60 protein-coding genes (2 of these 60 only partly in view) are annotated in these 55,781 nt (G+C 54.5%); 20 read left to right on the top strand and 40 right to left on the bottom strand.

All coding sequences use genetic code 11. The features are described from left to right. The 5 genes in view from SK54_RS07610 to SK54_RS07590 are tightly spaced (at most 14 nt apart) and all read left to right on the top strand, a layout consistent with a single transcriptional unit that may run on beyond the window. Positions 1 to 229, top strand: the final stretch of a protein-coding gene (locus SK54_RS07610) for an ABC transporter permease (protein ID WP_255354930.1). 695 nt of this gene lie to the left of the window's left edge; only the last 229 of its 924 coding nucleotides appear in the window; its start codon lies off the left edge, out of view; the stop codon is at positions 227 to 229. Next, the gene (locus tag SK54_RS07605) at positions 229 to 1,128 is read left to right on the top strand and encodes a carbohydrate ABC transporter permease (protein WP_045339512.1); all 900 of its coding nucleotides are present in this window, start codon (positions 229 to 231) and stop codon (positions 1,126 to 1,128) included. The genes SK54_RS07610 and SK54_RS07605 overlap by 1 nt, the downstream gene beginning before the upstream one ends. A 14-nt stretch (positions 1,129 to 1,142) precedes the next feature. Beyond that, complete coding sequence (locus SK54_RS07600; protein ID WP_048246994.1) at positions 1,143 to 2,543, top strand: extracellular solute-binding protein; 1,401 nt, start codon at positions 1,143 to 1,145, stop codon at positions 2,541 to 2,543. Then, positions 2,540 to 3,751: an ADP-ribosylglycohydrolase family protein gene (locus tag SK54_RS07595; RefSeq protein ID WP_048246992.1), complete on the top strand. Its 1,212-nt coding sequence runs from the start codon at positions 2,540 to 2,542 to the stop codon at positions 3,749 to 3,751. The genes SK54_RS07600 and SK54_RS07595 overlap by 4 nt, the downstream gene beginning before the upstream one ends. Position 3,752: 1 nt before the next feature. Next, positions 3,753 to 4,808 (top strand): ABC transporter ATP-binding protein, encoded by a 1,056-nt coding sequence (locus tag SK54_RS07590; RefSeq protein ID WP_048246990.1) that lies wholly within the window; start codon positions 3,753 to 3,755, stop codon positions 4,806 to 4,808. 65 nt (positions 4,809 to 4,873) lie between these two features. On the opposite strand, the gene SK54_RS07585 is transcribed toward SK54_RS07590, so the two are convergent. The 19 genes from SK54_RS07585 to flgB all read right to left on the bottom strand — a co-directional run bounded on the left by SK54_RS07585 (position 4,874) and on the right by flgB (position 22,901). Continuing rightward, complete coding sequence (locus SK54_RS07585) at positions 4,874 to 5,377, bottom strand: chemotaxis protein CheW (RefSeq protein WP_015571587.1); 504 nt, start codon at positions 5,375 to 5,377, stop codon at positions 4,874 to 4,876. Further along, on the bottom strand, positions 5,374 to 7,362 hold the full coding sequence (gene cheA, locus SK54_RS07580) for a chemotaxis protein CheA (RefSeq protein ID WP_032649208.1): 1,989 nt from the start codon (positions 7,360 to 7,362) through the stop codon (positions 5,374 to 5,376). Before cheA ends, SK54_RS07585 begins: the two co-directional genes overlap by 4 nt. Next, on the bottom strand, positions 7,349 to 8,254 hold the full coding sequence (motB, locus tag SK54_RS07575) for a flagellar motor protein MotB (protein WP_047716676.1): 906 nt from the start codon (positions 8,252 to 8,254) through the stop codon (positions 7,349 to 7,351). Before motB ends, cheA begins: the two co-directional genes overlap by 14 nt. Next, positions 8,251 to 9,147, bottom strand: a complete 897-nt coding sequence (gene motA / locus SK54_RS07570; protein WP_017692837.1) for a flagellar motor stator protein MotA — start codon at positions 9,145 to 9,147, stop codon at positions 8,251 to 8,253. The genes motB and motA overlap by 4 nt, the downstream gene beginning before the upstream one ends. A gap of 85 nt (positions 9,148 to 9,232) precedes the next feature. Next, positions 9,233 to 9,805 (bottom strand): flagellar transcriptional regulator FlhC, encoded by a 573-nt coding sequence (flhC, locus tag SK54_RS07565; protein WP_015571589.1) that lies wholly within the window; start codon positions 9,803 to 9,805, stop codon positions 9,233 to 9,235. Position 9,806: 1 nt separating this feature from the next. Further along, positions 9,807 to 10,157, bottom strand: a complete 351-nt coding sequence (flhD, locus tag SK54_RS07560) for a flagellar transcriptional regulator FlhD (RefSeq protein ID WP_023295279.1) — start codon at positions 10,155 to 10,157, stop codon at positions 9,807 to 9,809. Positions 10,158 to 10,513: 356 nt separating this feature from the next. Beyond that, a complete protein-coding gene (fliA, locus tag SK54_RS07555) occupies positions 10,514 to 11,242 on the bottom strand; it encodes an RNA polymerase sigma factor FliA (protein ID WP_026094273.1) in 729 nt (242 codons plus the stop codon). A gap of 169 nt (positions 11,243 to 11,411) precedes the next feature. After that, a complete protein-coding gene (locus SK54_RS07550) occupies positions 11,412 to 13,040 on the bottom strand; it encodes a methyl-accepting chemotaxis protein (RefSeq protein WP_048246988.1) in 1,629 nt (542 codons plus the stop codon). A 65-nt stretch (positions 13,041 to 13,105) separates the two neighbouring features. Continuing rightward, a complete protein-coding gene (gene flgL, locus SK54_RS07545) occupies positions 13,106 to 13,999 on the bottom strand; it encodes a flagellar hook-associated protein FlgL (RefSeq protein WP_017692833.1) in 894 nt (297 codons plus the stop codon). An 11-nt stretch (positions 14,000 to 14,010) separates the two neighbouring features. Next, a complete protein-coding gene (gene flgK, locus SK54_RS07540) occupies positions 14,011 to 15,651 on the bottom strand; it encodes a flagellar hook-associated protein FlgK (RefSeq protein WP_032649214.1) in 1,641 nt (546 codons plus the stop codon). A gap of 104 nt (positions 15,652 to 15,755) precedes the next feature. Next, positions 15,756 to 16,685 (bottom strand): flagellar assembly peptidoglycan hydrolase FlgJ, encoded by a 930-nt coding sequence (gene flgJ / locus SK54_RS07535; RefSeq protein WP_023295282.1) that lies wholly within the window; start codon positions 16,683 to 16,685, stop codon positions 15,756 to 15,758. Then, positions 16,685 to 17,749, bottom strand: a complete 1,065-nt coding sequence (locus SK54_RS07530) for a flagellar basal body P-ring protein FlgI (protein WP_045324746.1) — start codon at positions 17,747 to 17,749, stop codon at positions 16,685 to 16,687. Before SK54_RS07530 ends, flgJ begins: the two co-directional genes overlap by 1 nt. A gap of 58 nt (positions 17,750 to 17,807) precedes the next feature. Further along, positions 17,808 to 18,521, bottom strand: coding sequence for a flagellar basal body L-ring protein FlgH (locus SK54_RS07525; RefSeq protein WP_015571594.1), 714 nt, complete (start codon positions 18,519 to 18,521; stop codon positions 17,808 to 17,810). A 62-nt stretch (positions 18,522 to 18,583) separates the two neighbouring features. Further along, positions 18,584 to 19,366 (bottom strand): flagellar basal-body rod protein FlgG, encoded by a 783-nt coding sequence (gene flgG / locus SK54_RS07520; RefSeq protein WP_015571595.1) that lies wholly within the window; start codon positions 19,364 to 19,366, stop codon positions 18,584 to 18,586. 18 nt (positions 19,367 to 19,384) lie between these two features. Next, complete coding sequence (locus tag SK54_RS07515) at positions 19,385 to 20,122, bottom strand: flagellar basal body rod protein FlgF (RefSeq protein WP_015571596.1); 738 nt, start codon at positions 20,120 to 20,122, stop codon at positions 19,385 to 19,387. Positions 20,123 to 20,131: 9 nt separating this feature from the next. Further along, positions 20,132 to 21,346, bottom strand: coding sequence for a flagellar hook protein FlgE (gene flgE / locus SK54_RS07510; RefSeq protein WP_015571597.1), 1,215 nt, complete (start codon positions 21,344 to 21,346; stop codon positions 20,132 to 20,134). A 28-nt stretch (positions 21,347 to 21,374) separates the two neighbouring features. Beyond that, positions 21,375 to 22,073 carry a flagellar hook assembly protein FlgD gene (locus tag SK54_RS07505; RefSeq protein WP_015571598.1) on the bottom strand — a complete coding sequence of 233 codons (699 nt, stop codon included), beginning with the start codon at positions 22,071 to 22,073 and terminating at the stop codon, positions 21,375 to 21,377. 8 nt (positions 22,074 to 22,081) lie between these two features. Then, complete coding sequence (flgC, locus tag SK54_RS07500) at positions 22,082 to 22,486, bottom strand: flagellar basal body rod protein FlgC (RefSeq protein WP_015571599.1); 405 nt, start codon at positions 22,484 to 22,486, stop codon at positions 22,082 to 22,084. Positions 22,487 to 22,490: 4 nt separating this feature from the next. Beyond that, a complete protein-coding gene (gene flgB / locus SK54_RS07495) occupies positions 22,491 to 22,901 on the bottom strand; it encodes a flagellar basal body rod protein FlgB (RefSeq protein ID WP_015571600.1) in 411 nt (136 codons plus the stop codon). Between the two features lie 259 nt (positions 22,902 to 23,160). Here flgB and flgA point away from each other — a divergent pair, with 259 nt between their 5' ends. The 3 genes from flgA (at position 23,161) to SK54_RS07480 (ending at position 24,690) form a co-directional block, all read left to right on the top strand. Further along, on the top strand, positions 23,161 to 23,859 hold the full coding sequence (flgA, locus tag SK54_RS07490; protein WP_015571601.1) for a flagellar basal body P-ring formation chaperone FlgA: 699 nt from the start codon (positions 23,161 to 23,163) through the stop codon (positions 23,857 to 23,859). 73 nt (positions 23,860 to 23,932) lie between these two features. After that, complete coding sequence (gene flgM / locus SK54_RS07485) at positions 23,933 to 24,223, top strand: flagellar biosynthesis anti-sigma factor FlgM (protein ID WP_017692828.1); 291 nt, start codon at positions 23,933 to 23,935, stop codon at positions 24,221 to 24,223. Positions 24,224 to 24,246: 23 nt separating this feature from the next. Next, entirely contained in the window at positions 24,247 to 24,690 is a 444-nt protein-coding gene (locus SK54_RS07480) for a flagella synthesis protein FlgN (RefSeq protein WP_032654668.1), read from the top strand. Between the two features lie 116 nt (positions 24,691 to 24,806). Here the strand turns inward: SK54_RS07480 and fliT are convergent, their stop codons facing one another. Genes fliT through fliD form a run of 3 tightly spaced genes read right to left on the bottom strand, consistent with a single transcriptional unit; the run spans position 24,807 to position 27,062 of the window. After that, a complete protein-coding gene (fliT, locus tag SK54_RS07475) occupies positions 24,807 to 25,115 on the bottom strand; it encodes a flagellar protein FliT (RefSeq protein ID WP_023295285.1) in 309 nt (102 codons plus the stop codon). Continuing rightward, a complete protein-coding gene (fliS, locus tag SK54_RS07470; RefSeq protein ID WP_017692827.1) occupies positions 25,108 to 25,515 on the bottom strand; it encodes a flagellar export chaperone FliS in 408 nt (135 codons plus the stop codon). Before fliS ends, fliT begins: the two co-directional genes overlap by 8 nt. Before the next feature lie 44 nt (positions 25,516 to 25,559). After that, positions 25,560 to 27,062, bottom strand: coding sequence for a flagellar filament capping protein FliD (gene fliD, locus SK54_RS07465; protein ID WP_017692826.1), 1,503 nt, complete (start codon positions 27,060 to 27,062; stop codon positions 25,560 to 25,562). Between the two features lie 310 nt (positions 27,063 to 27,372). On the opposite strand from fliD, the gene SK54_RS07460 reads away from it, so the two are divergent. From SK54_RS07460 to SK54_RS07450, 3 genes are all read left to right on the top strand, one after another. Next, positions 27,373 to 28,857: a flagellin N-terminal helical domain-containing protein gene (locus SK54_RS07460; protein ID WP_032649226.1), complete on the top strand. Its 1,485-nt coding sequence runs from the start codon at positions 27,373 to 27,375 to the stop codon at positions 28,855 to 28,857. A gap of 863 nt (positions 28,858 to 29,720) precedes the next feature. After that, the gene (locus tag SK54_RS07455) at positions 29,721 to 30,539 is read left to right on the top strand and encodes a winged helix-turn-helix domain-containing protein (protein WP_032649227.1); all 819 of its coding nucleotides are present in this window, start codon (positions 29,721 to 29,723) and stop codon (positions 30,537 to 30,539) included. Then, entirely contained in the window at positions 30,505 to 31,026 is a 522-nt protein-coding gene (locus SK54_RS07450; RefSeq protein ID WP_015571609.1) for a hypothetical protein, read from the top strand. Before SK54_RS07455 ends, SK54_RS07450 begins: the two co-directional genes overlap by 35 nt. Positions 31,027 to 31,030: 4 nt before the next feature. Here the strand turns inward: SK54_RS07450 and fliR are convergent, their stop codons facing one another. The 13 genes from fliR to fliF all read right to left on the bottom strand — a co-directional run bounded on the left by fliR (position 31,031) and on the right by fliF (position 41,480). After that, a complete protein-coding gene (fliR, locus tag SK54_RS07445; protein ID WP_017692823.1) occupies positions 31,031 to 31,810 on the bottom strand; it encodes a flagellar biosynthetic protein FliR in 780 nt (259 codons plus the stop codon). Beyond that, entirely contained in the window at positions 31,810 to 32,079 is a 270-nt protein-coding gene (gene fliQ / locus SK54_RS07440) for a flagellar biosynthesis protein FliQ (protein ID WP_017692822.1), read from the bottom strand. Before fliQ ends, fliR begins: the two co-directional genes overlap by 1 nt. A 9-nt stretch (positions 32,080 to 32,088) precedes the next feature. Beyond that, positions 32,089 to 32,832: a flagellar type III secretion system pore protein FliP gene (gene fliP, locus SK54_RS07435; protein ID WP_015571610.1), complete on the bottom strand. Its 744-nt coding sequence runs from the start codon at positions 32,830 to 32,832 to the stop codon at positions 32,089 to 32,091. After that, positions 32,829 to 33,224 (bottom strand): flagellar biosynthetic protein FliO, encoded by a 396-nt coding sequence (gene fliO, locus SK54_RS07430; RefSeq protein WP_015571611.1) that lies wholly within the window; start codon positions 33,222 to 33,224, stop codon positions 32,829 to 32,831. The genes fliP and fliO overlap by 4 nt, the downstream gene beginning before the upstream one ends. Next, positions 33,224 to 33,607: a flagellar motor switch protein FliN gene (fliN, locus tag SK54_RS07425; protein ID WP_015571612.1), complete on the bottom strand. Its 384-nt coding sequence runs from the start codon at positions 33,605 to 33,607 to the stop codon at positions 33,224 to 33,226. The genes fliO and fliN overlap by 1 nt, the downstream gene beginning before the upstream one ends. 7 nt (positions 33,608 to 33,614) lie before the next feature. After that, positions 33,615 to 34,607 carry a flagellar motor switch protein FliM gene (fliM, locus tag SK54_RS07420; protein WP_015571613.1) on the bottom strand — a complete coding sequence of 331 codons (993 nt, stop codon included), beginning with the start codon at positions 34,605 to 34,607 and terminating at the stop codon, positions 33,615 to 33,617. Positions 34,608 to 34,612: 5 nt separating this feature from the next. After that, positions 34,613 to 35,119: a flagellar basal body-associated protein FliL gene (fliL, locus tag SK54_RS07415; protein ID WP_032669358.1), complete on the bottom strand. Its 507-nt coding sequence runs from the start codon at positions 35,117 to 35,119 to the stop codon at positions 34,613 to 34,615. A 135-nt stretch (positions 35,120 to 35,254) separates the two neighbouring features. After that, a complete protein-coding gene (locus SK54_RS07410; protein WP_048246986.1) occupies positions 35,255 to 36,316 on the bottom strand; it encodes a flagellar hook-length control protein FliK in 1,062 nt (353 codons plus the stop codon). After that, the gene (gene fliJ, locus SK54_RS07405; RefSeq protein WP_015571617.1) at positions 36,313 to 36,744 is read right to left on the bottom strand and encodes a flagellar export protein FliJ; all 432 of its coding nucleotides are present in this window, start codon (positions 36,742 to 36,744) and stop codon (positions 36,313 to 36,315) included. The genes SK54_RS07410 and fliJ overlap by 4 nt, the downstream gene beginning before the upstream one ends. Before the next feature lie 21 nt (positions 36,745 to 36,765). Further along, positions 36,766 to 38,139: a flagellar protein export ATPase FliI gene (gene fliI, locus SK54_RS07400; RefSeq protein WP_048246984.1), complete on the bottom strand. Its 1,374-nt coding sequence runs from the start codon at positions 38,137 to 38,139 to the stop codon at positions 36,766 to 36,768. Next, a complete protein-coding gene (locus SK54_RS07395) occupies positions 38,136 to 38,840 on the bottom strand; it encodes a flagellar assembly protein FliH (RefSeq protein WP_017692817.1) in 705 nt (234 codons plus the stop codon). The genes fliI and SK54_RS07395 overlap by 4 nt, the downstream gene beginning before the upstream one ends. Continuing rightward, the gene (gene fliG / locus SK54_RS07390) at positions 38,827 to 39,813 is read right to left on the bottom strand and encodes a flagellar motor switch protein FliG (protein WP_015571619.1); all 987 of its coding nucleotides are present in this window, start codon (positions 39,811 to 39,813) and stop codon (positions 38,827 to 38,829) included. The genes SK54_RS07395 and fliG overlap by 14 nt, the downstream gene beginning before the upstream one ends. Then, complete coding sequence (gene fliF, locus SK54_RS07385) at positions 39,810 to 41,480, bottom strand: flagellar basal-body MS-ring/collar protein FliF (RefSeq protein ID WP_045333244.1); 1,671 nt, start codon at positions 41,478 to 41,480, stop codon at positions 39,810 to 39,812. The genes fliG and fliF overlap by 4 nt, the downstream gene beginning before the upstream one ends. A 264-nt stretch (positions 41,481 to 41,744) precedes the next feature. Here fliF and fliE point away from each other — a divergent pair, with 264 nt between their 5' ends. Genes fliE through SK54_RS07345 form a run of 8 tightly spaced genes read left to right on the top strand, consistent with a single transcriptional unit; the run spans position 41,745 to position 48,692 of the window. Beyond that, complete coding sequence (fliE, locus tag SK54_RS07380; protein WP_020480519.1) at positions 41,745 to 42,068, top strand: flagellar hook-basal body complex protein FliE; 324 nt, start codon at positions 41,745 to 41,747, stop codon at positions 42,066 to 42,068. Positions 42,069 to 42,083: 15 nt separating this feature from the next. Beyond that, positions 42,084 to 42,938: a CheR family methyltransferase gene (locus SK54_RS07375; protein WP_015571622.1), complete on the top strand. Its 855-nt coding sequence runs from the start codon at positions 42,084 to 42,086 to the stop codon at positions 42,936 to 42,938. Continuing rightward, entirely contained in the window at positions 42,935 to 43,996 is a 1,062-nt protein-coding gene (locus SK54_RS07370) for a protein-glutamate methylesterase/protein-glutamine glutaminase (RefSeq protein ID WP_017692814.1), read from the top strand. Before SK54_RS07375 ends, SK54_RS07370 begins: the two co-directional genes overlap by 4 nt. Further along, positions 43,986 to 44,372: a chemotaxis response regulator CheY gene (gene cheY, locus SK54_RS07365; RefSeq protein ID WP_015571623.1), complete on the top strand. Its 387-nt coding sequence runs from the start codon at positions 43,986 to 43,988 to the stop codon at positions 44,370 to 44,372. Before SK54_RS07370 ends, cheY begins: the two co-directional genes overlap by 11 nt. Before the next feature lie 5 nt (positions 44,373 to 44,377). Beyond that, positions 44,378 to 45,019 carry a protein phosphatase CheZ gene (gene cheZ, locus SK54_RS07360; protein WP_015571624.1) on the top strand — a complete coding sequence of 214 codons (642 nt, stop codon included), beginning with the start codon at positions 44,378 to 44,380 and terminating at the stop codon, positions 45,017 to 45,019. A gap of 18 nt (positions 45,020 to 45,037) precedes the next feature. Beyond that, positions 45,038 to 46,183: a flagellar biosynthesis protein FlhB gene (gene flhB, locus SK54_RS07355; protein WP_048246982.1), complete on the top strand. Its 1,146-nt coding sequence runs from the start codon at positions 45,038 to 45,040 to the stop codon at positions 46,181 to 46,183. After that, positions 46,183 to 48,276: a flagellar biosynthesis protein FlhA gene (gene flhA / locus SK54_RS07350; protein WP_048246980.1), complete on the top strand. Its 2,094-nt coding sequence runs from the start codon at positions 46,183 to 46,185 to the stop codon at positions 48,274 to 48,276. Before flhB ends, flhA begins: the two co-directional genes overlap by 1 nt. Further along, positions 48,273 to 48,692 carry a flagellar protein FlhE gene (locus SK54_RS07345; protein WP_023295297.1) on the top strand — a complete coding sequence of 140 codons (420 nt, stop codon included), beginning with the start codon at positions 48,273 to 48,275 and terminating at the stop codon, positions 48,690 to 48,692. Before flhA ends, SK54_RS07345 begins: the two co-directional genes overlap by 4 nt. Here SK54_RS07345 and SK54_RS07340 read toward each other — a convergent pair. The 5 genes from SK54_RS07340 to SK54_RS07320 form a co-directional block, all read right to left on the bottom strand. Beyond that, positions 48,689 to 50,059, bottom strand: a complete 1,371-nt coding sequence (locus SK54_RS07340) for an amidase (protein ID WP_015571627.1) — start codon at positions 50,057 to 50,059, stop codon at positions 48,689 to 48,691. The genes SK54_RS07345 and SK54_RS07340 overlap by 4 nt on opposite strands. Before the next feature lie 53 nt (positions 50,060 to 50,112). After that, positions 50,113 to 51,408, bottom strand: a complete 1,296-nt coding sequence (gene hisD / locus SK54_RS07335) for a histidinol dehydrogenase (RefSeq protein WP_015571628.1) — start codon at positions 51,406 to 51,408, stop codon at positions 50,113 to 50,115. Further along, positions 51,409 to 52,551 (bottom strand): nuclear transport factor 2 family protein, encoded by a 1,143-nt coding sequence (locus SK54_RS07330; protein WP_015571629.1) that lies wholly within the window; start codon positions 52,549 to 52,551, stop codon positions 51,409 to 51,411. Positions 52,552 to 52,656: 105 nt separating this feature from the next. Next, on the bottom strand, positions 52,657 to 53,628 hold the full coding sequence (locus SK54_RS07325; protein WP_015571630.1) for a nuclear transport factor 2 family protein: 972 nt from the start codon (positions 53,626 to 53,628) through the stop codon (positions 52,657 to 52,659). Then, a complete protein-coding gene (locus SK54_RS07320; RefSeq protein ID WP_003862277.1) occupies positions 53,625 to 54,695 on the bottom strand; it encodes a LacI family DNA-binding transcriptional regulator in 1,071 nt (356 codons plus the stop codon). Before SK54_RS07320 ends, SK54_RS07325 begins: the two co-directional genes overlap by 4 nt. Before the next feature lie 308 nt (positions 54,696 to 55,003). Here SK54_RS07320 and SK54_RS07315 point away from each other — a divergent pair, with 308 nt between their 5' ends. Next, positions 55,004 to 55,781, top strand: partial view of an MFS transporter gene (locus SK54_RS07315; RefSeq protein ID WP_022651680.1) — the 5' portion only. Its footprint extends 461 nt past the window's final position; 778 of the gene's 1,239 nt are visible here — the first part of the coding sequence; it begins with the start codon at positions 55,004 to 55,006; the stop codon falls past the right edge of the window.

The following is a 55,781-nucleotide window of genomic DNA, read 5'->3' as shown; positions in this document are numbered from 1 at the left end:
CGTCGGGCTGTTCCTGAGCCAGGGTTTTGATCAGGTCTTCAACATGACCAACGACGTGGTGAACGGTCAGATAGACATCATCGACACCTACGTCTACCGCATGGGCCTGCGCACCGGGGAGTTCTCGCTGGCGACCGCCGCAGGGTTATTCAAAGGCGTGATCGGCATGGTCCTTATCGTGCTGGCACATAACGTTTCAAAACGCCTGACGGGTAAAGGAGTCTGGTAATGCGCATCTCATCACGAAGCACCCCTTTTGAGCGCATCGAATACGTGCTCATTCTCTCGGTACTGATGCTGCTGGTTGTCGTGACGCTACAACCGATCCTCAACCTGGTGGCGATATCCTTCTCCAGCCCGGCAAACGTGCCCGGCATGAGCGGCCTGGAAATTATTCCGCAGGGCTTTTCGCTGGACGTCTGGAAGCTGCTGCTGACCAACGAAGCCGTGCTGCGCGGGTTTGGCAATGCGATGCTGATTACCGTGGTGGGCACCATCATCAACGTAGTTTTCACCGTGCTGCTGGCCTGGGCGCTGGCGCAAAAACGCCTGCCGGGACGCCGCTGGCTGTTTATGTTTGTCCTGTTCACCATCGTCTTTGAGCCGGGCATCATCCCCGATTTTCTGGTGATGAAAAAGCTGGGGCTACTGAACAGCTACTGGTCCGTCATCCTGTATCGCGCCGTCTTCGCCTGGTACCTGATTATTCTGGTTCGCCTGTTCGAAGAGATCCCGGAGGAGCTGCTGGAAGCCGCCGAACTCGATGGCGCGAACCCGTTCCAGACGCTGTGGTACGTCATTATGCCGGTCGCCAAATCGTCCATTGCCATGATCACGTTATTTTACATGGTGCTGCACTGGAACGAGTTTTTCCGCGCCATGGTGTACCTCAACGACCCGGACAAATGGCCGTTGCAGGTGGTGTTGCGCCAGTTTGTCGTCGAGGGCGATAAGCTGGCGATGGTAGGCGTCGAAAGCATGTCGAACTACACCAATGCCAGCCAGATCAGCATCAAGGCGCTGAAAGCCGGGATGATCACCTTAACCATCGCCCCGCTGATTGCCATCTACCCGATTATTTTGCGCTTCTTCACCAAAGGGACCATGTCCGGCGCGGTGAAGGGTTAACAGGAGCGATGACGATGAAATTATTCACAGCAATCGCCTGCGGCCTGCTGTTATGCCAGGCCGCCTGGGCCGAGCCGGTCACTATCCGGATTGTGGAAAAAGATCTGCTGACCACCAACCGCGAAGATGTCGCGCATATTCAGCGAATCGAGCAGGCGCTGGCACGCCAGGGACACGATATCCACATTGAGATCGTCAACCTGTCGTCTTCCGGCTACTCCGACGTGCTGAACGTGATGCTGCTCTCCGGCACCATCCCTGACCTGATCTACTTCAACGGCAGCGACCAGAAGATGGTCGAACAGGGCATTCTTGAAGACTGGCGTCCGTGGATTGCGCAAACCCGCTATCTGAAAGAGGCGCTGTGGCCGCACAACCGGCTTCGCCTGCAAAACCATCCGACCCTGCTGTATGTCTTTCCCCTGCGCGCGCGCCAGCCGGTGATCCGTGAGGACTGGTTACAGAAGAGCGGGTTCAGCGCATCGCCCAAAACGCTGGCGGAGTACGTCACGCTGTTCAATGCGATCCACGCCGGTGACTACAACGGCGACGGTAAGACGGACAGCTGGGGGATCACCTCCGAGAAAGACCTGCGCGATCTCGACGGTTTTATGAACCCGGCGTTTGGTATTTACGCCACCTGGCTCAAGGACGACCAGGGCAAGCTGATCAACGCCCAGATAAGCCCGCAGGAGCGGAGCAAGCTGGAGTTCTACCATTCGCTGTATCAGAAAGGACTGCTCTCCTCCCAGTACATCACCACCAACTGGGAGCTAAAAGAGGATGAGTTTTATACCGGCAAGGTTGGCGTGGTGTCTGTCTCATCGCCGGGCAACGTCGGCGTGTACCAGGAAAAGATGCGCCAGATCCATCCTGACGCCACCCTCACCCTGCTCGACCCACCCGAAGGCCCGGCAGGTAAAGGGCTGGCGGCGACAGATGTTTCCATGGAAACGCGCGGCTTTGCCATGTCCTCGCTCTCGAAACATAAAAAGGAAGTGATGATCCTGCTCGATTTTCTGGCAAGCCCGGAAGGGCAAATGATGGAGCAGATGGGCTTCGAGAACACGCACTACGTTCGTAAGGGCAACACGATAAACGTGACGCCAAAAATTAATGCCTGGTATCCGCGGTTTATCCAGGCCGCCAACTGGAAGCCGCCGGTGGAGTGGCGGACGCCCGCGATGCTGCGCTATATCGACAATTCACAACGTTATTTTACGGCGGATAACGCCTTTATCTTCCCGGCGTCGTTTGCCGCCGCCATCGACTCAACCAGCAGTATTTATAACCAGTGGGCGTACCAGTTTGTCTCTGGCAAAGCGTCATTTGATCAGTGGGATCAGTATGTCAGCGCCTGGAAAGCCGCAGGTGGAAACGCCATGACCGAATATGCAGAGGAAAAATTAAAATGACCGTTACTCAAGCCGCTGATTTATCGTTCACGTCCCGCATTCTGGGCATGCTGTATGGCGTGGCGTTCGGTGATGCCTTAGGCGGACCGGTTGAGAAACTCTCCGCCCGGCAAATCGCGGAGAAATATGGCCGCGTCACCTCCATCCACCAGCGCTGGCACCGGATGAACGAGCCGTCCGCACGGCGCAACAACCGCGTACGCGGCAACGGTATCATCACCGACGATACGCTGATGACGCTCTGCCTGATGGAGGTTTACAGCGAGCTGGGCCGTCACGTTGATGCGTGGGATATGGGGGAGTCTTTTGTGCGGAAGATTGCCTGGGAACCGCGCTGGGTGCCGGAACTGGATCGGGAAGCGCTGGTTATTGAGCGCCTGTTTTATCCGGAAAAATGGATCTTCCATCGTCTGCAACTGGCCGCCTGCGATCCGCGCCAGGGCGGCGTGGGCAATATGGTGAACTGCGGCGCAGCCATGTATGCCGCCCCCATCGGAGCTATTAATGCCTGCAACCCTGAGGCAGCTTACCAGGAAGCCATTAATTTCACCCAGGGGCATCAGCAGAGCTATGGGCTGGAGGCCGCTGGGGTCTTCGCCGCCTGCGTTGCAGCGGCATTTATTCCTGGCATCACCATTGAGGCTATCACCAACATCGCATTGAAACTGGCTAAAGACGGCACCCGCCAGGCCATTGCGGCAACGCTTGAGGTCGCGCGTCGCTACCGTGGAACCGCATGGGATTATCAACAGGTCGTTGACGCCCTGCACGATGCGCTTTTGCCCTTCTCACCGATGGGTGATGACCTGATGCACGGCCCGGAAAAAGCGGGCGTCCCGACCATGGCCTACCAGCCCTCGCGTCTGATGTCGATTGAGGAACTGCCGATGGCGCTGGCCTTCTGCCTGCTGCGCGAAGGCGAGTTTCGCGGCGCGGTGGAAGACGCCATCAATTCAGGCCGTGATACCGACTCTATCGGGGTGATGAGCGGCGCGATTTTAGGCGCGCTGCACGGGGAAGCCATTGTCGAACCTGAGGTGCTGGCGGGTATTGATAGCGCCAACCGCCTGGATCTGCGTACGGCCGCGCTGCGCTTCAGCGAATCAGCACAAAGCGTTATCCAGCAGGATCTCGCTGCGGCGGCGCTTTACCGCCAGCACGTCATGCCATTATTGCAGCCAGGCCACACCGCCGGGCGAGGAGAGTAACATGAGCCAAATCGTTTTAAATAATCTCGGCAAATCCTACGGCAACGTCAGCATCATTAAAGGGATCTCGCTGAGCATTCACGAAGGCGAATTTATTGTGCTGGTCGGCCCGTCCGGGTGTGGGAAATCCACCCTGCTGCGCATGATTGCGGGTCTGGAAGACATCACCTCCGGTGAACTGCTGATGCACGGCGAGGTGGTCAACACTCTGCCCGCCAAAAAACGCGATATCGCCATGGTGTTCCAGAGCTATGCGCTCTATCCACACATGAAGGTGCGGGACAACATGAGTTTTGCCCTGAAGCTTGCCAGCGTCTCAAAAGCGGAACGGATGGCGCGCGTGGAAGAGGCAGCGGAAATCCTCGGCCTGACGCATCTGCTCGATCGCCTCCCGCGGGATCTTTCCGGCGGCCAGAGTCAGCGCGTGGCGATGGGACGCGCGCTGGTGCGTGACCCGAAGGCCTTTTTGTTTGATGAACCGCTCTCCAACCTGGACGCCAAACTGCGCCATAAAATGCGCGGCGAAATTCGTAAGATCCACCAGCGGATGGGGCGCACCACCATCTACGTCACGCACGATCAGACGGAGGCGATGACCATGGCGGACAGGATTGTGGTGCTGAATGCCGGACATATAGAGCAAGTCGGCACCCCGGAAGAGCTGTACCGTAACCCGGATAACCTGTTTGTCGCGGGCTTTATCGGCACGCCGGAAATTAACACCCTTAAAGGCGTGATTCAGCACGGCGAGATTGTGCTCAACAACGGCTACCGCTTCCCCTGCCCCCTCCGCTCACATATTGAAGGGATGGAGATCATCTGCGCCACCCGACCGCACTATATCCGGCTCGGCGAGTCAGGGATGCCAGCGGAAATCGTGCTGATAGAAATGACCGGGGAAGGACAGGAGATCCGGGTGCGTATCAACGATCAGGAGCTGATCGTGGTGTCCCATGAAAAGCTGGATATCAACGTGGGTCAGAAGGTCTTCCTCACCGTAGACGCGGAAAAAATGTTCTTGTTTGATGCCCAGACCGGTAAGCGCCTGCGGTCATAGAATGCTTAATCAATCCCTCCTGCAATCGCAGGGGGATTTTATAATGGCGGTGGGTATATATCAGGCTAGGCCAGGCTAGTTTCCAGCATCGAATCCACCATATCCATCTCTTCACGGCTGAGCAGCATTTCGATATTGACCAGGATGATCATTCTGTTTTCCATCACGCCAAGCCCAAGAAGATAGCGGCTTGATAGCATGGACGCGAAGTCCGGCGTCGGTTTAATCTGATCCATGTCCATCGACAGCACGTCAACCACACCGTCTACCACGATTCCTACAACGCGATTATTGAGGTTAAGGATGATCACTACCGTACTGTCATCCTGCTGAACGTCAGGAAGACTGAAGCGCACGCGAAGGTCAACTATTGGCACTATCACACCGCGCAGGTTGGTCACGCCGGTGATAAAACCTGGCGCGTTCGGGATACGAGTAACGCTATCGCATCCACGTATCTCTTGTACCTTCAGAATGTCGATCCCATATTCTTCGTTACCGAGACGAAAAACCAGATACTCCTGCGCAATGGCGTCCGCGCCCGCAGGCTTTGTCGTTGTTTGGGTCATGCTGTTACTCCTTGCTTGCCGAACGTCGGCCTGACATGGTTTTCCTTTTGTCCGTTCATCGTCGACAGTTCAACCACGTCGAGGATTAGCGCAACGCTGCCATCACCGAGAATGGTCGCGGCTGAAACGCCCGGTACTTTGCGATAGTTCTGTTCGAGGTTTTTTACCACAACCTGTTGCTGACCAATGAGCTGATCGACCCACAGGGCGTAGCGGCATCCAGCGCTTTGGACGATCACCACAATGCCATCTTCAGGTGCGGTCTCGCCGGGCACCGATAGGCGCTGACGCAGCATCACCAGCGGAAGATATTCGCCACGAATTTGCAGCAGGCGTTCCTCCCCGACGAAGCGGCAGAGCATATCCTCGCCGGGCCTCAGCGATTCCATTACCGCGCCGAGCGGCAGAACATAGATCTCCTGTCCAACTTTCACCAGCATGCCATCAAGGATTGCCAGCGTCAGCGGCAGAATAATGCGTATCGTCGTGCCTTCTCCCGGCTTTGAAAGGACTTCGACATGGCCGCCCATGGCCATAATGTTACGACGGACCACGTCCATACCCACGCCGCGCCCGGAAACATCCGTCACGCTTTCTGCGGTGGAAAATCCCGCGGCGAAAATCAGCATCCATACGTCCTCATCGCTGAGGGTGTCGCTGATATTCATTCCCTGGGAGCGGGCTTTCGCGAGGATTTTCTCCCGGTTCAGTCCGGCACCATCATCAGTCACCTCAATGATGATATTGCCGCCATGATGTTCCGCCGAGAGAATAAGATTGCCCACTACCGACTTCCCCTTACGGGCACGTTCTTCTTTCTGCTCAATGCCGTGATCGAGACTGTTACGCACCAGATGAGTCAGTGGGTCGATAATGCGTTCGATCAGGCTCTTATCCAGCTCGGCCGAGCCGCCACGAAGAGTTAGCTCTACCTCTTTGTTCAGACGTGAACCCAGATCGTGCACCAGCCGCGGGAAGCGGCTAAACACATAATCCATTGGCATCATTCGAATCGACATGACTGATGACTGAAGCTCGCGTGTATTACGCTCCATTTGCGCCACGCAGCTGGAGAGCATGTCGTAGCTCGCTGGATCAAGTTTTTTGGAAAGCTGAGATAGCATCGCCTGGGTGATGATGAGCTCACCCACCTGGTTAATGATCTGATCGACTTTACTGACCGCCACGCGGATGCTGCCCGATTCCTGACTATTACTGCGGGCTGGCACCGGCGCGGCAGGTCGTGAAGGCGGTTCTGAATGGTCCGCGACTACAGAAGCCTTGTCCGTAACAGGAGAAGTCACTTCAACCGACGCTGGTTGAACGACATGCTCGATAAGGATTTGCGACTCTTCAAGCACAAAACACAGCACCGCGGAGATATCGTCGGCAGAGGCGCTCGTGCGCAGCTGAACCACCATGCCATCATCAGCCTTCTCCGTAGCGACAATCTCTCCCATGTGGGATAACTCTTCCTGAAGCATTGCCCGCTCGCTTTCAGGAATTTTCTTCAACGTCACGCAGAGTAAAGGCTCACCATCAGCTGCCCCCTGCTGCGTCGCGGCTTTGTCTTGCAACTCGACTGCCGTCTGGGCATGTTTGTCTTCCAGAGCAATCTTGCGCAGGGCTTCACAAATATAGCGATAACTCGCTTCATCAGGTTCCTGCGAAGACTGATAGGCTTCCAGTTGCGCTTGCATAATGTCTTTACATTCCAGAAATAGATTAACGGTCGTTCGGTTAAGCGAGCGTTCTCCGGCTCGCACCTGGTCAAACAGGTTCTCAAGTAGATGCGTGGTCTCTTGCAGGGCATTAAAGCCAAAAGTCCCTGCCCCGCCTTTCAAAGAATGCGCTGCGCGAAAAATGGCATTTACCTGTTCAGGATTCGGCGATGCGGCATCAATCTCCAGCAAATGCTTCTCCATCTCGGCCAGCAGCTCTTCCGCTTCGGTAAAAAAGATCTCGGTGAAATCATTCATGTCCATCGCTATACCCCCTTACCTCCTGCTGCGTAGTGTTGTTCAGGACGTTTTCTGGGCGATGCATGCGCGTGTCTTCCAGACGGATATCCTGTTCTTTGGTTTTACTTAATACCAAAATGCTAATACGGCGATTCGCCGGACTTGAGGGATCACTGTTTTCTAAAGGCATACGGCTTCCCGTGCCGATCACTCGAAGAAAACGCTCATCGTCAAGACCTGCTTTAACCAGCACGCGGCGCGCGGCGTTGGCGCGTCCGGAAGAAAGTTCCCAGTTACTGTATCCGGAGGTGCCGCCCGCATAGGGAAGCGAGTCGGTATGGCCGGTGAGACTGATTTTATTGGGCAACTCCTGCAACAGCGGCACAAGCGCCTGCAAAATGCCGTTCATATAGGATTCCGGCAGCTCGCTGCCTACTCTAAACATCGGGCGATCCTGGCTGTCGGTGATCTGAATGAGCAGGCCGTCGTTGGTAAGACGCAGCATAATGTTGGATTTAAAGTTATTGAGCCGGGGATCGGTTTGGATCATCTGCTGCAATTTATCTCTGGCCTGTTTCAGGCTCTCCATCCAGCGCTGCCGCTCGCTCTGTACCCGCTTATGATTCGCCACTTCTCCGTCCTGCTTCATCAGATCGTCACCGCCGCCGGGGATGATGCTGTCGCTCAGGCTGGTTTTGTCGCCATTGGCCATAGATGGCTTAAGCGGCATGCGGAAGTAATCGGCGATCATCTCCCGCTGCACCGTGCTGGACTGAGAAATCAGCCACATTACCAGGAAGAACGCCATCATCGCGGTCATAAAATCGGCGTAGGCGATTTTCCACGTACCACCGTGATGAGCATGCTTTTTCTTCTTTCGCTTGCGCGAAATGATTATCGGGGAATCGTTTTTCATGCCGTGGCATCCGCAGACTTAGACTTAAGGCTGGCGCTGGATTTCACTTCCCGCACATGCTCTTCAAGCTCCTCAAAGGAAGGCCGTTCGCTGGTAAAAATGGTTTTTCGGCCAAACTCCACGGCAATTTGTGGCGCATAGCCGTTTAGACTGGAGAGCAGCGTGACTTTTATACACTGAAGGATTTTGACCTGATCGGAACTCATCTGACGCAGCAGGGTTGCGAGCGGTAATACAAACCCGTAGGCAATCAAAATTCCGAGGAACGTGCCCACCAGCGCGTGGCCAATCAACATTCCGAGCTCGGCTGCGGGTCGGTCCGCGGCACCGAGCGCGTTCACTACCCCCATGACGGCAGCCACAATACCAAAGGCCGGAAAGGCATCGCCGACGGTATTCAGACTGTGGGCCGGAACCTCAAGCTCCTCTTCGCAGGTTTCAATTTCCTCATCCATTAACGCTTCGATTTCATGCGAGTTCATACTTCCGCCAATCATCAGGCGGAAGTAATCGAGGATAAAGTTGCTTAACATCGGATCGCTCATCAGACGAGGATAAGCGCTGAAAATTTCGCTGCCCGCCGGATCTTCAATGTCTTTCTCAAGTGACATGAGTCCCTGAACACGACTTTTTGACAGCAGCAAAAACATAAGCGCCATCAGGTCCATATAAACCGTTTTGTTGTAGCGTTTCCCCACGAACAGCTTCACGATAGCTTTACCCGTCGCCTTAAGGGATTTCATGTTATTACCAACAATAAAAGCGCCGACCCCGGCACCGCCGATAATTAACAATTCCAAAGGCTGGAACAGCGCGAGCAGATTACCACCAGACAGTACGAACCCACCAAATACGGTAGCAATAACAACAAGATAGCCAAAGATAACTAACACACTCTCTCCTTTTTACTCGCTGACCGATGTCGAGTGCCGTGGCATCGAATAAAACGCCATCCTGTGCATTGCCATCGAACATCCGTCAGGCTGTCATAATTTCCGGCGTGGCATAATTGCCTGCGATTCCGCTGAGGTTGACCTGCGATTTCTTAAATGCCCGCGAAGGAGGGCTACACAAACTACAGGTGAACGGGTTTTTGATGAATTCCGTCGTGACCACAAAACCACCGGAACAAACGCTACAGGCCTTACGGGAAATAATACCGCAGTCGATAAAGCGTAATAATGTCCAGGCACGCGTTAGCCCCAGGACAGGTTTATCGTCGCAGCAAGAACCACACTGCTCCAGATAAAGACGGTAGGTTTTCATCAATATTTCAATAGGACGCCCGCCCCCAGTTTTCTGAAGATAAAGGTAAATGTTATAGAACATGGAAGAGTGAATATTCTGCTCCCATGACATGAACCAGTCTTCAGAAAAAGGGAGCATCCCTTTTGGAGGCGGACAGCCGCGTAACTCTTTATACAAGCGCAGTAAACGCCGACGACTTAAAGAAGTTTCAGATTCCAGAACCTGCATTCTTGCCCCAAGGTTAATTAACCCCATGGCAATATTTACCTCTTCAATTTCTTGCAATAAACTTTTCTCGCACATTTTATGCTTCTCCCGTCACAGCAGCATCGGACTCGCTTAATGAATTAAGTAAGTTTGTCGATAAAATGATGCCGGTATGAATTTGCTGAAGAGCTTCAATACGCGAATCTTTCGTCAAATTTTCGATGACCACTTCGTCATCGACGCGTAAACGACAAATCAACTGATTGGTCGCAGCCAGTTTCATCAACTGTGGTAAAGACAACTCTTTTAAATTATCAATCGTGCCTTCGGATAAGCCGAGACGAAAACTGGCAGCAAACTTGTCCTGTCTGATCAGCTGCTGCGCCAGTAATAAATAAGAAAGATTAATATCGTGAATGTTTTGCAGATACTCGTCAAAATTGGACACAAAAAGCTCCCACTGTTTTTCAACCACAAACAAGGCTAAATAGTTAAGGCAAAATGTTTACCCGGTCGATGCAGAGAGTCTTTTGGCATTGATAATCGCTGAATTCAGTCAAGCTGATTCAATAAATTATCGAAAAACTTTTCAATGCCAAAGGATGGCTACATCACAAATCTGACGAAATCATATTCATTAAGAATTTTCCTAGCAAGCTTTAAGAAAACAACGCGCACCAGAAAACTATCATAACTAAATGATTTACCTATAAAAATACACATTGTTAAACATTCTTAATTATCACGCAACGTAATTAACTTTACTTAGGAAATATTGTTAATCTTGTTAATGTTATCGCTATGTTATTCTTTCCTTAACCGATCCATTCTGCTTCGTAAGCGTTTTATCGCTAAACTGTGCAACTGGCTAACGCGCGTTTCGGTAACGCCCAAAATTAATCCAATCTCTTTCATGTTCAGATCCTGCTGATAATAAAACTGCAATATCTGCTGTTCACGCTTGGGGATCATTCGGATATGCTCAGCAATGTTGGCTATCAAATTTTCCTGAATGGCCTCATTTAACGGATTAAGCTGTGCATTTTCGCCGTCATTACTCTCCCAACTGTCTGAATAGTTTTCCTGAAGCTCATCAATAGAGTACATCTGGCTGCTATTATTATCAGCCAGCATTTGCTGAAATTCCTTTAGCGAAACGCCCATCCGTTCAGCAATATCAGCTTCGGTCGCTTCCCCCCCCTTTTCCTGTTCGATCTGCTGAATAAGTGACACAATTTCCCGCGAATGCGATCGCACGCGCCGTGGAACCCAATCACTTTCCCGAAGCTCATCCATTAATGCCCATTTCACACGCTGTGAGATCCAGGCATTAAGGGCCACCCCTTTTTTAGGGTCAAAGCTATCAATGGCACTCAAAAAACCCATGGAGCCCGCCTGAATGAGATCGTCTAATTCGACATTGGCAGGCAGTCTCTTATGCAAACGCAGCGCTTCTTGCCTGACGATAAAATGGTATTTTGACCACAATGCCGTTTTATTCTCCAGCCCTTCAGCTGTGTATATACCGTCCACGCATTTCTTCCACCTAATCTTCACATTCTCAATTATCAGTTGAAACCACATAATCAAAAAGTGCGATAAGCTTTTATAAAAATGCGCATTCTGTTAATTTAATCATCGCGCTGCCTGACAGGAATAATTGGCGGCACTATTGACGCCAATTATTCTCTTTCCGCAGTTGTCAGAACGTTTCCCACTGCGCATTATCATTTTCAACGTGACGCAACGTCATTTTTTCCGGCGCGGGCGTATGGCGTTTTTCAACTTTTTCATCTCGCAGGGTAAACTGGGCAACAAGCTGCTCAAGCTCGTCCGACTGAGATTCCAGTTTGCCTGCCGCCATGGCCGCTTCTTCCACCATCGCCGCGTTCTGCTGAGTCACCAGATCCATCTCGTTCACGGCCTGCGAAATCTGATTGATACCCGCACTTTGCTCGTCAGAGGCCGAACTGATTTCGCCCATAATCTGCGTCACCTCAGCAACCGAAGCCACGATGTCCTGCATGACGCCGCTCGCCTGGCTTACCTGGCGCGAACCTGTATCAATATTGTTAACGCTGGTATTAATCAGCTGATTAATCTCTTTCGCTGCATCGGCGCTGCGCTTGGCGAGGTTACGCACTTCTTCCGCAACTACCGCAAAGCCACGCCCCTGCTCTCCCGCTCGAGCGGCTTCAACCGCAGCGTTCAAGGCCAGAATGTTGGTCTGATTGGCGATACTGTCGATGACGCCGTTAATATCAGCAATCTGACGGGAGCTTTCGGTAATCTGCGCCATGATAGCTTCCAGGTTTACCATCACCTCACCGCCATTTTGGGCATTCATGCTTGCCCCTTCTGCCAGACTGCGCGCCGCATGTGCGTTATCCGCATTCTGGCGTACGGTGGTTTTAATTTGCTCCATGCTGGCAGCCGTCTCCTGAAGGGCCGCAGCCTGTTCTTCGGTACGGGAGGAAAGGTCGCTGTTGCCCTGAGCAATCTCCTGGGCGTTAGAATGGATATTCACTACCCCTTCACGGATACCGGTAATGGTGTTGGTCAGGGAGACACGCATCTTCTCAAGCTCCCTGAGCATTTTGCCAATTTCGTTATCAGCGCCAGTCTCTATGGCATGACTCAGATCGCCTGCCGCTACGCGCTGAAGCATCTCAACGGTAGTTTCCATCCGGCGCACCAGCGCAATACGCAACCAGTAGCGAACGGCTAACAATACGCAAATCGCGATGGCCATCATCACCACGCTGACCCAAATCATCATCTTGTAGCTGCTTTCAGCTACTGATACATATTCGTACCCCCGGTCAGATGAGATTTCTGAATACTTCTCAATTTTTTGACGCAGCTCGGTACGCAGTTCCATATCACCGTTCATCGAGCCCGGGTATCCTTCCGGTCGCTCAAGATAGCCGAGCTTGGTTTGGACGGTGTTATAAACCAGGTCAAATTTGGCGCGAAGCTCCTCAGCAGCCCTTGTCTCTGCCAGGCTGTTGAATTTCACCTGCGCGAAAGCATCCATCTCCTTGCGCGCCTCTTTCAGCAGGTTGTGGGTATGTTTGATCATCTCTGGCGACAGCGGTTTATGCAGCGACGTCTGAAGCATCATCCCGTTCGTATTCGCCACCACCGAGTTAATGTTATATGCGGCGTTAGTCATGTAGGCGTTGCTGTCATTAACGTCCACAACGCGTTTAAAATTTTTATTAATCGTCACCGAGTTATAAACGGAAAAAGCCGTAACGCCAAACAGCATGCAAGAGATCATGCCGATAATCAGGCTGATTACGGTATAGATTTTAAGTTTATTTAACATAGGTCCTCATAAGCCGCACATAAATATGCGGCTAAAACTTTCAGAAATAAGATGGAAAGATAATGTTATTTATTAAATAAATTCATTTTTTGCATTGACTGAAATACCATCATGGATGCGTTCAGCGCAAATTCTGACATTTTAGAATCCATAATGAGCGAGGTCATCGTGCTATAGTCAGCGCCAATGGCCGTCTGAACCTTGGTTATGGTGTCGTTGATCATGACGTCGCCACTCATATCAAGCGCGTCCAGTTGCTGAAGGTTGGTCCCCAGTTCCGCCTGCGCCTTACCCAGACGATCGATGCCGCCGGAAACCGCTTCGCTGGCGGCGCTCAACGCAGCATTCAGCGCATCACGGTCGATGGGATCGCGAGAAAGTTCTTCTACAGCTTTATCAAGAACAGAGAATATATCCCCGAAAACATCGCTGCCCAAGTGGCCCGTCTGCATATCCGTACCATCGGCAACGGTTTGTCGACGAGCGGTATCACCGCCGACATAGTTACCCGCATCGTCAAACGGCGCCGTATCGCTTTTAAATCCGCCAAAAATATAGCGCCCGCTCCCGTCGCGATTATTCGCGAGATCCATCAGATTGCCGCGAATACCTTTAATCTCTGCACCCAGCGCCCGACGATCTTCATCAGAGTAGCTTTCCGTTTTCGCCGCTACGATTTTTTCGGTGAGGGTGGTGGTCAGCAAATTGCCCACACCGTTCAGGATATTATCTTCATGCTCAAGTGAACTCCGCACCGTTGAACGTACGTTGCTGTAAAGCTCAAGCTTCGCCAGTGCGTCCTGATAATTTACCGCATCGGTAGCGGACTTTGGATCATCCGAGGCTCGCAGCAACGATTTTCCAGCAGAGAGTTGAAGATAAATATTATTATTATCACTCACGCGCTTTGACATGCTCTCGGCGCTCTGTTTAAACATATACAGCGTACTTAATCGCATCGGATAGCTCCTTATTTAATCGAAAGCAGCGAATCAAACATGGTGGTTGCGGTCTGTAGAATTTGCGCATTGGCCTGGTAATATTGAATAAACATCTGCATATTGACGGTTTCTTCGTTCATATCCACACCTGAAAGCGCCTGCTTCGCATCATATTTAGTTTGCAGGTCGATCTCAGCCGAGGAAATGCCCGATTTTACCGCCCGCGCGTTAGAACCAATGGTCCCCACCAGGCTTGAATAAGCCTCCGTCAGCGTGCTGCCGCCAATCAGTTTCTCATTCTGGATCTTAAGCATCTCTTCCAGATTGAGATTATTTCCCACCCCGCCCCCGGAGGCATCCGCTGCGGCAAAATCCTGTGCGCTGTTGATCGCGCGGCCAATACCCTCCGCAGCCCCAGCCATAGGATTAAAGGAAAAACTGTCGCCGGCGCTTGCGGTCACACCGGAGAGATCAATCTCAATGCCGTCAAACTCAAGCGTGGCGGAACCGGCCGGCACCTGCTTCACCAGGCGTCCGTCCTCCCCCATTACGTTCCAGTTTGTTCCATCAAAGTCGATGCTGTAATTTTCAGATTTTACGTTGGTGTAGTCCGTCACGCTGATAGCGTCGAGCGTTCCCCCACCGGCATTGCCTGCATTTGCCACCGCCTTCATAGGTGGCAGAGAGAAAAGATCGCCCCCCGGCACACCCGCTGGCGTCTCACCCAAACGGTGCTGCTCGTTCATGCGGCTCGCCATCATAAAGGCGATCTGGTTTAGCTCGTTTTTAGCGAGCTCAAGATCTTCGCTGCGGAACTTAAACAACCCGGCCAGGCGGCCTTTGGTAATGCTCGCTTCGTTAACTGGCGTGGTAGTACCGTTGCTATCAACGTAAGAGACAACGATTCTGTCAGGATCGCTTTCAGACGCTGTGGCCTGTAGCTTGCTGGCGTTTTCGCCAAAGACAAGGGGGCGACCATCCTGAAGCGTTACGTCGACGCGGCCAGATACGCTATTCTCGGTTACATCTATACCGATCTGCTCACTCAGTTTTTCCAGTAATGCATCACGTTGATCCAGCAGGTCCGCAGGCGGCGTACCGTTCTGCGCCTGTACGCGTTCCAGCTGTTTATTCACTTCTGCCAGCTGGTCGCTGATGCTATTAATTTCTTTAACGCTGGTTTCGATATTGGTGTTGGTGCTCTTTTCCAGCGCGGTGAGGCGCTTGCCGCTGTCATTGAAGCGCTGGGTCAATACGCCGAGTGAGCTGAATACTGCGGAACGGGCCGGGCCGTCATCTGGGGTTGCGCTCAGCGTCGCCATCGACTTGAACAGGTTATTGATAGAGACAGAGACGTTGTCGGATTCATCGCCCAACATATTATCAATGTCGCTCAATTGCTCCATGCGGCCGTTAAGCGAGGCCCAGTTTGAGACGGAGCCGCGTAGCTGCTTGTTGGCAAAAGCATCGTAAGCGCGATCGACGCCAGTTACCGTCGCACCGTAGCCATAAAATCCGTTTCCCGTGGTCATGCCACCAAGCTCACCAATCACAAGGCTGCGGCGGCTATAGGTATCGCTCATGCCATTGGTCAGGTTGCTGCCTACCACACTAAGAGCGGATTGCGCTACGCTAAGGCCACTTTTCGCGAGACTAAAGAGGTTGTTCATAAGGCACCTGGATATTCCGTTATTTCCAGCCCGATATTCGGGCAGGGTCAAAATTATTGCTCTGCTTTATTCATCGGTGATTGCGAATTTATCTAAAAACTTTTTTAAAATATTTTCGCGAGGTCGTTTTTATAGGCTTCTACACCCTGCTTAATATCACCTTTTACTTTCTGAATAATGGTGATCAGTTTTTTCGCATAGGCAGGATCGGTTGCGTATCCCCCCGCCTGAAGCGCTTTGGCCGCCTGCTCCGGCGAACGGGAATGCGCAACGCCCGCATAGCGCGGGTTCTTAGTGAGTAGCTTCGTATAATCGGCGAGCGCATGTTCATAGGAATCGTAAACGCGAAACGAGGCCTTTATCTTTTGCTTCACGCCGTTGATGTATTCGGTGGTCATCACCTCTGTGGTCTTGCCTTGCCAGTCACCTCCGGCCTTAATACCGAACAGGTTATGGCTGGGGCGGCCGTCAGCGGTGGGGATTTCACGCTGCCCCCATCCTGACTCCAGCGCCGCCTGCGCGAGGATCAGTTGCGGATGAACCCCGCTCTGCCTGGCGGCGATCTGTGCTGGACGCAGCAGACGAGAAATAAAGGATTGAGCCCCCTGCGCTACTTTGCCGAAGGAGACCGACGCAGACGGCGCCAGCGGACCGGTGGCGGATCTGACGGAGGAGGAAAGTCCCGGCAAATTAAGCGGACCGCTGCCGGGCGTCGACACCGATGGGCTATCGATCTCCCCGCCTGACTGGCGCACAATCATATCCGCAAACCCAAGCTGTCCGCTCCCGGCAATATTTTGCGCCACCTGCTGGTCGTGCATCGCGGTAAACATATCGGTGGACTGGCTGTGCATGAGGTCATCTTTGATGGTGGCATCGCGCATGCTCTTCATCATCATCTGCACGAAGATCCCCTCCATCTGCTGCGCCGCCGCCCTGAGCGCCCCGGGTTCAGCGCGGCGTGCATCGCGCTTTAGCGCGTCGAGAGAGCGAACGTCAAAGGCTGGCTTATCCAGACGATCGAAAGCATTCATCACTCCACCTCCAGCTTCGCACGCAGGCAGCCTGCATTTTTCATTGACTGCAAAATGGACATCAGCTCATTTGGCGTCGCGCCAAGCGTATTGAGTGCCCTGATCACCGCGTTCAGATCCGTGCTGCTGCGCACGCTTTGCAGCGAGCCGCCGCGGTCGCGTACTGAGATATCGGTTTGTGGCACCACGACGGTCTGCCCTCCCCCGAGGGGAGTATCCGGCTGGCTCACAACATTATTCTGTGTAACCTCTACCGTCAGCGATCCATAAGCTACGGCACAGGCATCGAGGGAAACATGGCGGTTCATCACCACGGCGCCGGTACGAGAGTTAACAATGACCTTCGCATCCTGTATCCCCACCCGCAGCGGAATATCCTGGATATTGGCGAGGAAACGCACCCGGGAAGGACCATCCGGCGGTGCAAACAAACGTACAGTACGGGCATCTTCAGGGATTGCCGCCCCACCGCTATAGCGACGATTAATCTCGTCGCTGATCTGCTGCGCCAGCGAGAAATCTGACTCGTTAAGCTGTAGGCGCAGCGTGTTTTGCGTGGCGAAGTCATTTGGGACTTCGCGTTCAACCGTCGCCCCACCGCTAATGCGACCGCCGTTAAGCTGGTTAACCTGCACGCGACTGCCGCCAGCCTGCGCGCCAGCCCCGGAGATCAGCACATTGCCCTGCGCCATCGCGTAGATCTGGTTGTCCGCCCCTTTAAGTGGCGTCATCAGCAGCGTACCGCCACGCAGGCTCTTCGCATTCCCCAGAGAAGAGACCACGATGTCGATCTTATCCCCTGAGCGGGCGAACGGCGGCAGTTCGGCCGTCACCATCACCGCGGCAATATTTTTCAGCTGCATGTTGGTGCCCGCCGGTACGGTGATCCCAAGCTGGGACAACATATTATTGAGGCTCTGGCCCGTAAACGGCGCCTGCATCGTCTGGTCGCCCGTGCCATCAAGCCCCACCACCAGCCCGTAGCCCATTAGCGAGTTGGAGCGTACCCCCTGCACCGTGGCCAGATCGCGAATTCGCTCGGCCTGCGCCGGCGTGTACAGCATCGGAATGCTGAGCAGCAGGCCGAGAAATAACAGAATGGATTTTGTATTCATCGTCGTATCAAAAAGGAGAAAGGTTCAGGAACAGGCGTTGCAGCCAGCCCATCGTCTGCGCTTCGTTGATGTAGCCGTTGCCGACATACTCAATGCGCGCATCCGCCACCTGAGTTGAGGGCACGGTGTTGGCCCCGCTGATGGTGCGAGGGTTCACCACACCCGAGAAGCGTATAAACTCGGTCCCCTGGTTTATGGCTATCTGCTTCTCACCGACCACCTGTAAATTGCCGTTCGGCAGGAGTTTATTTACCGTCACCGTGATGGTGCCGGTAAAGGTGTTGCGCGCTGCCGCCCCGCCCTTGCCGGAGAAGTCGCTTTTTCCCTCCGCGTTAAAGTCAGCTTTGCCGTTACCCAGCCAGCTGTTCGAGCTGCCCGGCATGGCCAGTAATCCCATTCCGGCCGATCCATTACGGTTGGCACTGGCGGAGGAGCTCTTGCTGGCGCTAACGTTTTCCTGAAGCAGGATCGTCAACGTGTCGCCCACGCTGCGCGGCCTGCGGTCTTCAAACATCGGCTGATAGCCATAGTTCATGGCCTGTCCTGCCTGGAACAGCGAGCCGCCGGTTGTGACCGGTGCCATCGGTAATGGTTCTGCCGACGTTGGTCCGTCCACGAGCGGTTTTTGCAAAATATGCGCGCAGCCGCTTAGCAGCAGCACGCCCGCCAGCAGTGCAGGACGCGATAGCCCTGTTGGACTGTATGTAAAAAGTGTTTTCATTTACGTGTCGATAAACCATCTATCCGCCCGAGCCTGCGCCCGGAGCGGTAAGAGAGAGGAAATTAAAGCTGGGTAAGCCTCTGCAACATCTGATCGGATGCAGAAACGGCCTTACTGTTGATCTCGTAGGCGCGCTGGACCTGGATCATATTGACCAGCTCCTCAGCCACGTTGACGTTAGACGTCTCAATGTACTTCTGCTTGAGCGTACCCGCATCTTCAAGGCCCGGATTCAGTTCATTCGGTGCGCCGGAGGATTGCGTTTCACGATAGAGGTTGCCGCCAATGCTTTCGAGACCGGCATCGTTGACAAAGGTCGCCAGGGTCAACTGCCCCACCTGCTGCGGCTGAGCCTGACCCGGGAGCGTCACGCTGACGATACCATCAGGGCTTATCTGCATCTCTTTGGCGTCCTGCGGTACTACGACGCCCGGCAGAATGGGATGGCCTTCTGCGTTTACCAACTGACCGTTTTCATTTTTATCGAAATGTCCGTCACGGGTGTACGCGGTGCTGCCGTCAGGCAACTGCACCTGGAAGAAGCCTTTGCCTTCGATAGCGACATCGGTATCGTTGCCGGTCATGTTCAGGCCGCCCTGAGTATGCACGCGCTGGGTAGAGACCGGACGCACGCCGGTACCCAGCTGGAGGCCGCTTGGCAGCGTTGTCTGTTCGGAAGCCTGTGCACCGGGCTGGCGCATGGTTTGATAAAGCAAATCCTGGAACACCGCTCGCTGGCGCTTAAAGCCGTTGGTATTGACGTTCGCCAGGTTGTTTGAAATCACGTCCATATTGGTCTGCTGTGCTTCCAGACCGGTTTTTGCGATCCATAATGACCGAATCATCTGTACTCCTTGCGCGGGTTAGCCCACGCTTAATAGCTGGTTGGCCTTTTGCGCGTTTTCATCCGCGGTGCGGATCACCTTCATGTTCATCTCGAAGCTGCGTGCGGTGGCGATCATCTCCGTCATGGCCTTCACCGGGCTCACGTTACTTCCCTCAAGGGATTCAGGACTCAGACGCATGGCGTCATCCTGGGGCAACGCATTGCCCGCCGCCGGGCGAAACAGCCCATCGTCGCCGTGGATCAGGGTGCTCATGGGAGCATTAACCATTTTCAGTCTTCCGACCGGCACGACGGCCGTTGGCTCATCACCCGCGCCAAGTGCAGAGACGGTACCGTCCTCCGCAATGGTGATCTGCGAATGGGGAGGAACCACCAGCGGTGCGCCATCGCCCATCAGCGGCTTCCCGCCAACCTGCAATGCGCCGTCCCGATCGATCTCAATGCCGCCGTTACGGGTGTACCCTTCACTACCGTCTGGCAAGGCTACCGCCAGCCAGCCGTTCTGCGGAAGTGCAACATCGAGACTGCGTCCGGTGTGGGTAATCGGTCCCATGGTGTCGTCGTTATACGGCGTCGATTCCGCTACCAGCGCGCGAGTTTTCAGGGTCTGCCCCTCAACCGGCACAGCGCGAAACGCGGCCAGTTGAGCACGAAAGCCCGCCGTGGCGCTGTTAGCCATATTGTTCGACGTCACGGCCTGGCGGTTGAGCGCCGCGTTGGCAGCACTCAATGCGGTATATATTGCGCGATCCATCCGCCGCCCTTATCGCAGGTTAACCAGCGTCTGGAGTAGCTCAGACTGGGTTTTGATGGTTTGCGAATTCGACTGGTAGTTACGCTGGTAGACAATCATATTGACCATCTCCTGACCCAGATCGACGTTAGACTGCTCAAGCATATTCCCGTTAATCGTACCGAAGCTGCCGGAGCCGGAAGTACCAAGGAAAGGCTGGCCGGACTGCGGCGTTTCGCTCCAGACGTTATTACCTTCAGCCGCCAGCCCACCGCTGTTGGCGAAATCAGCCAGTACGATTTGTGCCACGGTCTGACGCTGACCGTTACTGTAGGTCGCGACCACTTCTCCGCTGTCGCCAATAACAAAGCTCTGATATTTACCCGGGGCCTGACCGTCGATGGTGTCAACTTTCACGAGGCTATCGGTGGCCCGGCGGGTCAAGCTGGAAAGATCCATGTCGATACTCAGCGGCGCGGAGCCATTAAACGCGGCCCCGTTAATGGTCATTTTGGTACTGGCCATCGCCGCCGTGTCCATATTGCCGTTGCTATCGAACTTTAAATCCAGGGAGGTCACATCAGGCGTGCCGGGCGCGGTTTCATCGCGCGCGTAAGCTTTCCACTCGCCTGCCGCGGTCTGCACGAAGTAGACCTTTACGGTGTGTTTATTGCCCAGCGTGTCGGTCGCCTCAATCTGGCTCTGGTAGTTGTAGGTTTTCGGATCGCTATAATCGAACGAGTCGGTGATGATGGTGGTGTCATCTGACTTCAGGTTACCCGTAAGGGATCCGGCGGTGGACGCCGCGGGGGGCATGTCTTCCGTCGGTATACGAATGGGTCCTACCGGTGCGCCAGGGGCGATTGTCGGCGGCGTACCGGTCGCCTGGTAGCCGGTCAGGTACAATCCATTGGTGCTGTTGATGATATTGCCGTTCTGATCCTGCTTAAACTGGCCGTTACGTCCGTAATAGACGGCGCCACCTTCGCTTACCATGCGGAAAAATCCTTTTCCCTGTAAGCCCATATCCAGCGAGCTATTGCCCGCCGTGAGGCCACCGTCGCCGAAGTTCTGGGTCACGCCCGCAACCTGAACCCCGAGACCCGTCGTTCCGGCGAAGATGTCGGCGAAGGCCACGGAGCCTGCTTTAAAACCTGCTGTCTGGGAGTTGGCGATATTGTTTCCAACCACGTCCAGCGCTTTGGCGGCTGCATTGAGGCCGCTAAGACCTTGTGAAAAGCTCATATTGAAGTTCCAGAGAGTAAATTATTCGCTATTTTTGGATAACAACCACGTCGCCCATGGTGATGGGGTCATGATTGAGCAGGTGCAGTACCGCGCCGTTGGCCGTCATCGTGACGCCAGACACCTGCTCCTGAATCAGGCCGGATATTTCCGGGTTATCGCCTTCCGGATTTTTCGCCTCAAAGGAGAGCGTGTATTCCCTGTCCTGAGGCGGCCCCGGCTCCGGCTGGAAGTTTTCCAGATCGTCGAGGGTGTAAGTCTTCACACCGGATTTCACGTCCTTCAGCTGCGCCGTATAGGCATTGCCTTCATCATCCGTCAGCGTGACGGTGACCGTTTCTGCATCCCCCGATAACAGGAAACTAAAGCTGTCTGATGGCTTCTCCTCCCCGTCCAGTGGCTGCGTGGCGTCACCAAAGGCGACTTTCGGATCGCCCTCGATCAGTACCCCACGGCCAACCCAGGAGGCGGCGCTCATACTGCCCAACTGCGCCATAAGCGCCTGAACGTTGCCGACAGATGCGTTGAGTTTTTCCACTCCCGCGGCGGTATTGAACTGTGCCAGCTGGGAGGTCAGCTGGTTGTTATCCATCGGGTTAGTCGGGTCCTGGTTTTGCATCTGTGCAACCAGCAGCTTCATAAACTGCTCGGAGAGGTCGGCTGCACTGCTGCCCGTGCCGTAGGTGCTGGTATTGCCGCTGGTGTCGTTTACCGTTGAAACTGTCATATCCTGCCTTACTGACCGAGGGTTAAGGTTTTCTGCATCAGGGCCCTGGCGGAGTTCATCACCTCCACATTTGCCTGATAACTGCGTGAGGCGGAAATGGTATTGACCATCTCATTGACCACGTTGACGTTAGGCATACGTACATATCCCTGTTCGTCCGCCAGCGGATTACCGGGCTCATAGACCAGGCGATCGGGCGCTGTACTTTCCACTACGTCGCTGACTCTGACGCCGCCGATGCCCTGGCCGGCAGAGGTGTCCGCTTCAAACATGACCTGACGGGCGCGGTAAGGCTGTCCGTCCGGTCCGGCAACGCTGTCTGCGTTCGCCATATTGCTGGCACTCACGTTGAGACGTTTTGACTGCGCGGCCATCGCCGAGCCTGAAATATCAAATACGCTAAATAACGACATTTATTTACCCCTGACTGACTACCGTCATCATTTTCTTAATATCTGCACCGAGGAATGTCAGGCTCGATTGATATTTCATGGCGTTATCCGCGAAATTAACTCGCTCGCGGTCCATATCCACGGTGTTACCATCAGCACTTGGTTGATCCGGTACGCGATATAGCAACTGAGCATCATCAAAAGGCATTTTTTTACCCTGCATATGCTTGCTGGACGTTAAAGCCATTGTGACAGGCCCTGATGCAGGTTTATTCCCTAACGCATTTTTAAGTTGCTGAGAAAAATCAATATCTCGCGCCTGATAGCCTGGCGTATCGGCATTCGCAATATTCGATGCCAGGACTTCCTGCCGACGCGAGAGCAGACCTAACGCTTGCTGTTGGAAGCGAAACGCATCGTCAAGTTTATTCATCATGCACTCTGGCCTCTGCCTTGCTTTATATAAACCGCGATAGTGTAGACAGCGCTGATGAAATATCACACTGCAAAGACCTGACAGAAATAGGCGCTATTAGCGAAATTAAGATAGATATTTAAAACATGCGGCACTGATTCATGAAAACGGCAGCAGAAGTGTCATTATTTAACGCAATAAAAGCGTTTCTATCACGTATATAATTTAGTCAGAATAAGCATACCCGTTTACTTTACTGGTTTTACAATAAGGCAACAAGATGAAGCTTCCATTATTACGCGTAACGCTGGTAACGCTCCTTTTCGCGAGCCCGCTGTATGCCAGCGTGCCATCCGCGACAACGGCGAAACTTCGATTAGTGCAGAAACTGGAGGCGCTGGTTAAGCTCACGGAAAATCCAGGCAATATCGTTCGTACCGTTACGCTGCTGGCCTCGCCCGGACAGCTATCAGCGGTGTGCGAAAATCCTGACCTGAGCCTGGCCGGGCATGATGACCGCCTCACCGGCAAACGCACCGCAGTGGCGCGCTGCGGCATGCGTAAGTTCTATCTGCCGTTTAGCATTAGCGCCCAGGGAACCTTCTGGGTCGCCAGTCATAGTCTGAAGGGCGGGGAAATTGTGCAGCAGGGCGATATTACTCCCATGACCGGCAGCATAGACGATTTGCCCGTTGGGCTAATGTTTGAGGCGAGGGACATTGTCGGCCAACGCCTTTTGCGCCCCCTTTCCGCGGGCAAACCGGTGCTGCAAAACCAGCTGCGCCAGCAGTGGCGTCTTCGCGCCGGGCAGACGGTAGAGCTGGTCATGTCGGGACCGGGTTTCTTTATCCGCAGCCAGGGCAAAGCGCTAAACAACGCTGCGGTTGACGATACGCTGCGCGTGAAAACCACGGGTGGACGTAACGTTACGGGAAAAGTGGGTCGTGACGGAGCCGTGACAATTTTTTTAGAACAATAATTTTAGTTTTTTCGTGTATTTCCGAAGACTAGTGTATAGGCAAGAGCAGTAACGATAACTGGCGAGGATAAACATGAGCATCGAAAGCACCCAACCCACCGCACCGATTGGCAATCTGGCTGGCGGACAGGAACTGCGTACACGCGGCACTACTCAGGAAAATAGTGTCGCGACGGGCGAAGCGCGCGGAAACAAAACCGAAGTGACCCTGAGCGCGCTGACAAAAAAAATTCAGACCGATGACAGCCGTGACGTGGATTATGCACGGGTGGATAAAATCCGTGCCGCAATGGCCTCCGGGGAACTCACTATCGAGCCAGAGAAAATTGCTCAGGCGCTGGTGCGACATATTTTTGAGTATTAATAACGGCAGGATTTTTTAACATTATGGATAAGCTGTACCCGATACTGACGCAAATGAAAACGTCCCTGGACGAGCTGGAAGCCATCATGATTGAAGAGGTCAATCAGCTCAGCCGCGTACAAATAAATCCCGTTTCGCTACAGGTATTATCGGATAATAAAAGCCAATTGCTTTCGTCGATTCAGTACTATGATGAAATGCGTCTCCAGCAGGAACAGCTTTCCGCCCTTCAGGCGCCCTATCACCATCACAGCAGGCTGTTCACCAGCTGGAAGCTGATCAGAGAACGGGTGCAAAGCACCAAAACGCTGAACGCGCAGGTCGAAACGCTTCTGCAAAACCATATGAAGAAGAATCAATATATGCAGAAGGTGGTAGACCGCGTGGGTCACGCCAACGCGCTCTACGGCCCCGCCGGGGAATCCAGCCAGGCTCCTGCGGGTCGTAAATACAATATCAGCATCTGATTCGCCTCTTGCTTACCCGTAACCGAGCTCGCCCATGGCGGGCTTTTTTTACGCGCTAACGTCATCTTGCAGAGGGATTGAGGCGGGACACGCTCCCGCCATCAGGGGCGGGAGCGTCAGACAGTGTGGTATGCCTGGGCAGACGCGTTTGATTTAAGTAGAGCAGAAATGTTATTGCTGAGATGACCTAGCCGGACAGACATCCGCTGGCGCAGACGTTCGTCCTGGGCAAGAAGCTGCGCAAGCTGTGCGCGGACGTCTTCAGCAAGCGGCGAGAGATTGAACTCACAGAGCGCCTGCATACCCCGGGCGTAGGCTGCAACCTCTTCGTTAAAGTACTCCCACGCCTCCTCGTCTGCTAACTGCTGTAGACGTTCGTTACTCTGCAACATCAGGGCGATTTGCCGCGTGAGTTTATCAGCCATGCTTCACCTGACGCGCCTGTGGGTCGATGGCTTTCCACGTCTCGGCCATATCCACCATCAGTGAGATAAGATGCGGGAGCATTTCCCCGGACTTATTAAGGTTCGCTTCCAGCAGAGAGCGCGAAATATACTCGTACAGTCGCTCCAGATCGGCGGCAATCTGTCCCCCAACCTCATGGTTAAGCCCGGCGCGCAGGCCATTATCAATAATGTTGATTGCACGGGAGATCATCTCACCCCGGCGAGCGATGTTTCCAGACTGGAAGTAGATCTCGGCGCGACGCATGGCATTGATTGCTCCGTCGTAGAGCAAAACGATGAGCTGGTGCGGGGTGGCGCCAGCAATCTGGCTGTCCAGAGAGACGGAGGAATAGGCGCTGTTGCCCGTTTTGGTGTACATCTTCGGTTCCTGCCGGGCAGTTGGCCTGCCCGGATGCGTTAAGTTTAACCCATGATCCCAAGCAGCGCGGACTGAAGCTGCTGGCTCGTACTGTTCATTTGCGTCAGGGCCTGGTCGAGACGCTGGAATTCCTTACGGCTGCGGTCAAGGCTGTCCTGAATGCGTTCCTGCATGCGGGCAATCTGTTTTTCAACGCGGGTATTTTGTTCCTTTACCCCCTTGAGAGCGGTAGAGATCGCCCCTTCAACCTTCGGGATCGAATCGTTATCGCCCAGATAGGTGGTGAACACCTCCTCCATGCGATCCTTGATCCCGCCCGTTGAGCCGGTGCCTAAAAACAGAGCTTCCACTTCCTTTGGATTTTTCTTCAGCGCTTCGTCGAGCTTTTTATTGTCGATGGTGAGTATGCCCAGGGTCCCGGTACGCTCCTCGCCGGGTTTGGTTTCGTTGAACTTCACCTCGATACCGAGCGCACCCAGAGATTTGTACAGATCGTCGGCATCGCCATAGCTCCCGGCGACAGCGGACTTCATCTGGCTGGTCAAACGGCGTAGGGTACCGTCACCGAAAAGCGCGCCGTTTGACGCATTGGCCTGCGGCAGTTCATCGCCGGTCGTCTTTTCCGGTTCGTTGTATGCACTGGCGCTGGATGCCGCGCTAAGATAGGCGTTATAGACATTCACAAACTCTTCAATCAGGCTTTTAACCTTAGAGGTATCGGCGGTGATCGACAGTGTTTCTGATTTCAGTTTTGATGCGTCGTCAGGATCTTTTTCTGAGACCTCGCGCAGATCGAGGGTGATCCCGTCAATGGCGTCAGAAATGGTATTGGAGCTGCGTTCAATCTTCGTACCATCAACGTAGACAATGGCATTCTGCGCCGGCGTAATCTCCCGGGCATTATCTGCCCCCGGCGTGACTGCCGGGTCGTAATCCAGCACTTTTGCCAGCTTACTGTCGCCGCTTACGCTGATGCTAATTTCGCCATCTTCGCCGGTCTTTTTCGACGTCACGACCAGCTGATATTTGCCATCTTCGGCAGGCATTACCGTCGCGGTAACATCACCATTTTTAGCATTAATTTTTTTAGCAATCTGTACCAGAGAGGTTTCATCATCTTTCAGCTCCACCTCCATCGGCTTGCCTTTGCCTGCGGTGATGGTCACCGTACGCGGACCGGCGCCGTCACCCAGCTGGGTGTCGTTCGCATTTTGCGGTGCCGTCCCCACTTTATTGGCTTTTGCTAACTGCTCAACCTGGACCGAGTAACTATTCGGGATCGCTCCCTTACCTGCCGTTGCGTTAAATGCCTTGTTGGTGCCAATGCTGACCCCGTTGAACCCTTCATCCTCCAGTTTTTTCAGCGCCGTTTTCACCGCATCCAGACTGCTGGAGATTTTACCCCAGGAGGAAGTTTGTCCTTCATAATTGCTCTGCTTCTGCAAATAGGGGTTTAATTTTTTATTCTCAGCTACCTGGAGCTGCGAAATCATACTTTCAATATCTAACCCGGAGCCGCCGAGGCCTGACATAGAGAACGAAGCCATGATTTGTATTCCTGTTACAGTGAAGATAGATATAGCGATATCATCGGGGTTTCGGCCATAAAGTTTAATTTTTTACAGTTCAGGCGACAACGAAACCACCACATTAATACACTCTTACACGCTTATCAGGCTATTGACTGAGGTAATCGGGAGAATTGCCATCACTTGTGAATGCTTTTTCTGGAATATAAAAAATTATGAAAAAATAATTTAGTCATTTCTTTTTCATCCGATTAATTCAGTATGCGCAACAGACATCGCATATTTAACTGGCGAATGCCGTCGTTACTTTATTTAAAAGGATATTGATATGGCCCAGGTCATTAATACTAACGCATTGAGCTTGATGGCTCAGAACAACCTGAACAAATCTCAGACTTCTCTGGGTACTGCAATTCAGCGTCTCTCTTCCGGTCTGCGTATCAACAGTGCGAAAGATGATGCAGCAGGTATGGCGATCTCTAACCGCTTCACCTCTTCTATCCGCGGCCTGACCCAGGCAGCACGTAACGCCAACGATGGTATCTCCCTGGCGCAGACCACCGAGGGCGCGCTGGAAGAAGTAACCGAGAACTTACAGCGTATCCGTGAACTGACCGTTCAGGCAAAAAACGGTACTAACTCCTCTGACGACCGTGACTCCATTAAAAAAGAGATCTCTGCACGTCTGGACGAAATCAAACGTATTTCTGAAACCACCAACTTCAACGGCGTTAACGTTCTCGATGGCTCCAAAGATAAACTGACCATCCAGATTGGCGACAAAGATGGCCAGACCATCGACATCGATCTGAAGAAACTGGACATCGACTCTCTGGGTCTGGACGGCTTCACTGCTGCATTCGATAAAATTGCCGGCTCTGCGGGCGCCACCAGCCAGTACACCAAGGCAGCCACTGCGAAAGCAGCGGGCGACGATACGGGTATCAGCACAACTGCCGGTAACTGGAAAGTTGACGCAGCTGACATCACCGCAATTGAAACGGCAGTGGGCGCAGCAGCAGGCGACGTCGAGCTGTACGTAGCTGATGGTGAAGCTTTCGCGTACGATAAAACTGCCGACAAAATGTTTAAACTGGATACCTCTGCCATCACCTTCAAGGATGATGGTGCTGGCAATGCGATCATTGACGGTGCTGTACCTGCTGGCGCCGCAACGGAAGTCAGCGCGCTGGATGCCGATATCCTGTTGAACGGTCCATCTACACTGAGCGATGCCACCAAGCTGAAAGAAGGCGCGACCTTCAAAGCTCAGGATGGCTCTGAAGTGACGCTGGATCAGGCTAAACTGGACGATATCTCCAACGCGGCCTTTGGCGCTGACGCTGCTGACAGCAACATGCAGCTGTTCTCCGTGAAAGACGGTGCAAACACCAAATACTTCGCGCAGAGCACCGACGCAAGCGGTAACACCGTGGTGAAAGAGCTGACCTTCGCAGATAACGCAACTGCCCCTACCGTTGCGGATGCAGGCGCAGCGAACTCCGCGTTCATCAACACCGCCGCTAACGCTGCCGCAGCCGACGACCTGCTGGGTAACCTGGATGCAGCCCTGACTGAAGTGACTAACTTCCAGGCTGACCTGGGTGCGATTCAGAACCGTTTCAGCTCTATCATCGCGAACCTGAACACCACTGTTATCAACACCACCGAAGCCCGCTCCCGTATCCAGGATGCTGACTTCTCCGTGGAAGTGTCCGCAATGAGCCGTTCTAACATCCTGCAACAGGCCGGCGTATCCGTTCTGAGCCAGGCTAACCAGGTACCTCAGAACGTTCTGAGCCTGCTGCGCTAATCCCGAAAAGCCTCAACATTTTACGCGTATTTATTGCGCGTTAGCCCTCCCTGTCGGAGGGCTTTTTTCGTTTTGAACCTCGCTAATCGTCCTCAATCCTTCTCCCCTGCCCTGACCGTCTGTCAGGCAAGTCACAACCAACCAAAAACATTACAAATAATATGGTTAAAAAGGTCTCGCAAAACAATATAAAAACGCGTTTATCCTATTTGGAGACAATCGGTAATCGACCATAAATAGCATGCGTAAAGGGCCATTGAATACGAAATGAAAGAACGAACGCATCTCGTTTATTTATTATGAACGCAACCTTCCGCTAAACAGCTCATCTCAACATTGTTTAAATGATATGACCAGTGAGATAAAATTAACCAACTCATTTATAGCGACTGCCGATATTTAATGTTAAAATCGTTTTCGCTGCACAGCGTGCAAAAGGAGAAATTCCCTCCTGTTACTTATACATTTTTAAGCGTTTAGCTTATCTAACTTGAGCAGTCAGCAAATGCCCGTCAGTCATTGCCCTTCACGTACTAAGCCTCAGAAAAATAGGAATATAAGCGTCACCCCACTGCTATCGTGCCGCCAGGTTCAGCGAGAGGAATCACCGCATGCGCATCAAAATGGGAGGGCATTTACTTTATTTATCACACAAATACGCCAACCGAGGCCTGGCCATTTTTAACATCGGCATTAATAACATTAATATCGTTGAAATTTACCTTTAGCGATCCGCGAATAGTTGCGATATAAGCCTTAGGTAGCCCGAAATTGTTGCGCATTGTTAACGAAAAGACTTTACCCAATTAACATAAATACCCATTCAATTCACCTTATCTTTCATTACGAAGTATCAAGATATTATGGTCAATTACATTGCGATTGGATCGTTAGTGACGCTGGATTTACACACGAGGTTACTAACACGAACGCGCGACGGCGAGTGCGTGACGCTGCCTGCCAGCGCCTGCCTCTGCCTTGCCGCCCTGGTGGAAGCGCAGGGACAAATTTTGTCTCAGGAACAGTTAATGGATATCGGCTGGCGTAGCGCTGGCGTTGAGGTCACGGATAATAGCGTGCGCGTTATGGTGAACAAGCTTCGACGAGCGCTGGCCTCGCTAGAGATGCAGGATGCTATTGCGCTGGTTGCCGTAACGCGAAGCGGCTATCGCCTGATTATTCGTGAAGAGAGCCCGCCGGAACCCTCGGCTGAAAGCGTTGAGATCCTCCCCCCACCACTGCCGCCTGAAATGCTGGTGGAGGCTACGCCTTCTCCCCCCTCCGCTACGCCAGCACCGCGTCGAAAAAGGCTTTTGCGAAGCGCTGCGTTCGCGGTCTGCGGCATGCTGATCGGTATTCTTATTGCCTTGTCCGTCAAAAATGCGTTTGTCCCCAGCCCGCAGAGCATCGAGTTTATCCTCTGGCAGGGAGAAGGGATCCCCCCCGGCCATATCGTGATGGTGCAAAAAAACCGAATAAGCCAAACAGAACTTATCCAGGCAACGCTGCACACCTATAGCGAATATGTGCTGGAAAGACGCGTCCATTACAGACCGGGTAAAATTTTATACATCACTACCGGTACGGGAAAGATAGATAAATATCAGGCAGTTATTGCCTGTCAAAAACCCATTCAGGAGCAAAAGAATGACTGTGAATCGTTCTATTTTCATCTTTATTAAACGCCCGCAGATCCTCTTTGCTGGCGGTCTGATGACAGGTTTAGCGTTAACAATCGGGTACACGATCGCCACGTCGCCGCTGAGACAGACGTGCTTTGCCCCAGCCTCGTTTTACACTATCAAGGACGAAAACAACGTGACGCTGGCGCGAGGAATTTATCGCTCATACCGCGATGGACTTCATGAGGGACACACGACCTATATCGGTAACATCCGCCATTTTCAGGACGGAAAACGCGTAGGGCAAGCTTCACCCGTACAGCGCAGCGTGAATTATACCATGTCCTTCTCCGGCAACCTGCTGCATCTGACGATGCTTAGCCACGCCCGTCGGCTGGGCGATCAAAGCAACGAAAAAGAGGTGACGGATTATATTTTTCCGCAGCTTAAGAGCGGCGAAACCTCCACCAGTTCCCTCTATTTGCTGGAAAACAGCATCCTGGCATCGGGAACGGAGACGGTAGTACGGATAGCCTGCACGAATTAAGCCCTCAAACCAGCGCCTGTAGTAACCCGCTCAGGATCTCGAAGCCGTGGCTCATAAGACGTTCAAAAAATGGAGCCAGCGTTTCGTCGATGAGCAACAGTGCCAGCATGCCAAAGGTCAGCGTGAGCGGGAACCCTACTACAAAGATCGAGAGCTGCGGGGTAAGACGGTTTAGCAGCGCAAGCACCATGTTTATGCTCAGCAGCAGGGCTATCACCGGGAGGCCCAGGATCAGTCCCTGACTGAAGATGAGTCCGGCATGATTAACGAGGTAAAACATCCCCCCAGCATGCAGCGGTTCTGAGTTAATGGGGAGAGCCTCGAATGTCTCTGCAAGCAGCGAAAGCAACCACAGATGGCCGTTAAACACCAGAAAGAGCAGCATCGCCAGCATGTTTAGCAGGCGAGCGATCACCGGGCTGTTACCGCTGCCCGGGTCGAAGAAGGTGGCAAACGAGAGTCCCATCTGCATCCCAATGATCTCGCCCGCCAGGCGAACGGCGGCAAACAGCAGTTGCATCGTCAGCCCCATCGCGGCGCCGATGAGCACCTGCTTAGCCATCGTCCAGACGCCCGCCCAGGAGTAAAGTCCTATATCCGCGTCAGAAACCAGCCCGCCCAGCAGCAGCGCGAGGGTTAAGGCCAATGCCGCACGCAGGCGGGCGCTGATCGCTTTTTCGCTAAAGACTGGCGCAACATGCAGAAGCGCCGAGATACGCACCATGACCAAAAAGTAATGGCTTATCAGGGCGTAAAGCTGCTCAAGGGGAAGATTAAAAATCATTAGCCGATGGCGTAAGGAATGCTGGCGAACAACATGCGCGTGTATTCAATAAAGATTTTCATCATCCACGGACCGAGCAGTACGCCGACACCCACGATCATCAGGATTTTAGGGATAAAGGTCATGGTCATTTCGTTCACCTGCGTCGCGGCCTGAAGAATACTGATAATCAGACCGGTTGCCAGCGCGACCAGCAACAGCGGCCCCGCAATCATTAGCCCAACCTTGATAGCTTCCATGCCCAATACCATGACGCTTTCGGGGGTCATATCAGGCTCCTATGAGTAAAAGCTTTGTGCAAGCGAACCGACCAGCAGCTGCCAGCCATCCACGAGTACGAACAGCATCAGCTTAAAAGGCAGCGCAATTGTCGCTGGCGGAACCATCATCATCCCCAGCGCCATCAGAATGCTGGCCACCACCAAATCAATAATCAAAAACGGAATAAAGATGGTAAAACCAATCTGGAAGGCGGTTTTCAGCTCGCTGGTGACGAAGGAAGGCACCAGAATACTCAACGGCACGTCCTCCGGGCCGGTAAGGGTCGGCGTTTTAGCAATGCGGGCAAACATCGCCAGATCGGCTTCACGCGTCTGCTCAAGCATAAAGGCCCGCAGCGGTTTTACGCCTTCCTTCAGGGCCGTTTCCATGGTGATTTTATTGGCCTGCAACGGCTGCCATGCCTGTTCATAGATCTGGTTGAGCACTGGCGACATCACAAAAAAGGTCAAAAACAGGGCCAGTCCCACTAATACCTGATTTGGCGGTGCGGTCGGCGTACCAAGCGCGTTGCGCATCAATCCCAGCACGATAACGATACGCGTAAAGCCAGTCATCATCAGCAGTACCGCAGGGATGAACGTGAATCCACTGAGCAACAATAGCGTCTGGATGGGTAGCGTCCAGCCAGCGCTCCCCGGCGAACTGGCCAGCGTAATGTCGCCGTTAGCGGCGAGCGCAGAGGCGACGGGCAGCAGCAGACCAACGCCCGTCGCAGCACGGGCAATCAACAGACGGTTCATTTTTGCTCACCACCCGAACGGTATTTATGAAGAAAGTTATCCAGCATGGCGGGGAAAGCCGCTGAAGGAGTCGCCTGCTCAGGCACCTCTGGCCTAACCTGTACGGTAAGACAGCTAATGTGGGTTGGGGTAACACCCAGCACCAGACGCTGTTCGCCCACGTCAACCACCACCAGCCGTTCGCGCGAGCCGAGAGGTTTACTTGCCACCAGCGATACCGCAGCCTGGCTTTCGCGGGTGCAACGCGCCAACCCGCTGCGGCGAGCGATCCACGCCAGCAGTACCATCAGCATAATAATGAGCATGAGCGTACCGATAACCGATAGCGCGATTGCCCCGCCAGAGAGCACGTTCGTGCTCCCTGCGGCAAAAGGAGGTTGTACTGCGTTCATTAGCGGCTCAGGCGATGCATTCGCTCGGATGGGGTAATGATATCGGTAATACGAATCCCGAATTTATCGGACACGACCACCACTTCGCCCTGGGCAATAAGGTAACCATTGATCAGAATATCAAGCGGCTCACCCGCCAGACCGTCAAGCGAAACCACCGAGCCCTGGCTTAAGCGCAGCAGCTCCTTGATAGTCATTTTTGTGCGGCCCAGCTCAACGGTCATTTTGACAGGGATATCCAGAATCAGGTTCATCTCTTCAGAAAACTGAGGAACCGCCGTTTGCTCTGTACTTCCCGCAGCGTTCTGCTCGTTCAGCGCCTCACCCCAAAGATTGTCCATAGACTTATCTTCAGATCCCGACGAGTTATTCATGTCGCTCATGGGGAAATCACTCCTTATTGAAAGATTTTAATGCTGGCTGATTCATCCGATCGACCTTCAGAGCATATTGATTATTTACAGAGCCATATTTCGCGGTAAATACCGGCACGCTGCCGACGTTCGCTTCTATAAACTCCTGCTTATCCAGTGGGATAATGTCGCCTTTTTTCATCTTCATGACGTTTGACAACCGCGTGTTGATGTCGGCAAATTGCGCCACCAGCTCCAGCTCGGTTTCACGCATCTGGCTTGCCAGCATGCTGCGCCACTCAGAATCCTCATGGCGCGAATTATCCATTGGCGGATTGCTTAACAGTTCACGCAGAGGCTCTATCGTGCTGAAGGGAATACAAATATTGAACTCCCCGCGATGCGAGCCGATTTCCACGGAGAAAGGCGTGGTGACAACAACATCGTTTGGTGAAGAGGTAATATTGGTAAATTTCACCTGTATCTCTGAACGGATGTATTCCGTCTTAATTTTATAAATAGAGCCCCAGGCAAACTCATACGCCTCGCGTGCCATTGTCAGCATACGGTGGATCACCCGCTGCTCGGTTGGGGTAAATTCCCGCCCGTCTGCCTTCGTCGGGAAACGCCCGTCTCCGCCGAACAGGTTATCCACGGCCATAAATACCAGACCGGAGGAGAATGCCATCAGCGCGGTCCCACGCAGGGGATTAAGGTGCAGCAGGTTCAGGTTAGTTGGCACCGGTAAATTGCGGGCAAACTCATGATACGGCTGGATCTTGATATTTCCCGCCGTAATATCTGAACTGCGGCGCAGCAGGTTAAATAGCCCCATCCTGAACTGACGGGCAAAGCGTTCGTTAATAATTTCCAGAGAATGAAGCCGCTCGCGAATCACGCGTCGCTGAGTATTTGGATCGTAAGGTTTTATCCCCGCATCTCCCATGCTTCCATGGAGGTCATCGGGACTCTCCGTATCAGCATTGAGCAGGCGATCGATCTCATCCTGTGATAAAAAACTATCAGCCATTGTGTTTACCGCAGAATAAATTCATTAATCAAAACGTCAGTGACGTTAATCTTTTTGTTGAACGCCAGCGGTTTTTTAAGCTCATTATTGATGTTGCTAATCAGCTGGCGTTTACCTTCATCCGTTGAGAGCGTTTCATACGTTTGCTGAGAAAGCAGCATAAACAATCGGCTGCGATATTCCGGCAGGAATTTCTCAAGCACCTGTACGGACGACGTATCGCCAAGTCGTACGGACAGACCAATGTAGAGCACGCGATCCGACTCGTGCTGCGTCGGGGTCAGGCTAACGGTAAAGGTATTCATCGACACGTATAACGGTTCAACTTGCTGTACCGCCGGGGCTTCGTGCTCACTTCTCGAATTGTTGTCCGTCTGCACGTGTGCATATTTCATCGACCAGAACAGATAGCCTGAAAAACCGCAGGCTGCGAGGGCAATCAGAAACATTAGTATTAACAGAAGCGAGCGCGACCCTCCGCGAGCCGCAGCATTTTTATTTTTGTTACCCATTACGTAAACCCAATAAAATAAGAGAGGCAGCAACCTGCCCCTCGATAAATACGGCGGACATTGTAGTCCATTTAATCAGCAGAATAATCAGGAGATAAAATTTCATTCCTGTCGGCAATTCAGCAATTCAGCAATTCAGGCAAAAGTGTTAATGCCGTATATATTTCCTTGCGTCGATGTTAATAATTCCGCCACAGCGTCTTCGTCCACGAACACGTTATCTGCACCTTGAGCGGTATGCTGCTCTCCGGAAGGATGACGTCCCTGCTCGCCACCGCCAGTATGTGGTCGATCGGGGCTCACGCTCGCCTGGCCCAACTGAAGCCCGGTTTCCGCTAAAGCCGCCCGCAGGTGCGGTAGAGCAGTCTCCATCATCTGCCGCACCTGGGCATGTTCGCTGACGATATGGATCTGCGCCTGGTCCTGCTGCACGCGCAAAGAGATATGCAATGAGCCCAGCTCCTGAGGATGCAGGCGGATCTCCGCATTGTGCAAATTGTCGCGGCTGAACAGGGCAATATGTTGGCTCACCGACTGTTTCCATTCGGGCGACTCCAGCGGATAACGGACGTTGACCACCTGCTGTGAGACAGGCTGACTGACCAGTCGCGCCGTTGATGGCTCCATCACGACGCTCTGAACCGTGGGATCGCACGTAGCGTGCTGCGATGCGTCTCCCTGATGAGCCGTTAAGCCTGGCATCACGGCGCTGGCGTCCGGGGCTTTCCCCCCTAACGCCTGTGCCTGCATCTGGAGAGGGGTATCTTCGCGTCGGGCGGGCTTCAGCTTAATATCGTCAACAGGGATCGTTAAAGGCGCCTTTTCGCCAGCTACCTCTTCACGTGGCAGAGTCGCATCAGCAAGGGTCGAAGCCTCTGTAGCGCCCCTCGCCTGGCGGGTGACTATCTGCTGAAGCTGCCATTGCGGGCTTTCATCACCGGGAGAGGCGCTGATTCTGACCTCCGCCAGCGTGTCGTCACTCTCCCCCGGATCAGCTACCGGCGGCAAAACCGGCTGCGGGAGAGGGTATCCTTCATGACTCAACAGCTGCGCCGGAACGTCCAGCCCAGGTAACAACAGTCCCATCTGCGCCAACCTGTCGTCGAGCGTGAGAGCAAAATCCTCGCCGATGAGTTTTCCTTTGCCTGCTCTCGTCGGCGCTCCGCCGGACAGCAGAGCCGTAATATCAATATTCATAGCCTTTCTCTTTTCTGTCCGGCACGCTGGGCGAATTCGTCCATCATTTTTTGCTCCTGGCGGCTCTGTGCCATAGCCAGTGCCGCTTCGCGGCGATCGATGAGCGTCTCAAACGCATTAAGGCGCTGCTTTTTCTGTAGCCACTTCTCTTTGACCCGATCCACGGCTTGTTCGCAGGTGGAAACATGTGATTCGTGCTGCTTCACCACCTGGTTAAGTGACAAAATGAAAGACTGTTGATTAACCAGATCCGCCATCGACATACCGCTGCCCAGCAGGCCCTGACGCAAAGATTGCTGGTACTCGCGCTCATAGTGCTGAAGCTGTTCATGCTGGGCCACGGCTGCCATAAGCGTCTGCTGGACGCTGCCGAGGGCGCGAGTGGTCTCCGTAAGCTTTTCCTGAGCCATATCACGCAGCATGACCATTGGATTATTCACTTTCACGTTTTATCCCGCCTGTTCATCGATGTCAGGGAAAAGTTGGCTCAGTGCGGCAATAGCCTCGTCGTAACCGCTCCGCTCGTGTATTGCCTGATGCAAGAAGGCTTCCAGCGCAGGATACTGGTCTATCGCTCTGTCGAGCAGCGGATCGCTGCCCTTCACGTAAGCGCCTACGCTGACCAGATCCCGGTTACGCTGGTAGGTCGACAACAGCTGCTTAAAACGCTGAACCTTGCGGTACTGGACATGCGGAATTAGCTCCGTCATCGCGCGGCTAATAGAGGCTTCAATATCAATAGCAGGATAATGGCCCGCCTCAGCCAGGCGACGAGAAAGCACGATATGGCCATCGAGGATCGCGCGCGCCGAATCGGCGATCGGATCCTGCTGATCGTCCCCTTCGGTCAGAACCGTATAAAAGGCGGTTATCGATCCGCCGCCGCGCATACCGTTACCCGCACGCTCTACCAGTGCGGGCAGACGCGCGAAGACGGACGGTGGATAACCTTTCGTTGCCGGCGGTTCACCGATAGCCAGCGCCACTTCACGCTGCGCCATGGCATAGCGCGTAAGAGAGTCCATTATCAGCAGGACATTCATCCCACGATCGCGGTAATCCTCAGCAATTCGGGTGGCGTAAACCGCACCCTGCATACGCAGGATCGGTGAGACGTCAGCAGGTGCGGCGATCACGACCGCGCGTGAGAGCCCCTCTTCGCCAAGAATGTTCTCGATAAAATCTTTTACTTCACGTCCGCGCTCGCCAATCAGTCCGACGACGATGACGTCGGCGGTGGTGAAACGGGCCATCATGCCGAGCAGTACCGACTTACCGACGCCCGAGCCGGCAAAAAGGCCCATACGCTGTCCCCTGCCAACCGTCAGCAGGCCATTTATTGCCCTCACGCCCACATCGAGCACGGACTTGATGGGATCGCGGTGAAGCGGGTTAAACGAGGGGGTAAACAGGCCGGCTATGGGTTTTCCCGCCGGTGGACGACCATCCAGGGGGCGGCCCTGAGCGTCAAGCACGCGCCCCAGCAGGTGTAACCCCACCGGCAGCTGTTTACCCGCTCCCTTATCGGCCTCTGGCGCGTACACGCGCGCGCCGGGAAGAATACCGTCAACATGTTCAAGCGGCATAAGATAGAGCGTCTGACCGTTAAACCCGACCACCTCACACTCGACCGGTAAAATAGCCTGCCCGGTCTGACGTTCAACAATGCACAACGCGCCTATCGGCAGCTTCAGGCCAACGGCCTCCATCACCAGCCCGGTAGCACGCGTCAGCTTGCCGTACTGACGAAAGCGCGGGAGCTCTCCGAGCTTCTCTTCCACCCGATCCATGACCGAGAGCCAGTTTTTTAACTGCTGGCTCATTGGGACAATTCCTCTCGGGCGAGCTGACAGAGAGACTGCCAGCGCGTTTCCATGGTGGCGTCATACTCCACGTCCGGCGTGACCACACGACATCCCCCTGCGGCCAATTGGGGATCGCTTTGTAAGGACCACCCCATTGAGGAGAGCGTCTCACCGATCGCCTGGGAGACCATGGGCAGATCCTGCGGGTTCACATGCAGTTCTGTCGGGCCGTTGAGCAGGGTATCCTGCTTCATTAACTGTCGGATCTGCGCAAGCAGAGCATGGTTATCCGCCACGCTCAGGGTGCCGTACAGCTGCTGTACCGCCGTCAGCGCCAGCTGAACCAGACGTCCGGGAATAAGGCTATCGAGATTCGAAAGCGCAAGCTTGCACTGCGTCACCCATTCTCCAGCCTGGAGCAGTAAAGCCTGCCGTTCGTCACGAGCCTGTTCCAGCCCCTGCGCCAGACCCGCCTCACGCCCCTCCTTCAGCCCGGCCTCATAGCCTTCGCGACGGCCTTCCTCTTTGCCTTGCGCCAATCCCTGAGCAATACCCTGCTGCTCAGCCTGCTTACGCAGGCGTGCCAGCTCGGCCTTAAACTGCGCGTCAGAATGGCCGGTATCCTGCGTCTGCAACGGTACTTCAACCGTTTCGTTTAACAGATCCTCAGGCTGCCAGCTGCGCCACTGAGCGGCGCTATTGGCATCAAACGTAGGCATCGTCGCTGCCTCCAATGATGATTTCCCCTGTCTCCGCAAGGCGACGAACGATGTTCAGAATAGTCTTCTGCTCGGCTTCCACCTGTGACAAACGTACCGGGCCGCGCGATGCCAGATCTTCGGTCATCAGATCCGACTGACGGCGCGACATGTTACGGAAGAACTTGGCCCGCAGCGCTTCGTCTGCTCCTTTGAGGGCGATGATAAGGGTTTCACTTTCCACCTCCTGCAACAGACGCTGGATGCTGCGATCCTCGACATCCACCAGGTTTTCGAACAAGAACATTTCGTCGATAATTTTCTGTGCCAGCTCACTGTCGAAATCGCGAACCGCCTCAATGGCGGCCTCTTCCTGCTGGGATTTCATCAGGTTTAAAATCTCCGCAGCCGGGCGCACCCCACCCATTTTGCTGCGCTTAAGATTCTGACCGTGGAGCAGGCCGTTGAGTACCTCCGTCAGTTCCTGCAACGCGGCGGGCTGAACCCCGCCGAAGGTGGCGATACGCAGCATAATGTCGTTACGTTCACGATCGTCGAATTTGCTCAGGACGTCCGCCGCCTGGTTACGCTTTAAGTGGACCAGGATCGTGGCGATAATTTGCGGGTGTTCTTCACGAATCAGATCGAATACCGCCAGCGGATCCATAAAGTTGAGCGTTTCGATCCCGTTTCCACCCTGGTGGGTATCCAGCAAATCCTCAAGCAGCGTTGACGCACGCTCTTCACCCAGCGCCTTGACCAGCACGCTGCGCAGATACTCGTTCGTGTTAAGGCTCAGCGCGGCATACTCGCTTGAGTCATTTTTAAAGTCGCGCAGCACGGAGGCCATTTGATCGTGGGTAAACCCCGCCATGTTGACCATAGAACTGCTGATGGTCTTCACCTCATGCGCGTTTAGGTGCTTAAAGACTTCGGCGGCCAGGACGTCGCCCAGCGTCAACATAACGATGGCGCTTTTCTCTGCGGCATTCATGATTTGAGCTCCTGATTCATCCACTGACGAATAACCAGCGCAATAACCCGCGGCTCTTGTTCCGCCAGTTCGCGCAGCTGCTGACTGTTAAGTTCCGTATCCACACGCTGCTGAGCGCGGTCACGCGCATCCTTTTCGGACGCTTTCTTGCGGGCGGCCAGCTCTTCCTGACGCGCCTCTTTTTCCATTTCCATGCGGCGCAGGCTGGTTTCCTGATGGCGGATCCAGGCCGGATGAACAAGCTTACGCCACATAACCCAGGCGATAATCGCAATAACCAGATAACGCGCAATCGCCATCATCAACTGATAAAACTTATCCTGTTTCCAGAATGGCGGGAGTTCCTCTTCCTCAACCCCGTTAAACGGCGAGTTCAAAATATTGACGCTATCGCCGCGTGAGGCCGTATAGCCGACAGCCTCTTTAACCAGAGCATTAATACGGTTCAGTTCAGCCTCACTCAGCGGACCCGGCTTGCCCTCAGCGCCTTGCGGCAGATGGTTTATCACCACCGCGACTGAAAGACGATCGATGCGCCCCATGGCATTTTTAATGTGGGTTAGCGTGCGATCGACCTCAAAATTGGTGGTCTCATCGTTGTGATTGTTGTAGGGCTGTGAACGGTCATTTCCGGTACCAGCGGTACTGGTTTGAGCGGCAGGCTTGTCAAGCGGCTGCGTAAGTGGCGCAGTGGCAGGCGCTGGCGGCTGATTCGTCAGCGCGCCCGGTACGCCGCCATTGCCGCGTCCGTTACCCTGCTCGGACTGGCTCGTCTGGCGGCTTCGAATCACCATTTTTTGCGGATCGGCGTTGGGCTGATACTGCTCCTGCGTCTGCTCCTGCTGGGTAAAATCAATCTGCGCCGTGACCTGGGCGCGAATATTTTTGCTGCCCACCAGCGGCGCCAGGATTCGCTGGATGCGCTGCTGGTAATCACTTTCGATCTCACTGGTGTACTTCAGCTGTGACGTTTGCAGGCCGCGCAAACCACTTTGGGTGAGCAGCTCACCCCGCTGATCGACGATAGTGACATTTTCTGCCGTCAGCCCCGTCACGGCGCTGGAAATCAGATGGGTAATGGCAATGACCTGTCCTTCATCCAGGGTACGCCCCTGAATCAGGTTGACGGTAACGGAAGCCGTCGGCTGTTTTTGCTCACGCACAAACATCGTCTGCTTGGGTGTGGCAAGATGAACGCGCGCCGATCTGATCGGCCCCAGGTTTTCAATAGTACGCGCCAGCTCTCCCTCAAGCGCCCGCTGATAATTAACCTGTTCGCTAAACTGGCTAATACCAAACTTTTCCTTATCCAGCAGTTCAAACCCTACGGAGCCGCCTTTTGGCAACCCCTGTTGGGCCAGCTTCATACGCACTTCATGGACCTGCCCTTCAGGAACCAGAATAGCGCCACCCGGCGCGTCGATGCGGTAAGGGACATTCATCTGCGACAGCTGGGCAACAATGGCCCCACCGTCTTCATCACTGATATTGCTAAACAACACGCGATAGCCTGGCTCTTTTGCCCAGAACATAAGCGCAATTAATACCGATACGGCAGCCGCGGCGCAAATGACCAGCGATAGCTTCGGGCTGGCGCGAAGCCATGACAGAGCCGATTTAATTCGGTCAGCCGGATTATTCGTTAAATCATTTAATGTGGCACTCATGCCGTGATCCTGTAAGAAATAGCACGCACAATAATGCGCGTCAGCGCCTGTGATATCGCAGGGCTGATAACGACGATTTCAAATTAAGAGAAATTTTCAGGCGGGCATTATCGTCTGAAAGGCCGATTTTTTAAGGATAAATAAGCTTAAAGTAATGTTCGCTTATTGGATTTTATGGCCATTTTGCCTACGTGTTAAACTATCAACGTTTAAAAGATATGTAATAAATGTGTGCTTTTCCCTTATTAATTCAGGAAGTCAACAATGTCAGCAACTTTAATGCGTGGCGTACTCGATCAAATTAACACTCAGTCACAGCAAATAGCCGGCATGAGCCGAAACCAGCCTGCCGCGCTGAAAAACACGCCGTCGTTCTCTGACATTTTATTCAACAGTATTAATGAAATTAATGAAACTCAGGTTAACGCGAAAGAAATGACGCAGCAGTGGATGTCTGGCAGTAGCGATATTGGATTAAATGACGTAATGCTGGCAATGCAGAAGTCCTCAATTTCTTTTAGCTTCGGTGTGCAAGCGCGCAATAAAATGCTCAGTGCCTACCAGGAAATCATGAATACCCCGGTATAAGGCCTCGCCCTGTCTATGAGTGAATTTAAAGACATTCCCGTGCGCTTATCGCCAAATAAGCTTACGTTATCCGATTCTGAATTACAGCGTATTGGGCAACTGATCTATCGCCGCGCCGGGATTGTAGTCAACGCACAAAAACGAGAGATGATTTTTAATCGTTTATCACGGCGGCTACGGGCGCTGGGGATTGACACATTTCTTGAGTACATCAGCATTCTGGAGTCCCACAGCGAGCATCCGGAATGGCAGAACTTTGTCAACGCGCTGACAACCAATCTGACCTCTTTCTTTCGCGAAACCTACCACTTCCCGGTGCTCGCAGAACACGCCCGTCAGCGGCCCAACGGCTACCGCGTCTGGTGTACCGCCGCTTCCACCGGGGAAGAACCTTGCTCCATCGCCATGACGCTGGACGAGACTCTGGGGAGCGCGACGGGAGGGCCACGCGTCTGGGCCTCTGACATCGATACCGAGGTGCTGGCCAAAGCGGAGGCAGGGGTATACCGCATGTCCGACCTACACTCGCTGACCCTGGTGCAAAAACGCCACTATTTTTTGCGCGGCTCGGGTGAGAACAGCGATCGGGTGAAGGTAAAGCCAGAACTGCTGGCCGCTATTCACTATCAGCGGCTCAACTTGCTGGACAACAGCTGGCCGCTGCCCGGACCGTTTGACGCCATCTTTTGCCGCAACGTGATGATCTATTTCGATGCGCCGACGCAGAAGCGTCTGCTTGAGCGCTTTGCCCGCATGCTGAAGCCAGACGGCCTGCTGTTTGTTGGTCACTCTGAACATTTTAATCATCCGCACATTCCACTCAGGCTTCGCGGCCAGTCGGTGTATGAACTTACGGAGGCCTTACGGTGAAACGGATACGGGTGCTGACAGTTGATGATTCTGCGCTCATGCGCAACATCCTGAGCGCAGTGATCAATCAACAGCCAGATATGGAGATGGTCGGCACCGCGCCAGACCCGCTGATCGCACGCGAGATGATTAAGCAGTTGAACCCCGACGTGCTGACGCTGGATATCGACATGCCGAAAATGGATGGGCTGGAGTTTCTCTCCCGCTTGATGCGCCTTCGTCCAATGCCGGTGGTGATGATCTCCTCGATGACCACCCGAGGCTCGAAGGCGACAATGGCCGCGCTGGAACACGGCGCCGTCGATTTTCTGGCCAAACCCGATCAGCGTATCGCCGGAAATCTGGAACTGTGGGGTGTGCAGGTCGCAGAGAAGATCCGCATTGCCGCGAAGGCAAAACTGGGACGTCAGGCTGAAGTGGCCTCGCCGATACTGCGGGGCATTACCGTGGATCCGCAAAGCATTGTGGCGATTGGCTCCTCGACCGGCGGGACGGAGGCGCTGCGCCAGGTATTAACGCCGCTGCCAGCCAGCGTCCCCGGCATCGTCATCGCCCAGCATATGCCTGCTGGATTTACCCGCTCCTTCGCCCAGCGTCTTGATTCACTTTGCCAGATAAAGGTGCATGAAGCGGATGACGGCGATCCGGTACTTCCGGGTACGGCATTGATCGCCCCCGGCGATAAGCATATGGAGATCGTCCGTCACGGAAAAGGGTACGCCGTCAGGCTGACCGACGCGCCCCCCGTCAACCGTCATCGCCCGTCGGTAGACGTTCTCTTTAACTCCGTTGCACAGCTGGTGGGCGCACATGCCAGCGCCGCCATCCTTACCGGAATGGGAGCCGACGGCGCACGTGGGTTGCTGGCGTTGCGGGAGTCGGGCGCGTTTACCCTCGCTCAGAGCGAAGCGAGCTGCGTGGTGTTCGGTATGCCTCGCGAAGCGATTGCCCTTGGCGCTGCCCGAGAAATCGTCGATCTCAATAAAATTAGCCAGCGTCTGCTGGAAAGTTTCAGCCATAAACCACGACGTTCAGGAGAGAACACACATGTCGGATAAAAACCTGCGTTTTTTGGTGGTGGACGATTTTGCCACCATGAGACGTATCGTACGTAACCTGCTTCAGGATCTGGGCTATTCAAATATTGAAGAGGCGGAAGATGGCCAGGACGCGCTGAACAAGCTGCGCGCCGGTGAGTTTGATTTCGTTGTGAGCGACTGGAATATGCCCAACCTTGATGGCCTTGAGCTGCTGAAAACCATTCGCCTCGACCCGGCGATGTCAAAGCTGCCGGTACTGATGGTTACTGCGGAAGCAAAGCGCGAAAACATTATCGCCGCCGCGCAGGCGGGTGCCAACGGTTACATCGTTAAACCGTTTACTGCCGCCACGCTGGAAGAAAAGCTTGGCAAAATTTTTGAAAAACTCGGGTGAATACTATGACCACTCAGCCTGGCGAGATCGCGGAACCGCCAAAGGATCTCTTTTTGCGTATCGGTCAATTAACCCGGCTGCTGCGCGACAGTATGGCAAATCTTGGCCTGGAGCAGGCCATTAAAGAAGTCGCGGACGCGTTCCCCAACACGCGTGACCGTCTCAACTACGTTGTTGGCAAAACGTCTCAGGCCGCCGATCGCGCGCTGACGGCCGTCGAGGTGGCACGACCGCTCCAGGAAAGATTAGGTGAAAATGCCGGTAAGCTTACTGAACGGTGGGACGCCTGGTTTGAAGAGCCACAGCCGCTTGACGAGGCGCGAGAACTGGTGAAAGAGACACGTACCTTTCTGCTGGACGTGCCGGCCACCGCTCAGCAAACCAACCAACAGCTCACCGAAATAATGATGGCGCAAGACTTCCAGGATCTCACCGGCCAGGTGCTACAAAGCCTGATGCAGGTGATTCAGACCGTCGAAACCGAGCTGATCAGCGTGCTGGTTGAAAACATGCGCGAACGTGACGCGGGTATCGAACAGAGCGGTGACGCCCATCTCAAGAACGGCCCGCAGATTGATACCAGCGTCGCCGGGATTGTCGCCTCTCAGGAACAGGTGGATGACCTGCTGGAGTCGCTGGGCTTTTGATGACCCCAGGCCAACACTATGTCTGAAGAGAGCGAGAGCGACAAAACAGAAGACCCCACACCCCACCGAAAACAGAAAGCGCGGGAGGAAGGTCAGGTTCCGCGTTCGCGCGAGCTGACCACCCTTGCCATGCTTCTGGTGGGCTGGGGGCTTATCGTCGGCGCAGGTAGCCATCTGGCGACGCAGCTTGAATCTATTCTGCACAACGGGCTGACCTTTGATCGACTGCTGATCCGCGACCCGCAGAATATGTTACATCGTGCAGCCTCGCTGTTGAGCATGGCTTTTCTCGCCATTCTGCCCTTCGCCGGCGGGCTGTACGTGACCGCAATAACGGCACCGTCGATTATCGGCGGCCTGAACGCAAGCAGTAAGGCGCTAAAGGTTAATCTTAAAAAACTTAATCCCGTCACCGGTATCAAGCGTCTTTTCTCTGCCCAAATGGTATCAGAGATGATCAAAAGCATCCTCAAGGTGCTGTTGGCCGCCACGGGGGGAGGACTGTTTTTACTGCTCAATAAAAGCAGGTTCATCAATCTAATGTATGAACCGTTGGGCGGCGCGCTAAACGACATCAGCAACCTGCTGATTGGCTGCATGCTGTACGTGATTTTGTCACTGATCCCCATGGTGGCCTTCGACGTGATTTATCAGCTCTGGAGCAACTTTAAGAAGCTGAGAATGAGCCGCCAGGAGATAAAGGATGAATTTAAAAACCAGGAAGGTGACCCGCACATTAAGGGTCGCGTCAGGCAGATTCAGCGCCAGATGGCACAAAGCCGCATGATGGCCGAGGTGCCCACCGCCGATGTGGTCGTCAACAACCCGACCCACTATTCCGTGGCGCTGAAGTACCAGGAAGGCACCATGGGCGCACCGATCGTCGTCGCAAGCGGCAGTGGACTTATTGCCCTGCGCATCCGCGAGATGGCTGAAGAAAATCGGATTCCGATGCTGGAAGCGCCACCGCTGGCGCGTGCGCTTTACCGGCACTGCGAGCCGGGTCAGCCGGTGCCCGGTGAATTATATAACGCTGTTGCCGAAGTCCTGGCCTGGGTATATAGCCTGCGCCGGTGGCGTAAAGGCTTTGGCTTGCGCCCAACAGAACCTAAAGATTTGCCGGTTCCCCCGGCGCTCGATTTTGCACAAGAGAGTAAAGAGTAATGGCTAATATCGCCACCAAATTACGTTTGCCCGGCATCAAGGAGACCCAGTGGCAGGTACTGGCCGGTCCAGTCCTGATCATGACGATCCTTGCGATGATGATCCTGCCGCTGCCAACCTTCGTGTTGGACTTGCTGTTTACCTTTAATATTGTACTGGCGATCATGATCCTTCTGGTCGCCATGTTTACCCAGAATACGCTGGAGTTTTCCGCCTTCCCGACGGTACTGCTCTTCTCAACGCTGCTTCGCCTGGCGCTAAACGTCGCCTCAACGCGCGTTATCCTGATGCACGGCCATAACGGCGCTGACGCCGCGGGCCAGGTCATCGAAGCTTTCGGCCACTTCCTGGTAGGCGGCAACTTTGCCATCGGCATCGTCGTTTTTATCATATTGATAATTATAAACTTTATGGTCATCACCAAGGGGGCCGGGCGTATTGCAGAAGTGGGCGCTCGCTTTACCCTTGACGGTATGCCCGGTAAACAAATGGCAATCGATGCCGACCTGAACGCCGGTCTGATCGGCGAGGAGGAGGCCAAACGCCGTCGAAAAGAGGTGACTCAGGAGGCAGATTTTTACGGCTCCATGGACGGTGCGAGCAAATTTGTGCGTGGCGATGCCATCGCAGGCCTGCTGATCATGGCAATAAACATTATCGGTGGCCTGATTATCGGCGTAATGCAGCATGATATGACCCTCAGCGCAGCGGGAGAAGCCTACACGCTGTTGACCATCGGTGACGGCCTGGTTGCGCAGATCCCTGGTCTTGTGATCTCCACCGCGGCAGGTGTCGTTGTAACGCGTGTGGTCAACGAGCAGGACGTAGGCGAGCAGATGGTCGGCCAGCTGTTTACCTCGCCTCGCGTGCTTGCCCTCTCTGCGGCCGTAATTGGTTTGCTGGGGCTAATCCCAGGCATGCCCAATCTGGTCTTTTTACTCTTTACCTCCTCACTTTTAGGCATTGCATGGTGGCTGCGGGGCCAGGAAGGTAAGGCGAAAAAAACGGGCGCCGCCCCCTCCGCCCCTACCCGAGCTGAAGCTGACGTGGCGCAGGTTAATGAAGCGACATGGTCTGACGTACAGATGGAAGATGTACTGGGGCTGGAGGTTGGCTATCGACTGATCCCTATGGTCGATCATGAACAGCAGGGCCAGCTGTTAACCCGCGTACGGGGTATTCGTAAGAAGTTCGCGCAGCAGATGGGCTTTCTGCCGCCAGCAGTTCATATTCGCGATAATCTCGACCTGCCGCCGACTCACTATCGTATTCTGCTAAAAGGGGTGACGATTGGTAAAGGCGAGGTCCAGCCCGATCGCTGGATGGCGATCGATCCAGGCTGTGCAGAGGGAGAAGTGCCCGGTACGCCCTGTAAAGAACCAACCTTTGGACTTCCCGCTCTATGGATCGATGAAGTCCATCGCGAGCTGGCGCAGACGCTGGGCTATACCGTAGTCGATCCATGTTCCGTCGTCGCTACGCACCTGAACCACCTTATCAGCACCCACACGGACGAACTTTTCGGTCGCCAGGAGGCGCAGCAGCTGCTTGACCAGCTCACCAAACAGTCGCCGAAGCTGATAGAGGATTTGATCCCCGGGGTAATCAGCCTGACCACGCTGCACAAAGTACTGCAAAATCTGCTCTCCGAGCGCGTGCCGATCCGCGATATGCGGACCATCATCGACACGCTGGCTGAGTATGCCACTCCTCAGTCTGACGCTGACGAGCTGACGGCCCGCGTGCGCGCTCGCCTCTCCCGGGCGATTACGCAGCAGTGGTTCCCTGGCGACGACGATATCCAAATAATCGGCCTTGATATGTCACTTGAGCAGTTGCTGGTACAGGCAACCCAGAGCGGAAGCGCTATCGAGCCGGGAATTGCCGAGAATTTAATGAAACAGACCGAGCAGGCGTTGCAGCATCAGGAAGCGCTGGGTGCGCCGCCGGTTCTGCTGGTGACCCCGGCGCTGCGTTTGATGCTGTCCCGCTATCTTCGTCGCATCTTCCCTCAGCTTGCAGTGCTCTCCAGCCAGGAGATAAACACTCAGCGCAACGTGAGAATGACGTATCTCATTGGAGGTAAATCGTGATAAGAGCCGCCTTGCTTGTTCTGCTGCTTGCGCCACCGGCGTTTGCTGCGGACGGTTCATGGAGCAGCCATAGTTTTGGCGGCACGCTGTCGCGCGGCAAGCAGGTACTGAAAAGTCGTCCAGTTCAGCCCGCCGCCCCCCTTCCGAAAGGGGTTACGCCGACGCATCTGCTGTGGAAGATTACACCGGACGGCCCCACGCCGCCGGGCTTTCGCATTCGCGTCTGTAACAACCTGCGCTGTCTGATGCTTAGGGAACTGGCGGGCGAAATCCCGTTGCCAGCGGGTTTCCCGGCCGCGGGCCCCTTTCGCTTTGAGTATCAGTCGGTAGCGCGCGGCGAAATGACGCCGCCGCTGACAATACTGAAAAATGAAATCACAATAAGGTATCGCGGCAAGGGGCCATCGGCGCTTTAAGAGAGGTTCTGACAAACGGTACCGCTCTGGCGATATCCTGCCTTAAACCTCAGCACCTCATTTATCCCGCCCAGCGCCCCCTCACATGCCAGCGCCAGCGTCATCAGCATCGTCTCATCCTCCTGCGCCGATAACATCTCCATCCCTACCGGCAGCCCGATACGGCTTACGCCACAGGGCAACGTAATGGCAGGCAGGCCGCTGATGGCGGCCAGTTCCGGCGCGCAGCCTGGCGGCATCTTCGCCATACTTTCTGGTAATCGTTGTACGGTGGGATACACAAATCCGTCGATGCGCTGCACCTCCGCCACCTGGCAAAGGTTCTGCCGCAACAGGCGCTGAAAGCGACGCCCCGCCAGCCAGAGCGGGGTTTTCAGCGTGTTACTCGCCAGCATCTGACGTAGAAACGGCGCAAACTCTGGCAGGAAAGCGCCGGAGTCCACAATGCTTGTCAGTCCGGAGGGAGCGCCAGGCTGTTTGCTAAGCCAGTCGTCAATCGCCACGCGAAATTCATACAGACTGAGGCAGGTGGCCTGCCTCACCTCTTCAAGGAAGGGGAGTGAAACCTCCACCAGCGTCGCTCCGGCACGGCGCAACGTGTGCAGCGCCGACTGCCAGACTTCCAGCTGTACCTCATCCTCTCCCTGTAACGCGGTCACCACGCCAAAGCGAACGCCTTTCAGCGAACGCACAGGAAGCGCAACCGGCGGCAGGCCATGGATCACCGCATGCAGCAAGGCGGCATCCTCAACGCTATGTACCATTGGCCCAACGGTATCTTTGCTGGGTGAGAGCGGCGCCACGCCGTCCAGCTGTGAACGGCGAAAGGCAGGCCGTAGCCCCACCAGCCCGGTATAGCTACAGGGAATGCGGATAGAGCCGCCGGTATCGGTGCCCAATGCGCCATCCGCCATTCCAGCCGCCACCGCCGCGGCGCATCCTCCGCTGGAACCTCCGGCGGTGAGTGTCGGGCAAAGTGGATTCGCCACATCCCCCCCCAGCGAGCTACGCGAGCGCACATCGAACGCGAACTCGGACATATTGGCCCTGGCAAGAATAATCGCCCCCGCTCTGCGCAATCGCTGCACGACCCGAGCATCCGCTGTCGCGTTAAGTGAGGCCAGCGCACGGCAGCCAAGGGTGATCGGCATCGGCGCGCAGGCAATATTATCTTTGACGATCAGCGGCACGCCATGCAGGGGGCCGATCGGCTCTCCACGCCGACGCTGCTGCTGATGCTGTTCCGCCTGAGACATGGCGTCAGGGTTAACCCCGAGGATCGCGTTGAGCGCCCGGTGCTGCTGTATGACGTCGAGACGGCGGGCAATTTCCTCCGGACAGTCGTCTGGCGGTATCAGGCGCTTCATAGTCTCAGGCTCCCCGTGCTGAAAACCGGGCAGAAGGCTGCCCGGGATACGTTTTAGTCCCGCATGCCGGTAGTAATGGCATCAATGTCCTGCGGACGCAGACGAATTTCCGCCGCCCGTCGGTGCCCCTGCATCCCCTCGGTACGGCTCTGGCGGATCGCCGGTTCTGCGATTGCCGGGATACCCTGCTCGTCAATCCACTGATGGGTACAGATTTTGACGTATGCCCCTACCCACAGACCGCCGGTATAGCGTGCCGCCGCCATCGTCGGTAACGTATGGTTGGTGCCGCAGCATTTATCGGAGAACACCACGCTGGCGTTCTGACCAATAAACAGCGAGCCATAGTTGCGGATCTTCGCTGCCGTCGCGTGCGGATCGCGGGTATGCACCTGCAAATGCTCCGTCGCCATATGGTCAGCAAACGCAATCAGCTGCGCTTCATCTTCGCAGAGCACAATCTCACCCTGCCGGCGCCACGCCTCGCCCGCCGTGGCGGCCGTTGGCAGGCTGGCAAGCTGACGCTCAACCTCCGCCAGGGTACGCTCAGCGATATCCCGGCTGGTTGTCGCCAGCCCGACGCGGGTATGAATATCGTGCTCTGCCTGCGCCAGCATATCGGCGGCCAGAATGCGCGGATCGGCGCTGTCGTCGGCGATAGTGAAAATCTCGCTCGGCCCGGCGAGGGCATCAATGCCGACTCGACCAAACACCTGGCGTTTCGCTTCGTTAACGAAGGCGTTGCCTGGCCCAACGATTTTGTCCACCGACGGAATACTCTCCGTTCCCCAGGCCATAGCCGCAATGGCCTGCGCGCCGCCAACTTTGAAAATGCGGTGCGCGCCCGCCAGATGGCAAACTGCAATCATCGCCGGATGGGCGCCCGGGGGCAGACAGGCGATAATCTGTTCACAGCCCGCCACCGTCGCAGGAACAATCGACATCACGGGTGCGGAGAGAATCGGATACCGTCCGCCCGGCACGTAGCAGCCCACCGTCTGCACCGGGATGATCCGGTGACCGAGATGCACGCCAGGCAGCGTCTCTACCTCCAGCGGCAGCATGGTCGCCAGCTGCGCCTGCGCAAAACGACGCACCTGATTAATGGCAAACTCACTGTCGCGGCGCGTCTGGGCATCCATCCCCTCCAGTGCTTCGGCAATCTCCTGCTCGCTCACCTCAAACTGCGCCGGTACGACATGATCAAACTGCTGCGAAAAGGCTCTTAGCGCCGTATCGCCCTCGGTTTTCACGCGCTCGATAATGGCGCTGACCTTCTCCGTCAGGGAACGATCGGCCTGCGCATCCTGCCCCTGCGGGCGCTTAATCCAGCTCACCTGATTTAACATTTACGCGTCCTCCATCTGGCCGAGTTTGATCTGCGCCAGCAGCGCCAGATGGTCATAAACCACCCACTCATCAACAATTTTTCCGTTGACGATGTGGTAGTGCGACATGCCCATCACGAACAGTCGTTCTCCGGTCGGCTTGCCGAGTTCGCCGTAACCCAGGTGATGTCCTTCGATAATCCAGCGTACGGCCACTTTGACGCCGCCTTCATCGCACGGGTTGGAACAAATATGCTGCGGCAGCCACGCGCCGTCAGGGATCATCCCCACCAGCGCCAGCGTCTGATGGGTTACCGCCGCGGTGCCGTACAGCTCTTTCATCAGCGGACCGTGCCACTGTACGTTAGGCGCATACACTTCTTTGATCTTGCCAAACATCCGGCGGTTGTAGATCTCATGCAGCCAGCGCAGGCACTGCTCCTCCGTATCGGTGTGCGCAATGGAAACATCGCACTCCATCTCCGGCGGATATTGCCCCAGCATACGGCCGTTTTCGCCGATGTCCATCACGCGGAAGCCTTTATCGAACTGCTCCTTTGCCATATTAAATGCGATTTGATCGGTATTCAGGCCAAGCTGTTTCATCAGTGACATATTGTCGCTGACCACCCACTCCCGATAAATTTTATTCTCGTGGATCATGCAATCCGCCACGGTACGCGTCACAAACGTACGGTTCGTCGGCTTACCTAAATGGCTGTGCTGGGTATGCCGCCCGCTTCCCGTCACCAGGTGAGAGGTATAAAAACCGTCAACATCATTTCCGTTCCAGATAACCTGGGTTGCCATTCCGCGCCGTTCCGGGAAGGCAATTAAGCGTTGCAGCGTATCCTGTACCACCTGTTCGCGGTTATAGAGTGTCCCCAGCGCGTTATACAGCACGCAGTTATGGGTATAGTGAGAATAAATTAAGCCAACATCGCGCTCGTCCCATATTTTATGGGTGCAGCGAACGATATAATCGACAATATCGGTATAGCAGTCATCAAAGCCGCGTAATGATTGCACGCGCGGTCTTTTTTCCGGTACCAGATCGACAAAATCACGACGTTCCACCTGTAATACAGGTTCCTCTTTCAGCGATTTCACGCTGCTTTTTTCGGGTACGGCTGGTGCTTTATTTGTTGCTTCGGTGGAAGACATATAAACTCCTGCTCTGTTTTCAGACAATAAGAACCCGCACCCGTAAGTGAGGGTGAATTAAACACGGTTATTTTTTGCAGCCGGAATAAGGGGGCTGCCGCCCCATTAATTAAATATTTGCGACCAAATCGCTAATTCATCGATCCCCAGATATTCACGGAAAATTAAACCATCACGTAATTCAAGCTGGCTGATACCGGTAATTGATATGGGTTTACGGGTCGGCGCACCAAATTTGCCGTAACCGTCATGCCAGGTTAACAACGACCAGCGCAATGAAAGTCGAATCGGCTCATTAGGATCTTTACGCACAATCAGGTGATGAAGCTGCGTTTCGCTGTCGGCAAATGAAGCGCGATAACCGGAAAGCTGTGCGCCAATTTCCTGTTCGCCGGTGCAGAGGCAGTGCCCCGGCGCGTACAGCGTCGCCGCCGGGTGATAGAGACCGGGCACCACGCCGCTGTTACCGCCCGCCCACATCGTTAAGTAGCGCTCAACGACCCCGGCCAGCGCCCCTTCCACGTCGTCGCCCTCAGGCCCACCCGCCCAGCGGGCGTCAAGCGTCTCAGCAGACACAGATTCCAGCCCAAGCTGCTGGCGCATGGTCGCCAGGTTAAAAGCAAAGTCGCGGACATCCAGCCCCAGTTGCGCCACAATCGCGGCACGATCCTGAAGCAGCCACTCCTGGCGTACGGCACCATCAACACAGATGCGATCGGCCCAGGTGCGGACCCAGACATTTTTCCCGGTCGGCGGGCCAAAAAATCCCTCCCCCTGGTGCTGAATGCGGGCTACGGTACGCTGCGCCGCATAGTACTCGTCCCCCGGGTTCTGGCTGCACAGAATATCCTCCGTCAGCACCGCTCGCTGCGGGAAGCTGTGCATCGCCTCAAGCGTCAGGCGCATAAACTGGGAAAGCTCATGCAGCTGTTTTTCGGGGGTAGTGAAAACCACCGGCGTGGCGTAAAAATCCGCCAGCTGGCCGATATCTTTCTGCTCCCACACCACGTGCGTCAGCGTCAAAATGAACTGCTGGATAGAGTCGAATTGAGGGCTGAAGCCCCGCAATCTGGTCATGTGCGCTCCTTAGACTGGAATAGCGTTAAACCATTGGTTTCGATAACGCCGCTGCGTGGGCGACGCGCCGAGTGGCGTATCACCAGCGTACCGGGCACCGTAATCTGTTCAGGCTCTATGGTTCCGCTGTCAATTTGCTTCATTAACAGTTCCACCGTGGCATCCACCATCGCGCCGACCGGCTGCGACGCCGAGGTCAACGCATAAGAGGGCCAGCCGGAAGGGCCGATGTCGTCATAGCCGACAACGGAGACCTCCTCCGGAATGCGCAAACCAAACTCATAGCGCGCCACATCCATTACCGTGACGGCCATATGATCGTTGGCGACAAAGACCGCATCCGGCGCTGGCGACGTCGAAAACAGGGTATAGGCTGCCCGGGTGGTTTGCTGAGCGTCGTAATTCCCGTGCACCACCCGGACATCGGTGATGCCATGTTCTTCCAGCGTGGAAATGAACCCGCGCTGGCGGGCGATATTGACCGGGGAATCGGCCACGCCGCCCACGTAGGCAAAACGCTTGTGCTCCCCCGCCAGCAGAAACTCGGCAATCTGCCGCGCGGCCGCTTCGTTATTACTGTTGACGCTGGAGGCCATGCCACTCTCTTCGCTGCGGTTAAACAGCACTACCGGGATCCCGGCGGCAAGGCACTCCTCGGATAACTCCAGCGACAGCGTCACCGAGGCCAGCACAATGCCATCCACCCGGTACTGCATAATCTGGTCAAAAATACGGTCTACGTTACCTTCCCGGTCGCCAACGAACAGCAGCAGGTGATAGTTCAGCGTATCCAGCTTTTGCGCCAGCGCCTCCAGCACCTGCGAGTAAAAGGGGTTATCAAAGTAAGAAATGACGACACCGATAATGCGCGAACGAGCCGTGTTGAGCGAACGGGCGATCGCATTCGGGCGATAGCCCAGCTCGCGCGCTGCCTTCAGCACTTTTTCACGCGTTGCCGGTGAAATGCTGGCCCCCGGCGTAAACGTTCGCGACACCGCAGATTGCGATACCCCCGCCAGCTGAGCGACCTGTTGGGATGTGACTGCTGCAAAAGTCTTACGTTTCATTACCCCTGATTCCTTATCAACGTCCTGCCCATTTGCGCGTGCTTCAAACGCCTCAGCAAGTGGGTGTTTTTTATACTTACACCACCTTTGCATGCGTATGCAACACAAAAAATTAAAATTCTCACAACAAGATCGAGATCACTTTACAAATGTGAAACCTTTTCGTAACTTCAAATCTTGAATACGTATGCAAAGAGTTTTCATACCGTCAATGGTACCGGAGAGAACAGGAGTCGCCCAAAGGATTGAACCGGTAAACGTCGTCCCTGACTGGTTATAACCCATTAATTCTTAAGAGGTTCAAAACCATGTTTCAAGCACTGTTACGCCGTCGGGAAGCCCGGCTCTTTTTCATCATCAGCATCCTGTTCTTTATCTGCATTCATAGCATTGATGCATTCCTGGCCCCCATGATGATCAACCAGGGCATTGAGCCACAGATCATGGGCATCATCATGGGCGCGTCCGGTCTGGCAACCCTTCTGATACGCTTCCCGTTAGGCATTATTTCCGACGTGGTTAAAAGCCGCAGGATCTTCATCCAGATTGGCCTGCTGCTGCCAATTATCGCCTGGCCGATTGCCTGGCTTGAACCCAACGCCATTACGCTGTATCTGGCGAAAGCGGCAGACGGTGTCACGGCGGCGACCTGGGTACTGTACAACATCCTGTTCATGCGTTACTTCGGTCGCAACGAAGCGCCTGCCGCCGTCGCGCTGCTGGCGCTGGCAGGGCCCATCGGCGTGTTTCTCGGCAACTGTATTGGCGCGGTGCTGATTCACTATTTCGCCAATAACATCGCCTTTTTTGTCTCCTGCATCTCCGCCCTGGTGGCGTTGATCCTGACGACCCGCATTCAGGACGTACACGACCCGGTTCAGGCCCCCACGCTTAAAGCCTGCATTACCGGCGCGCGCCAGCAGCTGGCCGACCGTTCCGTCTGGCTGATTGGCATCCTGGCGACCGTCGTCATTCTGGTGCCCTTCGCCACCCGCGACACGCTGACGCCGGTCTATGCCGAGCAGCTTGGCGCCCGGGCGGGGATCCTCGCGCTGCTGGGTAACATTCACCTTCTTTTTTACGGGC

It is taken from the genome of Enterobacter sp. MGH120 (assembly GCF_001037725.1).
GTDB classification, from domain to species: domain Bacteria; phylum Pseudomonadota; class Gammaproteobacteria; order Enterobacterales; family Enterobacteriaceae; genus Enterobacter; species Enterobacter hormaechei_C.
Note: the sequence above shows the minus strand (reverse complement) of the source record. Positions and strands in the feature narration are given on the sequence as shown.

What these genes read in the sequence shown, in the direction of transcription:
- SK54_RS07605 (WP_045339512.1), top strand. Translation starts at nt 229, where the DNA reads ATGCGCATCTCATCACGAAGCACCCCTTTTGAGCGCATCGAATACGTG.
- SK54_RS07600 (WP_048246994.1), top strand. Translation starts at nt 1,143, where the DNA reads ATGAAATTATTCACAGCAATCGCCTGCGGCCTGCTGTTATGCCAGGCC.
- SK54_RS07595 (WP_048246992.1), top strand. Translation starts at nt 2,540, where the DNA reads ATGACCGTTACTCAAGCCGCTGATTTATCGTTCACGTCCCGCATTCTG.
- SK54_RS07590 (WP_048246990.1), top strand. Translation starts at nt 3,753, where the DNA reads ATGAGCCAAATCGTTTTAAATAATCTCGGCAAATCCTACGGCAACGTC.
- SK54_RS07585 (WP_015571587.1), bottom strand. Translation starts at nt 5,377, where the DNA reads ATGACCCAAACAACGACAAAGCCTGCGGGCGCGGACGCCATTGCGCAG.
- cheA (WP_032649208.1), bottom strand. Translation starts at nt 7,362, where the DNA reads ATGGACATGAATGATTTCACCGAGATCTTTTTTACCGAAGCGGAAGAG.
- motB (WP_047716676.1), bottom strand. Translation starts at nt 8,254, where the DNA reads ATGAAAAACGATTCCCCGATAATCATTTCGCGCAAGCGAAAGAAGAAA.
- flhC (WP_015571589.1), bottom strand. Translation starts at nt 9,805, where the DNA reads ATGTGCGAGAAAAGTTTATTGCAAGAAATTGAAGAGGTAAATATTGCC.
- SK54_RS07550 (WP_048246988.1), bottom strand. Translation starts at nt 13,040, where the DNA reads ATGTTAAATAAACTTAAAATCTATACCGTAATCAGCCTGATTATCGGC.
- flgL (WP_017692833.1), bottom strand. Translation starts at nt 13,999, where the DNA reads ATGCGATTAAGTACGCTGTATATGTTTAAACAGAGCGCCGAGAGCATG.
- flgK (WP_032649214.1), bottom strand. Translation starts at nt 15,651, where the DNA reads ATGAACAACCTCTTTAGTCTCGCGAAAAGTGGCCTTAGCGTAGCGCAA.
- flgJ (WP_023295282.1), bottom strand. Translation starts at nt 16,685, where the DNA reads ATGAATGCTTTCGATCGTCTGGATAAGCCAGCCTTTGACGTTCGCTCT.
- SK54_RS07530 (WP_045324746.1), bottom strand. Translation starts at nt 17,749, where the DNA reads ATGCTGTACACGCCGGCGCAGGCCGAGCGAATTCGCGATCTGGCCACG.
- SK54_RS07525 (WP_015571594.1), bottom strand. Translation starts at nt 18,521, where the DNA reads ATGAAAACACTTTTTACATACAGTCCAACAGGGCTATCGCGTCCTGCA.
- flgG (WP_015571595.1), bottom strand. Translation starts at nt 19,366, where the DNA reads ATGATTCGGTCATTATGGATCGCAAAAACCGGTCTGGAAGCACAGCAG.
- SK54_RS07515 (WP_015571596.1), bottom strand. Translation starts at nt 20,122, where the DNA reads ATGGATCGCGCAATATATACCGCATTGAGTGCTGCCAACGCGGCGCTC.
- flgE (WP_015571597.1), bottom strand. Translation starts at nt 21,346, where the DNA reads ATGAGCTTTTCACAAGGTCTTAGCGGCCTCAATGCAGCCGCCAAAGCG.
- SK54_RS07505 (WP_015571598.1), bottom strand. Translation starts at nt 22,073, where the DNA reads ATGACAGTTTCAACGGTAAACGACACCAGCGGCAATACCAGCACCTAC.
- flgC (WP_015571599.1), bottom strand. Translation starts at nt 22,486, where the DNA reads ATGTCGTTATTTAGCGTATTTGATATTTCAGGCTCGGCGATGGCCGCG.
- flgB (WP_015571600.1), bottom strand. Translation starts at nt 22,901, where the DNA reads ATGATGAATAAACTTGACGATGCGTTTCGCTTCCAACAGCAAGCGTTA.
- flgA (WP_015571601.1), top strand. Translation starts at nt 23,161, where the DNA reads ATGAAGCTTCCATTATTACGCGTAACGCTGGTAACGCTCCTTTTCGCG.
- flgM (WP_017692828.1), top strand. Translation starts at nt 23,933, where the DNA reads ATGAGCATCGAAAGCACCCAACCCACCGCACCGATTGGCAATCTGGCT.
- SK54_RS07480 (WP_032654668.1), top strand. Translation starts at nt 24,247, where the DNA reads ATGGATAAGCTGTACCCGATACTGACGCAAATGAAAACGTCCCTGGAC.
- fliT (WP_023295285.1), bottom strand. Translation starts at nt 25,115, where the DNA reads ATGGCTGATAAACTCACGCGGCAAATCGCCCTGATGTTGCAGAGTAAC.
- fliS (WP_017692827.1), bottom strand. Translation starts at nt 25,515, where the DNA reads ATGTACACCAAAACGGGCAACAGCGCCTATTCCTCCGTCTCTCTGGAC.
- fliD (WP_017692826.1), bottom strand. Translation starts at nt 27,062, where the DNA reads ATGGCTTCGTTCTCTATGTCAGGCCTCGGCGGCTCCGGGTTAGATATT.
- SK54_RS07460 (WP_032649226.1), top strand. Translation starts at nt 27,373, where the DNA reads ATGGCCCAGGTCATTAATACTAACGCATTGAGCTTGATGGCTCAGAAC.
- SK54_RS07455 (WP_032649227.1), top strand. Translation starts at nt 29,721, where the DNA reads ATGGTCAATTACATTGCGATTGGATCGTTAGTGACGCTGGATTTACAC.
- SK54_RS07450 (WP_015571609.1), top strand. Translation starts at nt 30,505, where the DNA reads ATGACTGTGAATCGTTCTATTTTCATCTTTATTAAACGCCCGCAGATC.
- fliR (WP_017692823.1), bottom strand. Translation starts at nt 31,810, where the DNA reads ATGATTTTTAATCTTCCCCTTGAGCAGCTTTACGCCCTGATAAGCCAT.
- fliQ (WP_017692822.1), bottom strand. Translation starts at nt 32,079, where the DNA reads ATGACCCCCGAAAGCGTCATGGTATTGGGCATGGAAGCTATCAAGGTT.
- fliP (WP_015571610.1), bottom strand. Translation starts at nt 32,832, where the DNA reads ATGAACCGTCTGTTGATTGCCCGTGCTGCGACGGGCGTTGGTCTGCTG.
- fliO (WP_015571611.1), bottom strand. Translation starts at nt 33,224, where the DNA reads ATGAACGCAGTACAACCTCCTTTTGCCGCAGGGAGCACGAACGTGCTC.
- fliN (WP_015571612.1), bottom strand. Translation starts at nt 33,607, where the DNA reads ATGAGCGACATGAATAACTCGTCGGGATCTGAAGATAAGTCTATGGAC.
- fliM (WP_015571613.1), bottom strand. Translation starts at nt 34,607, where the DNA reads ATGGCTGATAGTTTTTTATCACAGGATGAGATCGATCGCCTGCTCAAT.
- fliL (WP_032669358.1), bottom strand. Translation starts at nt 35,119, where the DNA reads ATGGGTAACAAAAATAAAAATGCTGCGGCTCGCGGAGGGTCGCGCTCG.
- SK54_RS07410 (WP_048246986.1), bottom strand. Translation starts at nt 36,316, where the DNA reads ATGAATATTGATATTACGGCTCTGCTGTCCGGCGGAGCGCCGACGAGA.
- fliJ (WP_015571617.1), bottom strand. Translation starts at nt 36,744, where the DNA reads ATGGTCATGCTGCGTGATATGGCTCAGGAAAAGCTTACGGAGACCACT.
- fliI (WP_048246984.1), bottom strand. Translation starts at nt 38,139, where the DNA reads ATGAGCCAGCAGTTAAAAAACTGGCTCTCGGTCATGGATCGGGTGGAA.
- SK54_RS07395 (WP_017692817.1), bottom strand. Translation starts at nt 38,840, where the DNA reads ATGCCTACGTTTGATGCCAATAGCGCCGCTCAGTGGCGCAGCTGGCAG.
- fliG (WP_015571619.1), bottom strand. Translation starts at nt 39,813, where the DNA reads ATGAATGCCGCAGAGAAAAGCGCCATCGTTATGTTGACGCTGGGCGAC.
- fliF (WP_045333244.1), bottom strand. Translation starts at nt 41,480, where the DNA reads ATGAGTGCCACATTAAATGATTTAACGAATAATCCGGCTGACCGAATT.
- fliE (WP_020480519.1), top strand. Translation starts at nt 41,745, where the DNA reads ATGTCAGCAACTTTAATGCGTGGCGTACTCGATCAAATTAACACTCAG.
- SK54_RS07375 (WP_015571622.1), top strand. Translation starts at nt 42,084, where the DNA reads ATGAGTGAATTTAAAGACATTCCCGTGCGCTTATCGCCAAATAAGCTT.
- cheY (WP_015571623.1), top strand. Translation starts at nt 43,986, where the DNA reads ATGTCGGATAAAAACCTGCGTTTTTTGGTGGTGGACGATTTTGCCACC.
- cheZ (WP_015571624.1), top strand. Translation starts at nt 44,378, where the DNA reads ATGACCACTCAGCCTGGCGAGATCGCGGAACCGCCAAAGGATCTCTTT.
- flhB (WP_048246982.1), top strand. Translation starts at nt 45,038, where the DNA reads ATGTCTGAAGAGAGCGAGAGCGACAAAACAGAAGACCCCACACCCCAC.
- flhA (WP_048246980.1), top strand. Translation starts at nt 46,183, where the DNA reads ATGGCTAATATCGCCACCAAATTACGTTTGCCCGGCATCAAGGAGACC.
- SK54_RS07340 (WP_015571627.1), bottom strand. Translation starts at nt 50,059, where the DNA reads ATGAAGCGCCTGATACCGCCAGACGACTGTCCGGAGGAAATTGCCCGC.
- hisD (WP_015571628.1), bottom strand. Translation starts at nt 51,408, where the DNA reads ATGTTAAATCAGGTGAGCTGGATTAAGCGCCCGCAGGGGCAGGATGCG.
- SK54_RS07330 (WP_015571629.1), bottom strand. Translation starts at nt 52,551, where the DNA reads ATGTCTTCCACCGAAGCAACAAATAAAGCACCAGCCGTACCCGAAAAA.
- SK54_RS07325 (WP_015571630.1), bottom strand. Translation starts at nt 53,628, where the DNA reads ATGACCAGATTGCGGGGCTTCAGCCCTCAATTCGACTCTATCCAGCAG.
- SK54_RS07320 (WP_003862277.1), bottom strand. Translation starts at nt 54,695, where the DNA reads ATGAAACGTAAGACTTTTGCAGCAGTCACATCCCAACAGGTCGCTCAG.